49 protein-coding genes and 4 pseudogenes (1 of these 53 running past the window's edge) are annotated in these 57671 nt (G+C 67.4%); 37 read left to right on the forward strand and 16 right to left on the reverse strand.

Features of this window, described 5'->3' with window-relative positions; translation table 11 throughout:
* The first annotated feature begins 4 nt into the window (after window positions 1-4).
* Window positions 5-5578 (forward strand): SDR family NAD(P)-dependent oxidoreductase, encoded by a 5574-nt coding sequence (locus ACFVT5_RS39110; protein WP_389898643.1) that lies wholly within the window; start codon window positions 5-7, stop codon window positions 5576-5578.
* A 121-nt stretch (window positions 5579-5699) separates the two neighbouring features.
* Here the strand turns inward: ACFVT5_RS39110 and ACFVT5_RS39115 are convergent, their stop codons facing one another.
* Together ACFVT5_RS39115 and ACFVT5_RS39120 are read right to left on the reverse strand one after the other, a co-directional pair.
* Complete coding sequence (locus ACFVT5_RS39115) at window positions 5700-6731, reverse strand: 3-oxoacyl-ACP synthase III family protein (RefSeq protein WP_389898394.1); 1032 nt, start codon at window positions 6729-6731, stop codon at window positions 5700-5702.
* Between the two features lie 668 nt (window positions 6732-7399).
* On the reverse strand, window positions 7400-9130 hold the full coding sequence (locus ACFVT5_RS39120; RefSeq protein WP_389898396.1) for a C40 family peptidase: 1731 nt from the start codon (window positions 9128-9130) through the stop codon (window positions 7400-7402).
* Window positions 9131-9351: 221 nt separating this feature from the next.
* On the opposite strand from ACFVT5_RS39120, the gene ACFVT5_RS39125 reads away from it, so the two are divergent.
* Window positions 9352-10053, forward strand: coding sequence for a hypothetical protein (locus ACFVT5_RS39125; RefSeq protein WP_389898398.1), 702 nt, complete (start codon window positions 9352-9354; stop codon window positions 10051-10053).
* A 734-nt stretch (window positions 10054-10787) separates the two neighbouring features.
* Window positions 10788-11131, forward strand: a pseudogene (locus ACFVT5_RS39130) (IS701 family transposase); the annotation flags it as partial.
* Window positions 11132-11155: 24 nt separating this feature from the next.
* On the opposite strand, the gene ACFVT5_RS39135 reads toward ACFVT5_RS39130, so the two are convergent.
* A complete protein-coding gene (locus ACFVT5_RS39135; RefSeq protein WP_389898400.1) occupies window positions 11156-11689 on the reverse strand; it encodes an AAA family ATPase in 534 nt (177 codons plus the stop codon).
* A gap of 116 nt (window positions 11690-11805) precedes the next feature.
* Here ACFVT5_RS39135 and ACFVT5_RS39140 point away from each other — a divergent pair, with 116 nt between their 5' ends.
* Window positions 11806-12222, forward strand: coding sequence for a hypothetical protein (locus ACFVT5_RS39140; protein WP_389898402.1), 417 nt, complete (start codon window positions 11806-11808; stop codon window positions 12220-12222).
* Window positions 12223-12358: 136 nt separating this feature from the next.
* On the opposite strand, the gene ACFVT5_RS39145 is transcribed toward ACFVT5_RS39140, so the two are convergent.
* The gene (locus ACFVT5_RS39145) at window positions 12359-13318 is read right to left on the reverse strand and encodes an AraC family transcriptional regulator (protein WP_389898404.1); all 960 of its coding nucleotides are present in this window, start codon (window positions 13316-13318) and stop codon (window positions 12359-12361) included.
* Window positions 13319-13431: 113 nt separating this feature from the next.
* Here ACFVT5_RS39145 and ACFVT5_RS39150 point away from each other — a divergent pair, with 113 nt between their 5' ends.
* The 8 genes and pseudogenes from ACFVT5_RS39150 (at window position 13432) to ACFVT5_RS39185 (ending at window position 19017) form a co-directional block, all read left to right on the forward strand.
* Window positions 13432-14184, forward strand: coding sequence for an SDR family NAD(P)-dependent oxidoreductase (locus tag ACFVT5_RS39150; protein WP_389898406.1), 753 nt, complete (start codon window positions 13432-13434; stop codon window positions 14182-14184).
* Between the two features lie 839 nt (window positions 14185-15023).
* A complete protein-coding gene (locus tag ACFVT5_RS39155; protein WP_389898408.1) occupies window positions 15024-15416 on the forward strand; it encodes an ester cyclase in 393 nt (130 codons plus the stop codon).
* A gap of 266 nt (window positions 15417-15682) precedes the next feature.
* On the forward strand, window positions 15683-16141 hold the full coding sequence (locus tag ACFVT5_RS39160; RefSeq protein WP_389898410.1) for a hypothetical protein: 459 nt from the start codon (window positions 15683-15685) through the stop codon (window positions 16139-16141).
* Window positions 16142-16158: 17 nt separating this feature from the next.
* A pseudogene (locus tag ACFVT5_RS39165) lies at window positions 16159-16407 on the forward strand (IS5/IS1182 family transposase); the annotation flags it as partial.
* A 426-nt stretch (window positions 16408-16833) separates the two neighbouring features.
* The gene (locus ACFVT5_RS39170; protein WP_389898412.1) at window positions 16834-17490 is read left to right on the forward strand and encodes a hydrolase; all 657 of its coding nucleotides are present in this window, start codon (window positions 16834-16836) and stop codon (window positions 17488-17490) included.
* A 98-nt stretch (window positions 17491-17588) separates the two neighbouring features.
* On the forward strand, window positions 17589-18023 hold the full coding sequence (locus ACFVT5_RS39175) for an ABC transporter substrate-binding protein (RefSeq protein WP_389898646.1): 435 nt from the start codon (window positions 17589-17591) through the stop codon (window positions 18021-18023).
* Complete coding sequence (locus ACFVT5_RS39180; protein WP_389898414.1) at window positions 18020-18145, forward strand: hypothetical protein; 126 nt, start codon at window positions 18020-18022, stop codon at window positions 18143-18145. Before ACFVT5_RS39175 ends, ACFVT5_RS39180 begins: the two co-directional genes overlap by 4 nt.
* Before the next feature lie 218 nt (window positions 18146-18363).
* Complete coding sequence (locus tag ACFVT5_RS39185) at window positions 18364-19017, forward strand: NAD(P)H-binding protein (protein ID WP_389898416.1); 654 nt, start codon at window positions 18364-18366, stop codon at window positions 19015-19017.
* 19 nt (window positions 19018-19036) lie between these two features.
* Here ACFVT5_RS39185 and ACFVT5_RS39190 read toward each other — a convergent pair whose 3' ends face one another.
* From ACFVT5_RS39190 to ACFVT5_RS39215, 6 genes are all read right to left on the reverse strand, one after another.
* Window positions 19037-19783: a GPP34 family phosphoprotein gene (locus ACFVT5_RS39190; RefSeq protein ID WP_389898419.1), complete on the reverse strand. Its 747-nt coding sequence runs from the start codon at window positions 19781-19783 to the stop codon at window positions 19037-19039.
* A 344-nt stretch (window positions 19784-20127) separates the two neighbouring features.
* Window positions 20128-20970: an alpha/beta fold hydrolase gene (locus tag ACFVT5_RS39195; RefSeq protein ID WP_389898421.1), complete on the reverse strand. Its 843-nt coding sequence runs from the start codon at window positions 20968-20970 to the stop codon at window positions 20128-20130.
* A gap of 136 nt (window positions 20971-21106) precedes the next feature.
* A complete protein-coding gene (locus ACFVT5_RS39200; protein ID WP_389898423.1) occupies window positions 21107-22414 on the reverse strand; it encodes a glutaminase in 1308 nt (435 codons plus the stop codon).
* Between the two features lie 123 nt (window positions 22415-22537).
* Window positions 22538-22894: a GNAT family N-acetyltransferase gene (locus ACFVT5_RS39205; RefSeq protein ID WP_389898426.1), complete on the reverse strand. Its 357-nt coding sequence runs from the start codon at window positions 22892-22894 to the stop codon at window positions 22538-22540.
* Between the two features lie 112 nt (window positions 22895-23006).
* The gene (locus ACFVT5_RS39210; RefSeq protein WP_389898427.1) at window positions 23007-23675 is read right to left on the reverse strand and encodes an NADPH-dependent F420 reductase; all 669 of its coding nucleotides are present in this window, start codon (window positions 23673-23675) and stop codon (window positions 23007-23009) included.
* On the reverse strand, window positions 23672-24742 hold the full coding sequence (locus ACFVT5_RS39215; RefSeq protein WP_389898648.1) for an LLM class flavin-dependent oxidoreductase: 1071 nt from the start codon (window positions 24740-24742) through the stop codon (window positions 23672-23674). The genes ACFVT5_RS39210 and ACFVT5_RS39215 overlap by 4 nt, the downstream gene beginning before the upstream one ends.
* A 511-nt stretch (window positions 24743-25253) precedes the next feature.
* Between ACFVT5_RS39215 and ACFVT5_RS39220 the strand changes: the two genes are divergently transcribed.
* The 5 genes from ACFVT5_RS39220 to ACFVT5_RS39240 all read left to right on the forward strand — a co-directional run bounded on the left by ACFVT5_RS39220 (window position 25254) and on the right by ACFVT5_RS39240 (window position 28585).
* Window positions 25254-25877, forward strand: a complete 624-nt coding sequence (locus tag ACFVT5_RS39220; protein ID WP_389898429.1) for a LysE family translocator — start codon at window positions 25254-25256, stop codon at window positions 25875-25877.
* A 74-nt stretch (window positions 25878-25951) separates the two neighbouring features.
* The gene (locus ACFVT5_RS39225) at window positions 25952-26248 is read left to right on the forward strand and encodes an SDR family NAD(P)-dependent oxidoreductase (RefSeq protein ID WP_389898431.1); all 297 of its coding nucleotides are present in this window, start codon (window positions 25952-25954) and stop codon (window positions 26246-26248) included.
* A 154-nt stretch (window positions 26249-26402) separates the two neighbouring features.
* Window positions 26403-27665 carry a serine hydrolase domain-containing protein gene (locus ACFVT5_RS39230; protein WP_389898434.1) on the forward strand — a complete coding sequence of 421 codons (1263 nt, stop codon included), beginning with the start codon at window positions 26403-26405 and terminating at the stop codon, window positions 27663-27665.
* Between the two features lie 210 nt (window positions 27666-27875).
* Window positions 27876-28187, forward strand: a complete 312-nt coding sequence (locus ACFVT5_RS39235; protein ID WP_389898436.1) for a hypothetical protein — start codon at window positions 27876-27878, stop codon at window positions 28185-28187.
* 2 nt (window positions 28188-28189) lie between these two features.
* Window positions 28190-28585: a nuclear transport factor 2 family protein gene (locus ACFVT5_RS39240; protein ID WP_389898439.1), complete on the forward strand. Its 396-nt coding sequence runs from the start codon at window positions 28190-28192 to the stop codon at window positions 28583-28585.
* Window positions 28586-28980: 395 nt separating this feature from the next.
* On the opposite strand, the gene ACFVT5_RS39245 is transcribed toward ACFVT5_RS39240, so the two are convergent.
* Complete coding sequence (locus ACFVT5_RS39245) at window positions 28981-29448, reverse strand: MarR family winged helix-turn-helix transcriptional regulator (protein ID WP_389898441.1); 468 nt, start codon at window positions 29446-29448, stop codon at window positions 28981-28983.
* A 219-nt stretch (window positions 29449-29667) separates the two neighbouring features.
* On the opposite strand from ACFVT5_RS39245, the gene ACFVT5_RS39250 reads away from it, so the two are divergent.
* Genes ACFVT5_RS39250 through ACFVT5_RS39260 form a run of 3 tightly spaced genes read left to right on the forward strand, consistent with a single transcriptional unit; the run spans window position 29668 to window position 31393 of the window.
* Window positions 29668-29976: a GNAT family N-acetyltransferase gene (locus ACFVT5_RS39250; protein ID WP_389898444.1), complete on the forward strand. Its 309-nt coding sequence runs from the start codon at window positions 29668-29670 to the stop codon at window positions 29974-29976.
* A 32-nt stretch (window positions 29977-30008) separates the two neighbouring features.
* A complete protein-coding gene (locus tag ACFVT5_RS39255) occupies window positions 30009-30419 on the forward strand; it encodes a (4Fe-4S)-binding protein (protein ID WP_389898446.1) in 411 nt (136 codons plus the stop codon).
* Window positions 30420-30472: 53 nt separating this feature from the next.
* Complete coding sequence (locus ACFVT5_RS39260; RefSeq protein WP_389898448.1) at window positions 30473-31393, forward strand: NADP-dependent oxidoreductase; 921 nt, start codon at window positions 30473-30475, stop codon at window positions 31391-31393.
* 15 nt (window positions 31394-31408) lie between these two features.
* Here ACFVT5_RS39260 and ACFVT5_RS39265 read toward each other — a convergent pair whose 3' ends face one another.
* Complete coding sequence (locus tag ACFVT5_RS39265) at window positions 31409-31837, reverse strand: MarR family winged helix-turn-helix transcriptional regulator (protein WP_389898450.1); 429 nt, start codon at window positions 31835-31837, stop codon at window positions 31409-31411.
* Window positions 31838-31944: 107 nt separating this feature from the next.
* Between ACFVT5_RS39265 and ACFVT5_RS39270 the strand changes: the two genes are divergently transcribed.
* On the forward strand, window positions 31945-32859 hold the full coding sequence (locus ACFVT5_RS39270) for an alpha/beta hydrolase (protein ID WP_389898452.1): 915 nt from the start codon (window positions 31945-31947) through the stop codon (window positions 32857-32859).
* 585 nt (window positions 32860-33444) lie between these two features.
* On the opposite strand, the gene ACFVT5_RS39275 is transcribed toward ACFVT5_RS39270, so the two are convergent.
* On the reverse strand, window positions 33445-34377 hold the full coding sequence (locus ACFVT5_RS39275) for a zinc-binding dehydrogenase (RefSeq protein ID WP_389898454.1): 933 nt from the start codon (window positions 34375-34377) through the stop codon (window positions 33445-33447).
* A gap of 90 nt (window positions 34378-34467) precedes the next feature.
* Here ACFVT5_RS39275 and ACFVT5_RS39280 point away from each other — a divergent pair, with 90 nt between their 5' ends.
* Window positions 34468-35070 (forward strand): TetR/AcrR family transcriptional regulator, encoded by a 603-nt coding sequence (locus tag ACFVT5_RS39280; protein WP_389898456.1) that lies wholly within the window; start codon window positions 34468-34470, stop codon window positions 35068-35070.
* A 329-nt stretch (window positions 35071-35399) separates the two neighbouring features.
* Here the strand turns inward: ACFVT5_RS39280 and ACFVT5_RS39285 are convergent, their stop codons facing one another.
* On the reverse strand, window positions 35400-35762 hold the full coding sequence (locus ACFVT5_RS39285) for a MerR family transcriptional regulator (RefSeq protein ID WP_389898458.1): 363 nt from the start codon (window positions 35760-35762) through the stop codon (window positions 35400-35402).
* A gap of 211 nt (window positions 35763-35973) precedes the next feature.
* Between ACFVT5_RS39285 and ACFVT5_RS39290 the strand changes: the two genes are divergently transcribed.
* The gene (locus ACFVT5_RS39290; RefSeq protein WP_389898651.1) at window positions 35974-36891 is read left to right on the forward strand and encodes an NmrA/HSCARG family protein; all 918 of its coding nucleotides are present in this window, start codon (window positions 35974-35976) and stop codon (window positions 36889-36891) included.
* Between the two features lie 217 nt (window positions 36892-37108).
* On the opposite strand, the gene ACFVT5_RS39295 is transcribed toward ACFVT5_RS39290, so the two are convergent.
* Window positions 37109-39001 (reverse strand): carboxylesterase family protein, encoded by a 1893-nt coding sequence (locus tag ACFVT5_RS39295; RefSeq protein ID WP_389898460.1) that lies wholly within the window; start codon window positions 38999-39001, stop codon window positions 37109-37111.
* Window positions 39002-39785: 784 nt separating this feature from the next.
* Between ACFVT5_RS39295 and ACFVT5_RS39300 the strand changes: the two genes are divergently transcribed.
* From ACFVT5_RS39300 to ACFVT5_RS39365, 14 genes and pseudogenes are all read left to right on the forward strand, one after another.
* Window positions 39786-40232, forward strand: a complete 447-nt coding sequence (locus ACFVT5_RS39300) for a MarR family winged helix-turn-helix transcriptional regulator (RefSeq protein ID WP_389898462.1) — start codon at window positions 39786-39788, stop codon at window positions 40230-40232.
* 351 nt (window positions 40233-40583) lie between these two features.
* Window positions 40584-41537: a DUF5996 family protein gene (locus tag ACFVT5_RS39305; RefSeq protein WP_389898464.1), complete on the forward strand. Its 954-nt coding sequence runs from the start codon at window positions 40584-40586 to the stop codon at window positions 41535-41537.
* Between the two features lie 56 nt (window positions 41538-41593).
* Window positions 41594-41912: pseudogene (locus ACFVT5_RS39310) on the forward strand (IS5/IS1182 family transposase); the annotation flags it as partial.
* Between the two features lie 113 nt (window positions 41913-42025).
* Window positions 42026-42268, forward strand: a pseudogene (locus ACFVT5_RS39315) (transposase family protein); the annotation flags it as partial.
* Between the two features lie 264 nt (window positions 42269-42532).
* The gene (locus ACFVT5_RS39320) at window positions 42533-43258 is read left to right on the forward strand and encodes a flavodoxin family protein (RefSeq protein ID WP_389898466.1); all 726 of its coding nucleotides are present in this window, start codon (window positions 42533-42535) and stop codon (window positions 43256-43258) included.
* A 341-nt stretch (window positions 43259-43599) separates the two neighbouring features.
* Window positions 43600-46368, forward strand: coding sequence for a LuxR C-terminal-related transcriptional regulator (locus ACFVT5_RS39325; RefSeq protein WP_389898469.1), 2769 nt, complete (start codon window positions 43600-43602; stop codon window positions 46366-46368).
* Window positions 46369-46874: 506 nt separating this feature from the next.
* Window positions 46875-48911 (forward strand): AAA family ATPase, encoded by a 2037-nt coding sequence (locus ACFVT5_RS39330; RefSeq protein ID WP_389898471.1) that lies wholly within the window; start codon window positions 46875-46877, stop codon window positions 48909-48911.
* Between the two features lie 187 nt (window positions 48912-49098).
* Window positions 49099-50010: an RICIN domain-containing protein gene (locus tag ACFVT5_RS39335; RefSeq protein WP_389898473.1), complete on the forward strand. Its 912-nt coding sequence runs from the start codon at window positions 49099-49101 to the stop codon at window positions 50008-50010.
* 804 nt (window positions 50011-50814) lie between these two features.
* The gene (locus ACFVT5_RS39340; protein ID WP_389898475.1) at window positions 50815-51489 is read left to right on the forward strand and encodes an SDR family oxidoreductase; all 675 of its coding nucleotides are present in this window, start codon (window positions 50815-50817) and stop codon (window positions 51487-51489) included.
* Window positions 51490-51626: 137 nt separating this feature from the next.
* On the forward strand, window positions 51627-51992 hold the full coding sequence (locus tag ACFVT5_RS39345) for a WXG100 family type VII secretion target (RefSeq protein WP_389898477.1): 366 nt from the start codon (window positions 51627-51629) through the stop codon (window positions 51990-51992).
* A gap of 106 nt (window positions 51993-52098) precedes the next feature.
* Entirely contained in the window at window positions 52099-52413 is a 315-nt protein-coding gene (locus ACFVT5_RS39350; RefSeq protein ID WP_389898480.1) for a WXG100 family type VII secretion target, read from the forward strand.
* Between the two features lie 63 nt (window positions 52414-52476).
* Window positions 52477-53823 (forward strand): EsaB/YukD family protein, encoded by a 1347-nt coding sequence (locus ACFVT5_RS39355; RefSeq protein ID WP_389898482.1) that lies wholly within the window; start codon window positions 52477-52479, stop codon window positions 53821-53823.
* A gap of 31 nt (window positions 53824-53854) precedes the next feature.
* Window positions 53855-56638: a right-handed parallel beta-helix repeat-containing protein gene (locus tag ACFVT5_RS39360; protein WP_389898484.1), complete on the forward strand. Its 2784-nt coding sequence runs from the start codon at window positions 53855-53857 to the stop codon at window positions 56636-56638.
* Window positions 56639-56700: 62 nt separating this feature from the next.
* Complete coding sequence (locus ACFVT5_RS39365) at window positions 56701-57021, forward strand: WXG100 family type VII secretion target (RefSeq protein ID WP_389898487.1); 321 nt, start codon at window positions 56701-56703, stop codon at window positions 57019-57021.
* A 118-nt stretch (window positions 57022-57139) separates the two neighbouring features.
* On the opposite strand, the gene ACFVT5_RS39370 is transcribed toward ACFVT5_RS39365, so the two are convergent.
* Window positions 57140-57671, reverse strand: the 3' portion of a protein-coding gene (locus ACFVT5_RS39370) for a hypothetical protein (protein WP_389898489.1). The gene runs 107 nt beyond the window's last position; the window shows 532 of its 639 coding nt (coding positions 108-639); the start codon falls outside the window, past its right edge; it ends in the stop codon at window positions 57140-57142.

Raw genomic sequence — 57671 nt, forward strand, 5'->3', positions numbered from 1 at the left:
GTCGTTGGGGGATGCGGCGCGGGTGGTGGCGTTGCGGAGTCGGGTGTTGCGTCGGTTGTCGGGGTTGGGTGGCATGGTCTCCATCGCCGCCGGCCAGGACGGCGTACGGGAACTCCTCCAGCCTTGGGCGGAACGTCTCTCCGTGGCCGCGGTCAATGGCCCCGTATCGACGGTGGTGTCCGGTGACGCGGATGCGTTGGACGAGTTACTTGTCGCGTGTGAGGGGCGGGGGGTACGGGCGCGTCGCGTTCCGGTGGACTACGCTTCCCACTCCGCTCATGTGGATCTGATCCGTGAGGAGTTGGCGGAGTCGCTGGCGCCGATCGCTCCGGTGTCCTCGCGGGTGCCGTTCTTCTCGACGGTCACCGGAGACTGGATCGACACGGCGGAGCTGAACGCCGACTACTGGTTCGCCAACCTCCGCCAGACCGTGCGCTTCGAGGAAGCGACCCGCGCGCTGCTGGATCAGGGGTTCGGGGTGTTCATCGAGTCGAGCGCGCATCCGGTGTTGGCGACCGGGATCACGGAGACGGTGGATGCGGGGGATGCGCCGGGTGTGGCGATCGGGTCCCTGCGTCGGGACGAGGGCGGGATGGACCGGTTCCTGACTTCGGTGGCGGAGGCGTTCGTCCACGGTGTGCAGGTGGAATGGACGAGCATGCTGCCCGGCGGCCGTCAGGTGGACCTGCCGACCTACGCCTTCCAGCGCAAGCACTACTGGCTCGAAAGCACGGCTCCCGAACAGGACGACACGAACGGCCTGCCGACCGACGCCGCCGACACCCGCTTCTGGGAGGCGGTCGAGAGCGAGAACCTCGACGAACTCACCCGCACCCTCGACTCCGCCGATGCCCGGTCCGCCCTCGAAACCCTGGTACCGGCCCTGGCCTCCTGGCGCAAACAGCGCCGGGAACACTCGGCCGTCGACTCCTGGCGCTACCGCATCGGATGGCGCCCCGCGCAGATCTCCCCCCGACCCGACACAGTGCTGTCGGGGACGTGGTTGCTGGTGGTTCCCGCGGCGCATCGGGAGCATCCGTGGGTGGTGGCGGCGGGCGAGGTGCTGGGGGGCGGCGGCGCTGAGGTCGGGATGGTCGTACTGGATGCGGCTCGGCCCGAACGACAGTCGTGGGCGGGGCAGTTGGGTACGGTGGCCGGGCAGATCAACGGGGTGCTGTCGTTTCTGGCGCTGGACGAGGCGCCGTCGGCGGATCATCCCGGTGTTCCGGCCGGGCTCGGCGCGACCCTGACCCTGCTTCAGGCGCTGGGCGACGCGGACGTCGAGGCACCCCTGTGGTGCGCGACCCAGGGCGCCGTCTCCGTCAACAGCATCGACCCCCTGACCCGGCCGGTGCAGGCGCAGACCTGGGGCCTGGGGCGGGTCGCGGGACTTGAGCACCCGGACCGCTGGGGCGGGCTCGTCGACCTGCCGGCAACCGTCGACGCGCGCTCGGCGGGCCGGCTGCGAACCCTACTGGCCGAGCCGGGTGACGAGGACCAACTCGCGCTGCGCCCCTCGGGTGCCTTCGTGCGACGCCTGACCCGGGCGCCGCTGGAGGACACCCCGCCGGTACGCGAGTGGCGGCCCGACGTCACGACCCTGATCACAGGAGGGACCGGCGGCCTGGGCGGCCACGTGTCCCGCTGGCTAGCCGCACAGGGCGCCGAACACCTCGTACTGACCAGCAGGCGCGGTCCGGACGCGGACGGTGCCGCCGAACTGAGGGCGGAACTCGCGGAGTTGGGCGCCCGAGTGACCATCGTCGCCTGCGACGCCTCGGACCGGGACGCCTTGGCCGCGCTCCTGCGGCGACTGCGGGACGAGGGCACGCCGGTGCGGTCGGTCGTGCACACGGCCGGTGTCGCGGGCCGGTTCACCGCGCTCGCCGACGCCGACCTGGCCGACCTGGCCGAGACCCTCGGCGCGAAGGCCGGTGGAGCCACGGCACTGGACGAACTGCTCGGACAGGACGACGAGGTGGACGCCTTCGTGCTCTTCTCGTCGAACGCCGGCGTGTGGGGCGGCGCCGGACAGGGCCCCTACGCCGCCGCCAACGCCTACCTCGACGCACTGGCCGAACAGCGTCGCGCCCGCGGCGCCGCCGCCACCTCCGTCGCCTGGGGCATGTGGAGCGGGCAGGGGCTGGTGGCCGACCAGCCCGGCGTGGAGGAGGCCCTGCGACGCCTGGGTCTGAAGGCCATGGACCCGGACCTGGCGATCACGGCACTGCACCAGGCCCTCGACCGCGACGAGACCACCCTCTCCGTCACCGACATGGACTGGGACCGCTTCGTCTCGGTGTTCACGGCGGCGCGCCCGCGCCCCCTCCTCGACGAACTGCCCGAGGCCGTACGGATCCTGCGCGCCGCCGAAGCGGGGCGGGAGGAGGACTCCCAGTCCCGCTCCGCCCTCGCCGAACAGTTGGCCGGTATGGCTCCAGGCGAGCAGCACCGCCTCCTCGTGGAGTTGGTGCGCGCCCAGGCGGCGACCGTGCTGGGCCACGACTCCGGCGACGCGGTCGACCAGGACCGGCAGTTCCAGGACCTCGGGTTCAACTCGGTGAGCGCGGTGGAACTGCGCAACCGACTCAACGAGGCGACCGGGCTGCGCCTGCCCGCCTCGCTGGTCTTCGACCACCCGACCCCCGCCGCGCTGGCCCGCCGGATACGCGCCGAGGTGCTGGGCGAGGCGGAGGAGCCGGCCGCCGCCGGCCTCGGGGGTCCGGCCGTCGGTGACGCCCTCGCCGACGACGCCGTGGCCATCGTCGGCATGAGCTGCCGACTGCCGGGCGGTGTGGAGAGCCCCGATGACCTGTGGCGCATCGTCGTCGAAGGCCGCGACGTGATCGCCGACCTGCCCACCGACCGTGCCTGGGACGCGGTCGAGCGACTGCGTGAACTCGGGATGGAGATGCCCGGCGGGCGCTGGCTGCGCAAGGGCGGATTCATCGACACCGCCGCCGAGTTCGATCCGGACTTCTTCGGCGTCTCCACGGCCGAGGCGCTGGCGATGGACCCGCAGCAGCGACTGCTGCTGGAGATGTCCTGGGAGGCGGTCGAACGGGCCGGCATCGACCCGCACACCCTCCGCGGCAGCGCCACCGGGGTGTACGTCGGCACGTTCTTCCAGCCCTACTGGGCGGGATCCAACCGCATCGCCGAGGACGTCAAACCCTTCCTGGGCACCGGCGTCACCCCGACGTTCGCCTCCGGTCGCATCTCCTACCTCCTCGGCCTCGAAGGCCCCACGTTCACCGTGGACACCGGCTGCTCGTCCTCAGCCGTCGCCCTGCACCAGGCGTGCCAGGCGGTGCGCCGCGGGGAGTGCTCGTCGGCACTGGTCGGCGGCGTCACCGTGCTGTCCAGCCCGATGGGCGTACCCGACCTCGGCGGCATGGCCGAGGACGGCCGCTGCAAGGCGTTCTCCGCCGAGGCCGACGGCACCGGCTGGGGCGAGGGCGCCGCGCTGGTGATGATCGAACGGCTCTCCGAGGCACGCCGCCTGGGGCATCCGGTCCTCGCGGTGATCCGCGGCTCCGCCGTTAACCACAACGGAGAGAGCAACGGCATGTCGGCCCCCAACGGCCCGTCCCAACAGCGGCTGATCCGCCAGGCATTGGCGGACGCGCGCCTGTCGCCGCACGAGGTCGACGCGGTGGAGGCGCACGGCACGGGCACCCCGCTCGGCGACCCGATCGAGGCCCAGGCACTGCTCGCCACCTACGGCCGGGACCGGGTCGAGGACCGGCCGCTGTGGCTCGGCACGGTCAAGACCAACATCGGCCACCCGCAGGCGGCGTCCGGCCTGGTCGGTGTCATCAAGATGGTGCTGGCGATGCGCCACGGACTGCTTCCCCGGTCCCTGTACGCCGACTCGCCCACACCGCAGGTCGACTGGGCGTCCGGTGGCGTCTCGCTGCTCGCCGAGAACACGCCCTGGCCGGAGAACGGACGCCCCCGCAGGGCCGGTGTCTCCTCCTTCGGAGCCAGCGGCACCAAAGCCCACATCATCCTCGAACAGGACGCCCAGCTGCCCGACGTCGGCACACCGGAACCCGCGGCCGACACCGACGGCCGCCCCGCCGCCGCACCCCTGCTAGTGTCCGCCCGCACACCGGACGGCATACGCCAACAGGCCCACAGGCTGCGCGAGTTCGTGGGGACACACCCCGAGGCGGGGCTGACGGACCTCGCCTGGTCCCTGGCCACCACGCGCTCGGCGTTCGAGCACCGGGCCGCGCTGTTCGCGGCCGACCGGGAAGAACTGCTCGGCGGACTCGCGGCGTTGGAGTGCGGAGACCCCCTGGGCCGCGCCATCCAGGGCGAGGCCGTCTCCGCGGCCCGCACCACGTTCGTCTTCGCCGGACATGCACTGCCCCAGTCCCCGGCTCCCGCCGCACAGCAACTGTACGAGGCACTGCCGGACTTCGCCGACGCACTGGACGAGGCATGTGTCCACCTCGACGCCTGTGCCCAACTGGACCGGCCGGCTCAGGAGTTCGCCCTCGGTGCTCACCAGCCGGAGGACGCGGTGACCGCCGCCTGTGTCGCGTTCGCCCACGAGGCGGCGCTGTCCCGGGTATTGCCGCAGCTGGGTGTGATGCCGGACGTCGCGGTAGGGCACCGTCTGGGTGAGATCACCGCGGCGCACGCCGCCGGGCTTCTTGGGATCGAGGATGCCGCAGCACTCCTGGTGGCCGTGGCGCGGCTGCGGAACGGCACGGCAGATCGGGAGGCCGCGGTCGAGGGGTTCCGCCGGACGGCGAAGAACATCGCGCCGCACCCGGCACGGCTCCGGCTGGTGTCCGCCCTGACCGACGAGCCGCTCGGCGCCGAACAACTGCTGGATCCCGGGCACTGGCTGGACGAGGAGGCACTGTCGGACGTGCCGTCGGCGGACGGCAGTTCGGCGCCGCGCGTCCACGGTGTGTTCGTCGGCCTCCCGGACGACGGACCGGCCGAGGCCGTGACGGCCCTGCTGCGCGTGCTGGCCCGGGCGCACGTCGACGGAGTGGCCGTCGACTGGCACCAGGCATTGACCGCGGTGGGCGCACAGGGCCGGCCGGTGGAGCTGCCCACCTATCCCTTCCGGCGTGACCGCTACTGGCTGGAGGCGAACCCGGTGGCGGTCCTGGGGGACGCTCTCGCGGGGAAGAACGTCTCCAACTGGAGCGCGGTGGAAGGAGTGGAGCTCCTCGACGAGACCACGCGCAAGGAGGTCGTGGAGGAGTACTTCCGCCGGCTCAACGCGGGCGACCTCGACAAGGTCCTGGAAATGCTGGCACCCGACGTCCGCATGGAGGACCCGGTCGGCGGACCGCCGAAGGTCGGGCGCGAGGCCGTCGGGGAGTACATCGCGCAGGTCATCGAGGCCAAGGCCGAAATCACCATCGGTCCCGTCGTGGCGGCCCAGGACGGCGTGCGGGTCGCGCTGCCGCTGGTTGGCCGACTCGCCCAGCTCGGCAGGTCCGAGGGCCCGCGCATGGAGATCAACTGCGTGGATGTCATCCGGATCAACGGCGACGGACTGATCGAGGAGGTGCTGGTCTTCTGGGGGATGACGGACATCGCCCGCTGAGAGAAGCCCCTCCCACACACGAACGACCCGGCACCGCCTCTCAAGCGGTGCCGGGTCGCGTTTCAGTTGTGGTCGCCGGCCGCCAGATGACCGGCTCACACCGACCGGGCGGCCGGCGACCTCACCGCTCGGGTGCGGCAGCCGCGTCCCAGCGGACCAGCACGGTCCCCACGGACATGCCGCCGCCGAAGCCGGCCAGCAGGAGAATGTCCCCGTCCCCGAAGCGTTGCTCACGCCGGGCCACGTCGAGCGTGAGCGGCACGGATGCCGCACCGGTGTTGGCATGTCCGGCGACGGTCAGATGGGTGCGGGCACGCGGAAGTCCGAGTCCGGGCAGTACGTCGTGCAGCATCGCGCCGTTGGCCTGATGCGGCACGAGATGGTCCACGTCGTGCGGATCGGTGGCGCAGGTGGCGAGCAACCGCCTTATCGATGCGGGGAGTTCGGCTGCGACGAACTCGCGGACGGCGCGGCCCTGCATCTGGAAGTAGTGCTCGCCCGAAGCGAGGGTCTTCTCCGAGGCCGGTTTGCGGCTGCCGCCCGCGGGGACCTCGATCATGTCGTGGTGGCGACCGAAGGTGGTCAAATCCGAGCCGACGATTCCGTATCCGGCACGCACCGGGCCGAGGACCACCGCCCCCGCGCCGTCACCGAACAGCACCGCTGTGCGCCGGTCGCTCGGGTCGATGATGCGCGAGTACACGTCGGCGCCCACGACCAGCCCGTACCGTCCCTCCTCCGCCGCGTCGGCGGCGACCAGGCGAGCCACGGTGACCAACGCGAACACGAAGCCGCTGCACACGGCATTGAGGTCGAACGCGGCTGCCCCGGCGGCGCCGAGACGGTGCTGCACGAGGCTCGCGGTCGCCGGCTGGGGATGATCCGGAGTCGAGGTCGCCACCACGATCCAACCGAGCTGACACGCCTCGACACCGGCGTCGACGAGTGCCGCCTCGGCTGCGGCCACAGCGAGGTCGGACGTCGCTTCGTCCTCGGCTGCGTACCTGCGTTCGCGAATACCGGTCTTGCCTACGATCCACTCCGCCGTCACTCCGGCACGCTCGGCAACGATACCGTTGGACACGGTGTCGGCGGGCAGGAAGGACCCCGTCCCGCGAATTCCCGTGGCGAGCGGTCCCCGTTGAGCTGTCACGGTCTGCTCCTGGTCGGTGGTCCGTGGCGGCCGGCGCCGAAAGGCGCAGGTCCTAGGGTCCCTTCGACCCTAGGAACGCGGAGCGACGTACGGTAACCCCTGACTCGCCCGGCGTGCCCCCTAACCTTGGGGCGACCGCCCAGTAGGAGGCTGGGGTGCCATGTGGGTGCACTTGAGGGCGGCGGCCTCGTTGGGGAAGTGTCCGCGGTGTAGCCGGGCTTGAGGGCCTTGGCGACCTTGTCCCACCTGACGGGCGGCGTACCGGAACGAATTCCGCAGCAGGTGAAGCCGTCAAGAAGCAACGTGTTGCTCCGTAAGTGCGGTCTCATTGGTGTGGTACGCGCATATCCGACGAGGTCCGCAGCCAACTGATGCAGCGGTTCGAGGTCCTGCTCCCGCATCTGAACGAGCGTCAAAAGCGACTGGCGCCGGCGACCGAGGCCCACGGACCACCCCCGGCCAGGGTCCGCCGCCGAACACGCACGCCCGCCGACATCACCAGCCGCACACCCGGAAGCGCCGCGCCCGCCACCGTACGGGTGGCGCGGCGCTTCCCTGATTCACCAAAGAGCTACGGATGCTTCTCAGTCCACCGATGCCGGAACGAGCCCAGTGCCTGTTGGCGCAGCTGGAGCGGTACGGATCCCGCGCGAACGGGCCGCTGTGTTTCAGACGCGGTGGACCGCGCGGAGGGTACGGGCGTACAGACCGTCCCCGTCGAGAGTGGAGGGGCCGCCGAGGTCGGCCATGGTGGGGCCGTTGGGGGTCTTGCGGCTGGAGAGGAAGCGGCGTTGGCCGGTGTGGTCGGTGCCCAGGTGGATGCCGACGTGGTCGATCTCCCCGCTGTCGGACGTGTCGGCATCGAAGAACAGCAGGTCGCCCGGCTGGAGTTGCGGGGTGGCGGGTTGTTCGCCGACGGCCCGCGCGAGCGTGACGCCCGGCGCGTGGAGCGACTGATCGTGGGAACGGCGGGGCAGCGCGGTCCGGTCGGGATCGTCACCCGCGGCGAGGGGGACGCCGCAGTGGTGGCCGTACACCATCCGTACGTATCCGGAGCAGTCCAGGTTGTCGCGCCAGATGTCGCTCGCGGCGGGGCTGTCGCCGCCGACCGGGAAGGTCCAGGGCAGGCCCATGTACTCATGGAAGTCCGCGCCTTCGCGTCGGGTGCCGTCGGCCGCCGTCGGCCCGTAACCGGCCTCCCCGAGAACCCGCGCGCCGTCGAGCGCGGACGCCCGGACCTCCGGGGCGCCTGTGACGAACATGAAGGCGTACGCGAGGACGTCCGGAGCGGTCGATCCCGCCCAGCCCCGTACGGCCTGTTCGAGGGCGGCGGTCCATGTGCCGTCGAAGGGTTCGGGCAGAACGCGTATCCATTCCCGGTGCTTGACGGCCGGCGGCACGGCCCAGCTCGCGGCGCCGACACAGAAACGGGTGACGCGCAGTCGTACGGGGAGGTTGGTGCTGCCGCTGGACGCGAGCGCGCGTACACCTACGCGACCCTGGCGGAACACGGAGTCGGTCGTCTCGGCCGTCCACGTGGTGGGTTCGGCTCCGGCCGTCTGCCAGGCGCGTACCTGGACGCGGTCACCGGTGCGCTGGACGCGGATCGACCACGAAACGGTGCCGGAGGAGTTCGGGAGTGCGACGGCTGGGGTCAACAGGGTGGTCGTGTCGGCCTGTTCACGTTCGATTCGCAGTTCCGCGGTCCCGCCGGGGTTGAGGACGACCCGGGCCCGGCAGTGGTTCTTGGTGTCCTGGTAACCGAAGGACAGGGCGAACGACAGGGCCGCGCCCGCGGGGGCCCGATCGAAGGAGCCGTCCGCGCGGACGTCGACATCCGTGATCATGTCGTCGCGGAGCGTGGCGTGGCGGCTGAGGTTCGCGCTGCTCAGGACGATCGTCCCGGCCCCGGGCTGGACGGCGTAATCGGTGTCGGCGCCGTTGACGGTCGACCAGGAGCCGCCTGCGGGTGAGGTGCCCCAGTCGGCGGGTCTCTCCCGGTCGAAGAGGTCCGTGAACGGCTTCTTGTTCTCCACGAACGTCCGCTCCGGGCCTGCCAGGCGTACGGTACGTGCCCCCGTGGTCAGCAGGGCGACTTCGTTGTCGCCACTGCGTACGGAGAGCCCGCCAGGTGTGCCGGACAGCGGAACGGCGGTCAGCGTGCCGAGGCTCAACGGCGCATACACGGAAGCGTCGTTGCCGGCGATGGTGACCCCGGTGGCGGAGCCGGCCGCCGTCCCGTCGAGGGCTGCGGCGGCAGCAGGGGCCACGCCGGGAGTACGCGCGTAAGAGAGGGACTTGGGTGCGACGAGCGGGAGGGCCACGGCGGCGCCGAGGGAAGCGACCAGGCCGCGGCGCGATAGACGGAAGGGGCCCGAAGGGAGGGCGGAATTCGACATGAGGTCCATGATCACATCAGAGTGCGGGACCCACCAGAGCCGGCCGCGCGCCAGGGGCGGTTCCACCGCCCCCTTCCGGGGACGCCGACATGAGCTTGAGATTCAACCCAGCGGGTTCGAACCCCTCTGACTGGCGCTTTCGGACGTTATCAACGCGCCCGCGACAGGTGTTGCCCTGGGTCTCGGGCTTCAGGCCCTTCGCCGCGCCCTGAAGGCTGAACGTGACCGACTGGCCGCCGCCCGGTGTCGCGAGCGACACCAGCCGTCCCGGATCGGAACCAAAGAAACTCCGCTCGGAACGCGTCGTGTTGGTGAAATCGAATCCCTCCGCCGACGTCCCCCGCACGGCGGTGTCGATGGGCTTCCATGCCTTCGACCCCGTAGTCCCGGTACGCGGTCGGGGCCGCGGACACCTCCGCCTGTACCCGGCCGTCCGGCACCTGCCAGAACCGCGCGTTCGGCGTACGCGTACGCGCAAGTTCCCTGACCCGCTTCGCCATCAGCGCATTCTGTCCCGGCGGCAGCTTCTGCCGATCGGCTATCCCCAATTCGCCATGCGACGACGGCTTGTGCACCCACTTGCAGTCATCCGCGAACCAGCCCTTGACGGTATCGACAACTCCCTTGCCGTCACCCGCTGGAGGCGGAAAACAGGTGGCGGCGCCGACGCAGCCTCATCGAAGTGGATGAAGCTCAAGCTCTGCGAGAACAGAACCACACCCAAGGGCAACGACGCCACGGGCACCTACAGCCAGTGCGCCGGACCGGTCTTCTTGACGGGTCATGCCGCGTTCTGTTCCACGGTCACCGCCCTCATGAAAGACTCGCCCTCATCCACGACCTACCTGATCAACCACGTCACCTACGCAACGCCGTCCAACTGTCGAGTCTGCAAGGAGCGCCGCGAACAATGCCCACTTTAGGGCAGCACTTACGCTGTCTCGTCCATGTGCTTCCTGCCCTGGCGCTCACCTTCGGCCTGGCGGCGTGCTCCGAGCAGAGTTCCAGCACAGGGACGCAACCAGCCGGGCAGTCAACCACCAGCAGAGCGGCGATGACGCCGCCCCAACCGGTATCCACGCCTCCTTCGCCGTCGGAGGACGGCGCCCAGGAAGAGGCGCTGCGGGCCGAGGCCAGCAAGCGAGCCGCCAGTGCTCCGAGCGGGGATCCGATCACGCCCTCTGTGCCGACGGGAATTCCGTCAGGACACGAGGACTTCGGGCCGGCCATCCTCAAGGATGGTGACGTGACCGTGTACCGACCCACACGGCACGGGAAATCCCTCACCATCCCTGTAAAAATCACCAACACGGGGAGCAATAGGGCTTTTTACGATGTCGTAATCCGTGTTATCGGGCCCGATGGCTTCCACGCCACGATGCAACTCAAGGACGATGTAGTCGGCCTGTATCCCGGAACATCGTGGCCCACTGAGCAAGTCGTCCAGGATCCTGGACATCCGACACCCGAGCAGCCTCAGGTTGAGTTCGAGAAGAACTCGAAGAGGGAGCAGCAGAGTTAAACGGCAAAGCCTTGGCAGAGCCAGCTGAGGTCGTACGCTGAAAGCTGGCTCAGGACAGCCTGGTACTCCAGCTGTAGATCGTGATTCTGCTGGTGGTGGCCGGTCCGGGAACGGGTGCAGCCACCGTTGCCGGCCGCCGGATCCAGATGGCGGGTGGAGGAGACCTTCCAGCGTGAGAAGGCGCTGGCCGGCCTCGATGCATCAGGTCCGCCATTACCCCTCCTGGATCCGCTGGGTCACCCTCCATGCTCGCCTACGCCTTCCTGGCAGCTGTCCGCGCCGACGTAAACGCCCGCAGGCCCGCCCCAGACGGACTGGTCCCGCTGTCCCGCAACGAGATCCAGCATCTCTTCAACACCCTCGTCATTCAGCCTCTCCACCACGCGGCCCACCGGCTCGGCTGGTCCGACTGGCGCCGCCGTCATCACGAGCGATCACGCACCAGTCATGAGCGGCGACAAGTCGAGGCCCGCACATGAAGACCACGAGATGCGGGCGGAGCGCTAACCGCACCAGCCGGTAGCGGCCGCCACCTCACGGGCGATGTCCACGACGGGCCGCCCGTCGGTCACCACCCGCACGGTGTCAGCAGCTACCCGCTGGTTCAAGAGCCGTGCCTTGCGGGCGCTCGCCTTCAGCTCGTGCTCCAGTTCCGAGCCGAGCTCTCGGCCCGCCAACCGCTCCCCGGCGGTGGCGTCGGATGCGGTGAGCAGAACCCGTACGATCCGCACGCCTGCCCCCATGGCACGCTCGAACATGCCCGTCGTCTCGGGCAGCACACACAGGGTGTTCGTATAGATCAGGCGGCGGTAGCCGCGCTGGGCGAAGTTCCCCCATACGGCAGTCAGATTGCTCTCAGTGATCTCCGAGCGGTGCGGATCCCCCTCTGGGGCCGGATGCACCTGCCCCATGAAGTCACCCTCGATGACTGCGTGACAGACCGCCACGGCCCGCAGCCGTGCCGAAACCTCCCAGGCCACCGTCGTCTTACCGACACCGGCACGCCCTCCGATGAGCAGTACCTCCGCGTGATCCACGAAGGCAGCTTGCCAGCCCGCGACCACCTCACGCGATCCGATTTCGCTCTCATCAGGACGACGGGCAGCCGGTGGCCGAACTGCGGCCGTGCGAAGGGGGCGACACCCTTTCGGGGATGGGTCTGACGAGCTGGACCTCCGAGGAAGGCGAAGCCGCGATCGAGGAGGCATCACCTGACTCGGTCGGGTCTTCCTCAGCCTCCACATCTGCACGGGCCGCCACTGATGATCCGGGGGGAGGCCCGGAGCGTCAGGAGGACAGCGGATGGGAGGCATGGGGAGCGACGAACCACGGAGGTGTCGTCTTCCCACTCTTCTCCCCACCACCCGAATGGCGCGCGCGAACCTTCGGCAGACAGGCGCTGCTGCCCGGCCGGACCTACGCGCTGGCCTTCCGCGGGTCCGGCAGTTACGCGGCACATGTCTATTTCACCGCCGACGACCTCGCGGCCCTCCGGCCGGGCCAGGTCTGGGCCGACAACCGGGCCATGAGCACCGAGGAGTTCGACGAACTCGTCGAGGACAAGTGCTGACGGCCATCATGGTCGCCACCGACAGTTCAACAGCACAGCTCGTCCCGAGCGAACAGCGAGGGGAGCATGTTCTTCCGGCCGACTACGGGCGGTGTGCTGGTGTCTTCGTCGCCACCGTGAGCTCAGGACGCCTCCTTCAGCTTCCGTTCGCGGTCGAGCGCGGTGGCTGCCGTGCCTGGTTCCGGAACTGTGCGGGTGATGAGCCGACCACGCGGCGGAACGCCGTGCTGAACGCGCTCTCGGACAGGTAGCCCGTGGCCCGTGCGAGCTCGGAGATCGACAGAGTGTCGCGGGCGAGGGCGTCACGCGCGAGGCTCATGCGCCATTGGATCAGGTACTCCAACGGCGGGACCCCGACGTGGCTCTTGAAGGAGTGGGCGAACGCGGAACGCGACATGTGGCTGAGCTCGGCGAGCTCCTTGAGGCTCCAGGAGTGGGCCACGTCCGCGTGCACGGCACGTAGGGCGGCACCGACGCCGTCCTCGTTCAGGGCGCCCAGCCAGCCGGTGGGCCGGTCTGTCTGACCGGCGTGAGCCCGCAGCATGTGCACGAGCAGGATCTGTGCGAGGTGGTTCTGCACCAGCGGCCCGCCGGCGGCGGCGACCCCGACCTCGGTGGCCAGGAGATCGATCAGCTGCGCGAGCCGGCTGCCATGAGGATCGGTCACGCGGACGATCACGAGCGGCGGCAGAAGATCGGTCAGAAGGGCCGCGTTCTGGTCGTCGAACGCGATGTGCCCGACGCAGAGGTAGAGGTCCTCCTCGGACTCCGGGCCGATCCGCACGAGCCCGTCTTCGGCACCCGCCCACACCGGCTCGGCGGGGCGCGGGCTCGCGTCGAGCGTGCCGGCCAGCACGTAAGGCGGCGGGTTGCCCAGCATGAAGGTGTCCCCCTCCTGGAGGAGCACCGGCTCGTGCCCATCGAGGATCAACCAGCACGTGCCGCGCACGAGGCCCCCGATCCGCACGTGCAAGAACGTGTCGAAGCGCAAAGCCCACTCTCCCGCGGCCAGGAGACTGGGTCCGATCACCGTGCGGGGCCGGAGCAGGCCGATCGCGTCAGCCACTGGATCCCGAAATCCGAGCACCGACGACACCTCCTGGACGATACGTAAAGAATGGCGGACTCTGCATCATGGATAGTATCCCCGATCTCCCGCAGTATCGATGTCGAACGGATCGGCATCGAGAGAGTGATGGAGACATCCACATGGGACAGCTGGAAGGCAAGACGTCGGTGGTCACCGGGGGCAGCACCGGTATCGGTCTGGCCACCGCAGTACGGCTGGCGGACGAGGGCGCGTACGTGTTCGTCACCGGCCGACGCGAGTCCGAGCTGGAGGCCGCCGTCAAGACCATCGGAGCAGACCGGGCCACAGCGGTCGTCGGCGACATCTCGAAGCCGGAAGACCTGGACCGACTCTACGCGGCGGTCCAGGCGCGAGGCGAGGGTTTGGACGTGCTCGTGGCGAACGCGGCGATCGGTGCGTTCGTGACGCTGGAACAGACCACCGAGGAGCACTTCGACCAGACCTTCGATGTCAACGTCCGAGGCACGCTGTTCACCGTGAAGAAGGCGTTGCCGCTGCTCAACGACGGAGCCTCGGTCGTCCTGGTCGGTTCGACGGCCGGCGACCGTGGAGTGGAGGCGTTCGGCGCGTACGCGGCGTCGAAGGCGGCCGTCCGGTCCTTCGCGCGGACGTGGTCCAACGAGCTCAAGGACCGTGGCATCCGGGTCAACGTGGTCTCGCCGGCATGGATCGAGACTCCCGGGGGCACCGCCGCTTTCGGCGACGAGGAGACCGCTCGGGCCGTCAAGGAGAATGTCGCCGCGACCGTGGCCAAGGGCCGCATGGGTCAGCCCGAGGAGGCCGCCGCAGTCGTGGCCTTCCTGGCCTCGGAGCAGAGCAGCTACGTCGTCGGCGCGAACATCTACGTCGACGGTGGCACGAACCAGATCTGAGCAGGCACCACACGGTGGGCGGCATCTGAAGCGTTCCAGGTTCCATGCCGCTACTGCTGGTCTCCTGAGTCAGGAATTCTGTTCTGATGCAGCTGGTGTTGTGGCGGAGGTGGGGCGGCCGAAGGCTGAGCTGGTGTTGTCGGACCAGGAGCATGCGGCTCTTGAGGGGTGGGTGCGCAAGCGGTCGACGCCGCAGTCGTGGGCGTTGCGGTGCCGGATCATCCTGGAGTCGGCGACGGGCGCGACGAACGTGGCGGTGGCCGAGAAGCTTGGTGCCACCCCGCACGCGGTGGGCCGGCGGCGGGCGCGGTTCGTGGAGTACCGCATCGCGGGACCGGGTGACCTGCCGCGCTCGGGCGGACCGCGGCCGATGACCTACGAGCAGCTCGCCACGCTGGTGGCCCGGACGTTGGAGACCCGGCCGAAGGGCGCCACCCACTCTGGTCGCCCCGGGCGATGGTGGCCGACATGGGCCCCTCGCAGTCGACGGTCTCGCGGGTCTGGCGGGGCCTTCGGTCGCCGAGCTGACCACCAGCAGATCCGTCGCGGGGTCCACAAATCGGTCCAGGCCCTGGAGAAGGGCATCCGTGACTGGATCGCGACCTGGAACACCGACCCAAGCCCTACGTGTGAACCAAGGCAGCCGGCGAGTCCTCGAACGACTCGCCGCATATCTGAACGGAGTTCCTGACTCAGGAGACTGGACCGGTTGCAATTCCCATCTGCGATGGAGCAGTTGCACCCGTCACCAACGGCCGCCGCAGCGAGAGCGCGACGGGTGTCGCGAGTGAAACATGAGCACACGAGCACAGCCCGGACACCGGGCGAGAAAGGCAGTCATGTCCGACTTCAACATTCGCGAGTTCTACGACCGCTACTGCGAGGCGCTCAACGCGCATGAGTTCGAGCGTATGGACGAGTTCGTCAACGAGTCCATCCTCTCGCACGGCGCGCCGGCCACTCGCGCGGACGTCGTCGCGGCGCTCAAGAGCATCACCGACGCCGTTCCCGACATGCACTGGGAGATCAAGGAGGTGGCGATCAACGGTGACACTCTGGCCTGCCACTCCGTCAACCACGGCACCCCCACCAAGGAATGGCTCGGGGTGGCTCCCACGGGCGCTCCGATCGAGATCGACGAGTTCGCCCTCTACCGGATCCGCGACGGGAAGTTTTCGCAGATGTCGAACGTCCACGACGCCGAGGCCCTGAAGAAGCAGCTCGCGGGCTGACCCAGTCGGGCTCAGCCACGCAGAGCCCGACGCATGCGGGTGCCCCGCCCGTCCGGGCGGGGCACCCGCATGCTCAAGCTCGCCCACTGTGCGCCGCTACGCCATCGCCGCGAACGGCCGGTGTCGAAGGCGAACTCCTCGACACGCCACTGCCAACCATGCACGAGCTCGTCAGGGCGCGTATTTGGTCGTGATCAATAAGCGGTCCGGGTGGGGTGCTCGGGCCGGATAAGGTGCCCCTGAAGTCAGGCGTGAGGGGGATCGCGTTGAAGCGACGGAAACTGATCGGGGCGGGACTGGCGGTCCTACCCGCCTGGTGGGCCCTGCGTCAGGTGACGAACGGGGCTGAGGAGGACTGGCACACCGACACCGCACCGCTGCAAAGGGCGTTCCCGCTGCTGGGCCCGCTCACCGACGCCAAGTGGGTGAGCAGCCGGGACAACGACCGGGGCATGCCTTCGCCGGAGTTGGTGATCTCGGGCTTCGCCCGGCTGGCACCGGGGAAACTTGCCGAGCTGACGGCAGCCCACGCCTTCGTCTCCGAGGGGCCGGCCGATGACTTCTCCTCGTGGTTCGAGAAGGCCCTCAAGGGCGAGGGGCCGGAGAACCCGCAGTGGGTCCGGTCGCACGATCTCGACCGCGACGGCAGCGGCTACTCCACCAACCTGTGGTTCGACCGGCGCAGCGACACCGTCCGCTTCTGGGCACTCAACCCGTACGGCTAGGTCCCGTATCGGGCGCGATCAAGGCCGCCCTACTCGGCCGCTCCAGAGGTGGGTCAACCGGCAAGGTCCATGTTGCCGGTGAGCGGAAGTGTCGTCCGTCGGCGTGCGCCCTGACTGAGAGTCAGGCCGCCGACAGCCCCCGGTTCGTTCCCGTGCTCAAGAAGGTCCGGGTTCGAGGGCCGGTCGGCCGCCCTTGCACGCGGCCCGAAGCGGTCGTCGGGGACAGTACCCACACGTCCCGCGGCAACCGCGCCCACCTGCGTCGGTTGAAGAACCGGTGAGAACCCGAACTCAGGGATACACATAGCCGTTGGCCAGTGGTTTCGCTATGCACGCGAGTCGCGTTGTCGTTTCGACATGACTCCGAGCTTCGCACGGTCGCGCGATGAGGTGATGTTCACGGCTTCGAGAGGCGACTCCGCCCCGGGCGCGGTGTCCGCAGTGAACACCCATGCCTCGCAGCCCAGTTGCGCTTCACCGACGCCGACGGACCACGCCTGACCGACTCGCCTGCACACCTGAGATCAACGCTAGTTGACGTGTCAATGATCGACATCTAGCGTAGGTGACGCGTCAACCGAATGGTTTGGGGTCGTCAACCCGGTCAGCCCGTATCTGCCTCACTGCGGGGAATCGAGATGTCGGTGCACTGCCGGAGACCCGCGGACGCCAAGTTCGAGAAGGGGAATCTCGTGAGTACTGAGAACAAGGCCGGGCTCGGCGCGCTGCTGACACCCGAGGAGAGCGTGCTCGCCCTCATCGACCACCAGCCGTTCCAGGTCGCCAACCTGCACAGCCACGAACCGACGATGGTCATCAACAACGCCGTCGGGCTCGCCAAGGCTGCCAAGGTGTTCGACGTTCCGACCATTCTGACAACCGTCCTGGAGGAGCGCGGTGGCTTCCTCATCCAGGGTCTGCAGGATGTGTTCCCGGAGCAGAAGCCGATCAACAGGACCTTCATCAACACCTGGCAGGACGAGCGTGTCGTGGATGCCGTCAAGGCGACAGGACGCAAGAAGCTGATCATCGCCGGCCTCTGGACGGAGATCTGCGTGGCCATGCCGGCGATACAGGCGGCGGGCGAGGGCTTCGAGGTCTTCGTCGTCACCGACGCGTCGGGCGGCGTCTCGAAGGAGGCACACGACATGGCGGTGCAGCGCATGATCCAGGCGGGCGTGGTCCCGATCACCTGGATGGCCGTGATGGGCGAGTGGCAGCGCGACTGGGCCCGCGAGAAGACCGTGCAGGGTGTCGCCGAGGTCCAGGCGCAGCACGGCGGTGCCAGCGGTGTGGCCTTCGCCTGGGAGATGCAGCTCCTGGCCACGCCCACCGGAAACGAGACCTGACATCGCCGCCGCCCCGGCACCGATCCGTATCGGGTACTGCCTGTCGTTAACCGGTTCCCTCGCGGACAACAGCCGGTCGGCCCGTCTGGCCATGAAATCTGGCGTCAGGACGTCAACAGCCGGGGCGGCCTTCTCGCTCGTCCTGTGGAGTTCGTGCGGTACGACGACGAGACGACGAAGGGAACGCCGACAACGTTCCCAGGATCTACGAGCGGCTGATCGACGAGCACGACGTGGATCTCGTCATCGGCGGATACGGCACCAACACCCTGCTGCCGGCCATGCCGTTGATAGTGGAGCGGGAGCGCTTCTTCGTCGGGCTGATGGGCCTCGGCGTCAACAACGCGCTCCTCTATCCGAACTACTTCGCCATGATCCCCACCGGTCCGGATCCGAACGCCGCACTCACGGAGGGGTTCTTCGCGCTCGCCGCGGAGCAGACTCCCCGGCCGGAAACCGTGGCGCTCGTGTCTGCTGACGCCGAGTTCTCGCGCAATCCCGTTCTCGGCGCCAAGGAGTCGGCGGTGCCATGATCGGACCGCAGAACACGGCGGTGAGGACGGAGCTCGGCCCGCTGCTCAACGGTTTCGTGAACTATGAGTACTGGGCGCCGGTGCCCAAAATGATGTTCCCAGGTCTTCTTCCGGCAAGCTGATCTTCCCTTACGCGGAGGCTCTCACCGCCGAGTGACGCAGGCCAGCCGCAGCCTTTCGGGAACGGGCCGCCGGAGATTCCGGCGGCCCGTTCGTCGGCCCAATAGGACCTCCGGCCTTCGCTTGGCTGGAATACCCGCGCGGAGTCAGACTGTTAATCGCTCAGGTACCGGCCGTGCGACGGTGCCGGAGAGTCGCATCGGGAGAACGGAGCATCAACGTGGACATCTTCATCGTGGGCATCACCGGCGGTATCGGGGGTCTCCTGGCGGAGGAACTTCACTCGCGAGGAGACACCGTCCACGGATTGGCCCGCCGAGACGACCAGCAGGCCGACCTGGCAGCACGAGGCGTGAACGCGAGAGTCGGCGATATTGCCGACATGACGGTGGAACAACTGGCAGCAGCTTTCGGTCACGTTGACGCAATCGTTTTCAGTGCCGGATCGAACGGCGGCAGCAGGGAAGTCACGACGGCCGTCGACGGCGATGGGGTCGTCAAAGCGATCAAGGCGGCACGTCTTGCCGATGTGGAGCGCTTCGTGCTGGTATCGGTGCTTCCGGAATCCTGGCGGGAGCGTGACCTCGGGGACGAAGTCGAGTACTACTTCGCCGTGAAGAAGGGCGCAGACGTCGCACTCAGCCGCAGCGATCTGAATTGGCTGATTCTCCGTCCCTCACTCCTCCTCGACGATCCGGGAACCGGCACCGTGTCTCTCGGGCCGGCGGAGCTCCATGGGGAGATCGCTCGCGCAGACGTCGCCACCACCCTCGCTGAACTGCTCCACGAGCCCCGGATCGGTCGGCAGATCCTCGAACTCAACACGGGGTCGACACCCATCGAGGAGGCGGTCCGTGCGAACGTCCGCTCCTGAACTACGCATTGGCGCACACTCACTGATGTGACGACGCTGCGGCGGCTGTGGTGATGACGCTGTTGACGATGACGGCGGTCATGGTGCGTGTGACCGCTTCGCTGGTGGCTCCGGCACCCCAGTTGCCGCGTTCCAGCTCCTGAGCACGGTTGATCACCGCCGAGGTCCAGGGGATCTGCGGGTCGAACTGGGGGAGCGCACCGCTGGCCCAGATCAGAGCCGCGAGTGCGGCGGTGCGAGCGGTTGGCTCCGTACCGTCGACAAGGACGTCACGGACTTCTTTGAGGAGGCCGGCCCGACGGCCGTTCTGGCTGTCCTTGAGGACGGTCATGTTGAAGAAACCGAGTACCTTGCGGTTGTCCCTGCGAATGTCGCCGCGTGCGATGAGGCGTTCCAACAGGGGTTGACGGAGTCTCGGACCGATCGCGGGGAGCACCGTCTGCACGCCACGCGGTTTGTCCGACACATACTCCCAGGCGGAGACGAGGATCTCATCCGACGGCGGCGGCTTCTCCCGGACGGCTTCCACGTTGATGGACCCAGTCCGGGTTGTCGTCATGGCTACGGATTCGTGAAGGGCAAGGTCCGCGAGGACAGCCCCGGCGAGCACGTAGAAGAGAGTGTTCTCGCCTGCGATGACTCCGGACTCGGGTTGAAAGAGCAGAAGCAGGAGGTCCTCGGGCAGGATCGGGGAGTCAGGGCTATTCGCCGTCCAGGGTGTCTTTGCCCTTGCCTCGATGGATGGTTCGTCAGGCTGCTGAGTCATTTGTCGGTAACTTCTCCTGTGGTGTGAACCGCCGTCTTTCCTCTTTTAGTTCCTCGGCTCCCGCACTACACCCGTCTCTGCCGGGATGGTTGGATCTGTGAACAACGAGGCTTCGGTGGCGTGTTCGGCGTTCTCATCAAGCGGTGTCCACGACTCGTACGTGGACCGCTCCAGGGGCAGGGGTTTGCCGGCCGCGACGCCCGCCACAAGGCTTCCCGCCCCGCGTTCGAGGGGCGTATGTGGCGCCTCAACATCAGTTCGGCGCCACATACGCCCCTCATCGGCGGCGATGACGCGGTTCCGCGTCATGAGGAGCCGTCAGGAGAACAGCCGGTCATCCACCGTCACTTCGAGAGGAAGTCGCGCAGCGCGGCGTTGACCTCGTCGGCGTGGGTCCAGAGCAGGCCGTGCGGCGCTCCTTCGATCTCGACGTAGTCGGCCTGGGGGAGTGCCTTGTGGAATCGGCGCGCAGTGACGTCGATCGGGAGGATGTTGTCCTTTGTTCCGTGCAGGATCAGTGCGGGCTTGCCGCTCGCGCGGACATCCTCGACGTCGGCGCGGAAGTCCTCGATCCATGCCGGTACCACAGCGTACGCAGCCACCGGAGCGCTGCGGATCGCGACGTTCCAGCTACCGGTCACGACCTCCTCGCTGATACGCGTGCCGAGGTTCTCGTCGAGGTTGTAGAAGTCCGCGTAGAACTGCTTGTACCAGGCGTACCGATCCGCCTTCGCGGTCGCGGCGATGCCGTCGAAGACCTCTTGCGGCACCCCGTCGGGGTTGTCGTCGCGGGCGACGAGAAACGGTTCGAGCGAGGCGAGGAAGGCGAGCTTCGCGACACGCTCATGACCGTAGCGGCTCACGTAGCGGGCGAGTTCGCCGGTGCCCATCGAGAAACCGACAAGGACGACATCCCGCAGGTCGAGGGTCTCAAGGACCGTGTTCAGGTCAGCGGCGAAGGTGTCGTAGTCGTAACCGGAGTTCACCTTCGACGACTGGCCGAAGCCACGACGGTCATAGGTGATGACCCGATAGCCCTGGGCCAACAGCTCGCGTGTCTGACGTTCCCAGCTGTGCCCGTTCAGTGGGTAGCCGTGGATCAGGACGACCGGCTGCCCGGAACCCTGATCCTCGTAGTAGATCTCGATCGGCGTACTGTTCTCCGTGCCGACGGTGATGTAACCCATGACGTCTTTCCCTTCCGGCCGGCGAGACGAACGCCGGCCCATATCTGTATGTGGAAACTGTGGGTTGTCGGAGGCGGGTCAGAGCCTCGCTGTTCCGCATCGGCCTGCGGCGGGGCGCGAATTCCGCCCTGCGGGTTCAACTGCCCTGACCTCCTCCCGCGATCGCGGCGTGCAGGTCAGCGTGATCCACGGTGTCCACGAGTGTGACTCGGCCACCATCGCCGGGATCGGGATCGGGCATGATCGATTCTGGGTCGACGAGGTAGACTTCGTGACCGTCCAGCGTCAGCCGGCGTGCGACCTCCAGCAGCACGCGCCGTGCCACGTCGTCGATCGAATGGACCCTTGTCAGGTCCAAAGCCACCCTGACGTCCGAACGCGAGATGTCCATGGCTTCCCGAACAACTCTCTCGGCTCCGGCAAAGCCGATGCCACCTTGCAGTTGCAGGACCCGGAGCGCGTTCGGTCCGCTGCCAACGACGTGGTTGGACCGCAGGACGGCACGCGCGGCGGCGGGGACCTCCATCACATGCAGACCCATGTCTGAAGAGAATCGTTCGAACAGTGACACCCCGCGAACACTGTTCCCGTGACGATCCAGTCGTGGTGAGAACGTGGCAATGCCGATCTGTCCGGGGAGTGCGCCGATCAGACCTCCGGCCACCCCGCTCTTTGCCGGAATACCGACCTGGGTCGCCCAGTCACCAGCGGCGTCATACATTCCACAGCTGAACATGACGCTCAGCACCTGACGCACCACCGGTTCCGGCACCACCTGCTCACCCGAGAGAGGGTTTGTCCCGCGGTTGGCCAACGTCGCGGCCATCATGGCCAGATCTCGCGTGGTGACGAGCACGGAACACTGGCGGGTGTAACCGTCCACGATGGTCCTTGGGTCCTCGGTGAGGACGTTGTGACTGCGGAGCATGTGGGCAATGGCGAGGTTGCGGTGCGCGTGCTCCATCTCTGACGCGCATACCGCCTCATCCACCTTCAGTCGACGACCGGCGAACGCCGAGAGGCCGTGGAGCACACGTTCCACACGCTCTGTCGGCTTCAGGTCCTCCGCGCCCGCCAGCGAGTGAACGGTGATCGCACCGGCGTTGATCATGGGATTGAGAGGGCGCCCTGTATCGCTTTCGAGTGAGATCTGGTTGAACGCCTCTCCGGACGGCTCGACACCGACTTTGGCGAGCACAGGTTCGAATCCGCGATCAGACAAGGCCAGCGCATAAATGAACGGCTTGGAGATCGATTGGATGGTGAATTCGATATCGATGTCACCGGCACCGTAGACCTCCCCTCCAATCATGGCAAAGGCCGCACCGAGGCGCTCGGGGTCCGCTGCTGCCAGCTCAGGGATGTATCCCGCCGGCTCTCCGGACGTGTCCGACTCCACATCTCTCAGTACCTCGGCCAGATAGTCGGGAATGATTGGCCGCATTCGTCCTCCATGCATCATTGCAGTCCTCGCGCTGTGAGAACCGCGTTGCATCCGCCCTGGCGTCAGGCTGCACCTGGCGGAGCTTCACGACGTCACATTGTCGATGCAACCAGGGAGATGACGTCACGCTTCGCCGAGCGCGGCGCGCGTGATCACTCCTATGTCGTCAGGTATCGGCTGGCGGAACACACCACCGTTCGCGACGAATTCGTCGCCATGCGCTCGCAGATGGCGGGCGAACATCGGGCACAACGGCACGACGGTGGCGCTCTCGCGAATGCTGTCCGTGAGTGCCTTGTTCACCAGCAGCGCAACCAGATCACGTCCACCGAAACCCTGGCAAACCTCGGTATGGAAAAATATCCGTTCTTCGCTTGCGCCAGGTATGACGACGAAGTCGGCCGTGCCGAGGGGTGTTTCGTCGGCGCGAATAACTGTGTAGGAGTTGATCGGGCTGGCGAGGTCGAGCTCGACCGTCACGGACGCACCCGTGTTGTCAGTCAATCCTTGATTCATCTGACTGTCCTTCTTCGGAGGGCGTCACGGGGTGGCCACAGTTCTCCGGTCCGGCCGAGGTGTTTCTGTTTTTCTGTTACGAGTGCTCAAAAAGCCTTGTCGGAGCAGGGGTGGCGGTAAGCACGCGAAGCTGGTCGGCGTCGACATTGGCTCCGAAGGCGGGGGTTCCGGGCTCAAGCCGGACGCCCGCTGCGAGGTCGCCGATGGTGAGTGGGTCGAATCCGAGACTGTCGATCAGAGCAGACACGACGGCGAGATCATCGGGCGAGTCACCAGCGATCGCGATGGCCTTACGTCCGCCGCCGCCGGCTGGACGAGCCCCGTCTTCGAGGTCGTGGTAGCCCATATGGTTGAGGGCTTTCACGACACGTGCGCCCGTCAGGAACCGCTGAACGACTTCGCTCGAAGAGGTGTCGGGCGGAAGGATCGCGTCGCGGGAACCATCGACCTCCCACCAGTGGTTCATCGCGTCGATGACCAGCTTTCCCTCCAGCTTCGGTACTGGGAGGTCGCGGTGTTTGCCGAGCGGGAGAGCCAGGACCACCACGTCGGCTGCGTCCGCGGCCTGGACCGGCCACACGGCGGTCGCTCCGGGAGTGAGGATTTTGGCGGTAAGCGCGATCTTGGAAGGGTCACCGGACCCGGAGATCAGGACTCGATAGCCGGCGGCGACCGCCAGGCGCGCCAGGACGGTGCCGACTTTCCCGGCTCCCAGGATCCCGACAGTGATGACAGGGTTGGTCATCGCGTGGCTCCCGCCGTGGCCGCGGGCTGCTCGGCCAGAAGCTCGCGGACCCGAGGGATGACCTTGGTGCCGTACAGCTCGACCGAACGCAGGCGTGCGGAGGCCGAAACGGTGCCGGCGGCGGAGTAAATCATGTCGAACCGGCCCGCGTTCAGGACCCGGATGGCATGAGCGATCTTGGTCGCGACCGTCTCGACCGAGCCGACGTACAGCGACCCGCGGTCCACCTCGGCGTCGAATTCTTCCCGGCGGAGCGGCGGCCAGCCGCGCTGCCCCCCGATCCGGTCGCGGATCTCCTTGTACCCAGGGTAGAAGAGCTCCTTTGCCTCTTCGTCAGTGGAGGCGACGAAGCCGGGCGAATGCGTTCCGATCGACTGTGCGGTCGTGCCGAACTCCTGGCTGGCACGCCGGTACAGATCCACGTAGGGAGCGAACCGGTCGGGGGCGCCGCCGATGATCGCGAGCATGAGCCGGAAGCCGTATTGAGCGGTGCGGATCACGGACTGCGGTGTCCCGCCCACCCCTACCCAGGTGTTGAGACGTCCCGAATCCGTCTTCGGGTACACGTCCGCATTGTGCAGGGCGGCGCGCGTGGTGCCTTCCCAGGTGATAGGCGTCTCGTCCAGGAGCCGATGGAAAAGGTCGATCTTCTCCTCGAACAACACCTCGTAGTCCTTCAGGTCGTACCCGAACAGGGGGAACGACTCGGTGAAGGAACCGCGTCCCAGGATCACCTCGGCGCGGCCGTTGGAGAGCGCGTCGACCGTGGCGAACCGCTGGAACACTCGCACCGGGTCGTCCGAGGACAACACCGTCACGCCCGAGGCGAGCCGGATGCGCTTCGTGGCCGTCGCGATGCCCGCCAGTACTGTCTCAGGGCTGGAGATCGCGTACTCGGGTCGGTGGTGCTCGCCCAACGCAACAACGTCGATACCGACTTGGTCGGCAAGGACCGCTTCGGTCACCGCAGCGCGGATCGCCTGCGCGTGCGAGACGATCACGCCCTGGTCGTTTCGGGGCCGGTCTCCGAAGCTGTCGATACCGAACTCAATTTGCGAATCATCCATCGTGTTCACTTCGCTCAACGCTTTCGTTGTGTCGGGGTGTGGTTCGTGACGACCGGGCGGGACGTCCGTCCCGGGCGACCTGCGCGAGTTCCCTACGGTCAAGTCCCGCGCCCACACCACCTCCGCCGATCTAGTTGACATGTAAACCATGACACCCTATGGTTTACATGTCAACTAGATCGTGGCGTGGTGGGTGCAGCTGCACGTCGCCGGTCGGGGTCGCCCCTCTCCAACAGACCCCGGCGGTGCGAGCACTCCCAACCAACGTCACGAAATCCGCGCCCCGCTGTTCAACGACCTCGGCGGGCTGGGCGCTTTTGCGTCGGCGACATCAGCGCGCGCATTATCGAGCTTCTGGACGACGATCAAACCGATTCATCGGTAGCTGCTCTCGATGACGGGTTTTACCGCCACTTCCCCGCCCGTAGCCAGTTCAGCCGACTGTCTATGGCGTGATCAACATCTCGCGGCGCCCGTCCCCAGGATCGGCCACACGCCCGATACTGGGAGTGTGATCTATTGGATGGACTTCCTCCCTTCTGCCGTATTGATATCCGTAATCCCTGGAGCGAACCAGCTGTTGGGCCTGAGTAACGCCATCCGATCCGGCGCTTCCTGGGCTCTTATCGGCATTCTCGCGCGCCTCGCTGCTTTCACTCTGCTGATCGGCATCGTCGTACTGGGTCTTGGCGCGGCCCTCGCACAGTCTCCTGGTCTGCTGACCGTAATAAAATGGTGTGGAATAGCGTACTTGGCCTGGATTGGTGTGGCAGCACTGAGAAGCAAGCCGGAGACCGCTTCAGTCGTCGAGGACGAAGAGGGCCGCACCGATCGATGGCGGATCCCCCGCCAGGAATTTATGGTCGCCATCACCAACCCCAAAGCGCTTCTCCTTTTCGCGGCACTCCTCCCTCAGTTTACGAGCGGCGGACGGGATGCGGAACTGCACATTGCCCTTCTAGGTCTGGCCTATATGGGCGTTGAAGCCGTCATTGGCGGCCTCTACGTTGGAGCCGGGAGGATTCTTCGATGGCGGCTTCGGTCGTATAAGGGATCGATCGCTCGTCGGGTCGACCAGATTTCGGGAATCTGCATCCTCGTGCTTGCGGGTGCGTTGGCTGTGAGCAGTGTTTGACGGCGGTCCGCCTCAGATCAGGTGTTCTGCCGGGCGACTGGACGCAGGCCGCTTACAACGCGACCAAGGGAGCGGTGGCCAACCTGACCAACGCGATGGCCCTCGACCACGGCCGGGAGATCCGGGTCAACGTGGTCCATCCCGGTGTGACGACCAGCCGCGAGGAGATCCGGGCAGCGCTCGCCGAAGGCACCCCGCTGCGCGACCGGTTCGACGAACGTGTGCCCATGGGCCGGCCCGGCGATCCCGCCGAGGTGGCCGCCGTCGTGGCGTTCCTCGCCGGCCCCGGCGCCTCGTACATCAATGGCGCGCACATCGCCGTCGATGGTGGCCTGACCGCGTCCAACGGCCAAACCGATCTCTTCCGCTGACGGGAAGCGACCACGGCTCCACCCTCGTAGGGAGCAGCGTCGCCGCGACCGAATCGGCGACCCCCGCCGTCGGCGTGCAGCTGCGACGCCTCGAATCCACACCAGCAGGTCACCCCACGCACCAGGGTGGGAGCCGCGCAATGAAGGGGAAGTAGTGGTCTTCAAGCTCGATGTACCAGGCCGCATGGTTCGCGGTGACGTGGATGAAGGCTATGGCGCAGTGGCCGACGCCTTTCGCGAGAACTTCGCCGTACGTAACGAGATCGGCGCTGCCTGCGTCGTCTACCACGGCGGGCGGAAGGTCGTGGATCTCTGGGGCGGCTACCGTGACGGCCGCAACCGTCTCCCTTGGGAGGCGGAGACGATGGTGCCGGTCTTCTCGACGTCCAAGGGTGTGGCGGCAGTGGCGCTCGCGGTGTTGCACGCACGTGGTCTGCTCGACCACGATGAGCGTGTGGCGGCCTATTGGCCCGAGTTCGCCGCCGCTGGCAAGGGCGATGTCACCGTCCGTCAGCTGCTCGCCCATCAGGCAGGGCTGGCGGTGATCGACCGGCCACTCGGGCTCAGCGACCTGACTGGCTCCCGCACCCTCGCCACGGCTCTTGCCGAGCAGCGTCCGGCATGGGAGCCGGGCACCCGGCACGGCTACCACGGCCAGTCATTGGGCTGGTACGAGAGCGAACTCATCAGCCGGATCGACCCTGGAAAACGTCGTATCGGTCGGTTCTTCGCCGACGAGGTCGCGACGCCGCTCGGCCTCGACTTCCACTTCGGCCTGCCGCAGGACACTGATCGCGATCGGGTCGCCCGTATCCACGGATTTCGCTCCTGGGAGATGATGCTGCACCTGAGAGCGATGCCGGCATCATTCGTCCGGGCATACGCGAATCCGCGGAGCTTGACCGCCAGGGCGTTCGGCAATCCGCGGGTGCTGGGCACCGTGGAGAACTTCAACCGGCCGGATGTGCAGGCCGCGGAGATTCCGGCGGCCAACGGCGTCGGCCAGGTGCGGTCGATCGCGAAGCTCTACGGTGAGGTGGCAACCGGCGGCGCTGCCCTGGGTCTCACCGATGCCACGATGGACGCGTTGCGCGTCGCTGCCCCACCCCCGACGAACGGACTGTTCGACGAGGTGCTGCGCGTCGAGACGAGGTTCTCCCTGGGGTACGTCAAGCCGTTCCCGGCGTTCAGGTTCGGCTCCGAGTCGGACCGGGCCTTCGGGACGATGGGGCTGGGCGGGTCATTCGCCTTCGCAGACCCGGATACCGGTACGGGCTTCGCGTACGCGATGAACCGCACTGGCTTCCGGCTTTGGGACGATCCTCGTGAAGTGGCCCTGCGGGAGGCGCTCTTCGCGCGGGTCCTCGGCGAGCGGCCTCAGCGGCCCGACCCGGCCTCCAGCCGTTCTGGCCACTGACTCGCGGGGTGTGCGTCCACGGCGGCGAACAGCGTCTGAGGATTGCCAACCAGGTCGAACGCCGCTCACTGCGGGGTCCACCGTCTGACGTGAGCGGCCCCACAAGCACTTGAGTGTGTTCCGTGTCTCAGAAGACTTGCGCAAACATCCCAGTGAGTTGAAACTTCAACTCACTATCGAGGATGTGATCCTCTGTCTGGAGGACGTGTCATGACCAAGCAACTGACCGGCCGCAGTTACCGCTTCGACCTCGGCGATCTGAAGGTGCGCTTCACCTTCGATTCGCCGACCCAGGGCAGCTTCGTGGTAGTCCACGGTGCGGGGCTCGCCCCTGACGGTCACGCCGAAACGGTTGCTCTGAACCTGCGGGAGATCCGCGAAGGCGTCTATCTGAACTCCTGGACCGAGGCGAGCGGGGCCACGGTGACGCACCTGGAGGACTTTGAAAACGGGACGTTGTATTCCAACGTGACCGTCGACGGCAAGCTCTACCACTTCACCGGAACGATTCAGGAGGCATGACCATGGCCCAGTACACCGCCGCGCAGGACGATCAGGTAAAAGGCAACGTCGACATCGTACTCACCGCCATGCGGGAGTTGTTCGCCGACAAGGACCTCACCGCGATAGATCGATACTGGGCTGAGCCCTACATTCAGCACAGCCCGCAGATGCCCAGTGGGCTCGAAACCCTGCGCAATGTCGTTCCAAACCTGGAGGGCTTCTCCTGGGAGCCGCAGCGGATCGCCGCCCAGGGTGATCTGGTCTTCACCCACAGCATCGTCCACGGCTGGGCCCCGAATCCCGTCGCCATCGTCGACATCTTCCGGCTGGACAACGGACGCATCGTGGAACACTGGGACGTCGTCCAGGACATCGTCTCTCCCGAAAAATCTGCCAACGGCAACACAATGGTGTAGACGCGGGACCTTACGGCCTTGGACCGACTGGCCTTCGGGTAATCGTGCCAACTCTCCCCGACCAAGGGCGGCCGACGGGCGCGGTGCTGGCCGCGACCGCCATCACTACCGATCAACTGCGCGACTGCGTAAGCCAGTTGACGAACCAGGGAGGCTGGTGCCAACGGCGAACGTGGTGCAGGGTGCGGCTACCTCTGTCCTGATCATCGCAAGTTGACAGGTCAACCACGTTGCCCTAGGGTTCTGGGTGAAAGCTCAGCAAACCCTGCCTTCCAGTCCTGGAGTGGGGCGAGAGGAGGGAACCCCCATCGGTCGGCGGCCCGGTGTGTCAGGACGTCCCTTCGGGCCAGCCCAAGCCCGACCTCTCGTGATCCACAGTCGCGTCCCCCGCCCGGTCAGTCCGGCTGCTTCTCCATGTGGTCCAGGACACGCTTGGAGATCCGGCCGAGCGTGCTGAGCTGGTTCGGGGTCAGGGCATCGATGAAAAGGCGGCGGACGTGCTCGACATGCTGGGGTGCGGCCTCTTCGATCGCCTTATAGCCGGCCGGGGTGGCGACGATGAAGGCTCCGCGTCCGTCGTCGGGACACTCCTCCCTGGCCACGAGCCCGCGTTTCGCCATCCGCGTGACCTGGTGGGACATCCGGCTCTTCTCCCACTCCACGAGTTTGGCCAGATCCAGGAAGCGCATCCGCCCGTTGCCTCTTTCGGTGAGGCTGTTGAGCACGACGTAGTCGGCTGCTGACATTCCGGATTCGGCCTGGATGTGTCGTGACAGCCGTCCGATGAGTGTCTCCTGCATTCGGATGAAGCTGTCCCAGGCGGCCTTCTGTTCCGGGTCGAGCCACCGCGGTTGTGCGTCCATGAGGGCAGTCTAACGAAATCGTTGACAGCTCATCTACTGGCGGTGGCGGCGATTCAACCCTCAGTGCGGATCCGGAGGCCGACGCCCCGTGCTCGCTCTGCCCCGCGGATGCCCGCGTCGGGGGTTAAGTTGATGCATCAACCTAATGGAGCTAGGCTGATGTTCTGGCTGACGGGATTCTGCCGAGTTGAGCGGGATCGGACCCCACGAGGAGGACACATGACGGTCGAAGTGAGTGACGTGCCCGAGGCGAAGCGCTACGAGGCCCGTGTCGATGGAGAGTCCAAGGTGGCGGGCGTCGCGGAATACATCCGTACGACGGAACTCGTTGCGTTCGTGCACACCGAGGTAAAGCCGGAGTACGAGGGCGCGGGAGTCGGGTCCGCGCTGGCCCGTACAGCCCTTGACGAGGCACGCGCCGCCAACCTGCGGGTGCTGGCCACCTGCCCCTTCTTCGCGGGCTGGATCAGCCGGCACCCCGAGTACCAGGACCTGTTGTACCAGTCCCGCAGCAAGGTCAGTGACTGAAAAGCCGAGCACGGCAGGAACGGGAGGCAGGCATGAGCGGCGAATCCGAGCAGAAGGCATACCAGACGGAGTCGATCACGGTGACCTTCGAGGCCAGGCGCTGCCTCCACGCCGCCGAATGCGTCCGTGGCCTGCCCGAGGTGTTCGACCCTACGAAGCGACCGTGGATCCAGCCGGAAAAGACTACGGCCGAGCGCCTGGCGGAGGTGGTGCGGCGCTGTCCCTCGGGCGCGCTCCAGTACGAACTCGTGGACGGCGGGGCGGAAACCCCTGACCTGCCCACCACGATCACCCGCAGTGCCACCGGGCAGCTGACCGTGCGCGGGGAGCTGAGTGTGGACACGCCGCAAGGCGCGCGCGCCGAGACCAGGGTCGTGCTGTGCGGCTGCGGGCAGAGCCGCCTCCAGCCGTACTGCGACCACGCGGGGCCCTGCGGTCAGTGACGCGGCCGTGACTGCTTCCCGCATGTGACACCCAAGATCTTGGAGTCGAGCAGATGTCCCTTGCAGTGCAGTTCTCCGAGTACGGCACCCCTGACGTGTTGCGTGTCGTCGATGTTCCGCCGCTCACCGCGGGCCCCGGGCAGGTACGGCTCGCGGTGCGCGCCGCAGGTGTCAATCCGATCGACTGGAAGATCCTGCACGGCTACATGCGCCAGGTGATGCCCGTCGATCTCCCGGGCGGCCTCGGCTCCGACGTGGCCGGTGTAGTCGACCAGGTCGGCGAGGGCGTGACCGCCTTCAGCATCGGTGACGAGGTGCTGGGGGCCTCCCTTACCCCCTCCTACGCGCAGTCGGCGCTCGCTGACCCCGCTGCACTGGTCGCCAAGCCGGCCTCCGTCCCGTGGGAGGTTGCCGCGACTCTGGCCGGTCCGGGTATCACCGCCTGGGAGGTTCTCAACAAGCTGAAGATCTCCACGGGGGAGACGCTGCTGGTCCACGCCGCAGCAGGTGGCGTGGGCACGTTCGCCGTACAGCTGGCCGTCGCTCGCGGTGCGCGTGTCATCGGCACCGCGAGCGAACGCAACCATGAACAGCTCCGCTCCTTCGGTGTGGAACCGGTCACCTATGGCAAGGGCCTGGTCGACCGCGTACGAGCGATTTCCCCCCAGGGCGTCGACGCGGTCCTCGACGCCTCCGGTCGCGGTGAAATCCCGGACTCGATCGAACTCGCCGGCGGTCCGACACGCGTCCTCTCGCTCGTGGCCTTCGACGCCGCGGACACCGGAATCCAGGTGCACATGACCGAGCCGGGAGCGGGGGGTCCCCAAGCGCTCGGTGACATCCTCGCCCTGATCGAGGCGGGACGGCTGCGGATGCCCATCGCGGGTACCTACCCCCTCGACGAGGTTGCGGCGGCATTGGCAGTGAGTCAGTCCGGGCACCTGAGCGGCAAGCTCGTAGTACTCCCGGCGTAGCCTGGGCTCGCGAAATCAGACCTCCGCCCGGTCGGCGGGCGAGAGCATCTCCTGAAGGATGCGCTGCAACTCGGTGCGGTCCTGCGGGGTGATCCTCGCCAGCCTGCGGTCGTACTCCGCCGCCAGGGCCGCAAGCGCACGATCTCGCGCCTCTGTTCCGGCAGAGGTCAGTACGAGGCGGTGACGCCGCAGGTCCGCGTCGTCGATCTCGCGCCGGATGAACCCCTTGGCGACGAGGTTGCGGACGTAGACCGTCACGCTTGCTTTGGGCAGCAACAGTGCCGCCGCGATCTCTGCCGGGTACGGCGACGCGGCCACCTCCGCCAGGACGAAGAACTCCTTCGTCTCCAGCCCGAGATCAGCCAGCTCCTCCGTGCAGGCATCCATCACGACACTCAGCAGCCGCTGGTTCAGCGTCCACAGCTGCGCGCCGTCGACCGACATGCGTCCCCCAACCAGGTGGTACCGTTGCGTATTAGTTCCAAGCTGTACTAGTAGCCTTTTTGTACTGGTGCGGCTATGGAACCATGATCTCACGGAGGGCGCTGTCCATGCTTCAGCACATCACGATCCCGCGCGGACCGATCGAACTCGCCGCCGACCTTCACCTGCCCGACAACTTCGACAGCGCCGCGCGGCTGCGCGCCGTGGTGCTTTCCACGCCCGGCAGCAGCGTGAAGGAGCAGAGCGGCGCGACCTACGCCTCCCGACTTGCCGCCCGCGGCATCGCGGCGCTCGTCTTCGACCCCGCTCACCAAGGGCAGAGCGGAGGCGAGCCCCGGGACCTCGAAGACCCCTACCGCCGCGGTGAGGACATCTCCTACGCCATCGACGCGCTCACCACGACGCCCGGCATCGACCCGCAGCGCATCGGCGTCCTCGGCATCTGCGCCGGCGGCGGCTATGCCGTGCACACCGCCCGCACGGACCACCGCATCAAGGCGGTCGGAACGGTAGTCCCCGGCAACATGGGCACCTCGTTCCGCAGCTTCCAGCCCGACGGCCCGGCCGCCGCACTCGACGCCCTCGCCGACGCGCGCATCGAAGAGGCCCGCTCCGGCGAGATGGCCCGTGTGAACTGGCTGCCCGACACCCTGGAGGACGCCGCGGCAGCCGGTCTGACCGACATCGACACCACCCAGGCCATTACCTACTACCGCACCGAGCGGGGCGGCAACGAGCACTCCACCAACCGCCGCCTCTCGCGCAGCGACTCCCTCCTGCTCGGGTACGACGCGTTCCACCTGGTCGACCAGCTCATGACCCAGCCACTGCAGGTCATCCTCGCCGGACGCACCGGCAACACCGGCTCCTACGAGGCGGGCATGCAGCTGTGGAAGATGGCCCCCAACCCGGTCGACCTCATGGTGATCGCGGGCGCCGGCCACTACGAGATGTACGACGAGCCTGAATACGTCGACGCCGCCGTCGAACGGCTCACCGACTTCTACGTCAACAACCTGTAGGGCATCCAACTCGCTGGAGTCCGCGGCCGCGCGGACCCTGGCCCTTCCCGTCACCCCGGTCGCAGGCATGACGCGTCCCGCGTCGTCGCATAGTTCTCCAACTGCCCCGGGAGATGCGGGGGGAGCGCCCGTCTGGCGAGCGTCCTTGGACCCGATGCCGTTGCCTCTGCTGGAGCCAACGAAGCCGCCTTCGGGCGTCTGGGCAGTGGCCGCGGGTCGGGCAGGAGCGCGATTCCGCGGTGCGGATGGCAGCGTTGGTGGAGATCGGCAGTCATGCGGTGCTGGACGCGGGGCTGGCCAACTGCCGCACTGGGGAAGTCACTCTGGTGGGCCGCCTACCGTGTTCGGCCGGCCCAGGTCACCTCCTCCTGGCCGATCGGGAGTTCCCCGGGGTCCCGTTCACCGGCCCACAAGCCGTCCTCATCACCAGCCCCCACCCACAAACCCGTAACGCAACGGCATTGTGCTACCAGTAAGGGGGAAGCCAGTTCCCCTGACTGCTTCGCTCCCGATGGCCCGGCTCATGACCCGCCGCCTTGCAAGTGCGGTGCCGACGGGGGTTGTGACGGTGTCGATTCCGGCCGGTTACTCAAGATCGAGGACGGCTTTGCCGTGGAGGCGCCGACCAAGCAGAGCCTCCACCGCCTCGGAGTGGCGAGTCCAAGGGCCGCGCCAACTGATGCTCGGATCAAGGCGGCCTGCGGCGACCTCTCCGGCCAGCCAGGTCAGATCGGCGGAGAAGTCAGTGGTGGGGTCGCCCAAGAGGAAGAAGGTGCGGATCGACCGGTCATGCCGGCCTCCGTCGCCCAGCAGGGCATCCGGCGACAGCACCACGTCGGCCTCGGAGGAGCGGCCCACGCTGTAGAGGACGCCGCCGGCCGACAGGGTGGCGAAGGCGTCGACGAGGTACTGTCCGCCGACACTGTCGAGAACCGCAGACACAGGCTGTCGCGCCGCGGACGGCTCGGGGTGGACCTCATGGGCGCCCAGGGCTCGCAGTCCGTCCGCCTGGGCAGGGTCCCGGCTGATGGCAACGACGTGCGCACCCGAGCGGGCGGCCAACTGGACTGCGTAGCGGCCGACACCACCGGAAGCACCGGTGATCATTACACGGCGACCAAGCAGCGATCCCATCCCGCGCAGCACGTGCAGGGCGCTCAGGCCGGCGACGGGGACGGTGCTCAGTGCGCCGGGGTCGGCGTCCTTCGGTGCGGTGCCGAGCCGGGCGGCTGGTACGGCTCGCAGCTCGGCCCAGCCGGTCTCACCGAGGGTGACAACCTTCTCGCCCTCGGTCGGGCCGGAGCCGTCGGCAGCCGCTTGGACGACCACGCCGGCCGCGTCCCAACCGAGCACGGTGCCGACCGGCATCTGCGGACGCGTCGCCTCATGGACTTCACCGAAGTTCAGGGAGACCGCTTTGACCTGCACGAGCGCCTCGTGGGCGGCGGGCCGCGGTGCGGGGATATCCGTCAGTGACAGGTGTCCGGGTGAGGTGTGGTCGACGACGAGTGCGCGCACAGGAAGATACCTTTCACAAAGTGCCACAGTGGAGCGTTTGCCTCAGTAGAGCATATGCGTGACCTTGGCGTGCTTGGTAAAGTGCTCGTGATGACCACCTCCCATCAGCCCGACACCTTGCGCGAACGCAAAAAGCTCCGCACTCGCCAGGCATTGGTCGGCACCGCCGTCACACTCTTCAGCGAACGCGGATTCGAAAGCACTCCGCTGGACGCGCTGCTGGAGCAGGTGGAGGTGTCTCGGCGGACCTTCTTCCGCAACTTCCGCTCCAAGGAGGACGTCGCACTCACCGCCGTCAAGCAGCTCTGGGACGTCTACCTGGAAGTCCTGGACGGCATAGAGAAGTCCGGGTTGCTGGCCGACGTCTTCCTCGACGCCATGCTGACCACCCTCGAACGTATGGATGAGGACTGGTACCGGTGCTTCCCACTCACGCTGCGGCTGATCGCTGACTCGCCCGCGCTCGACGGGTACACGCTGCGGCACTGCGCCGAAGTCCAGGCAGAGATCGCTCGCAGACTCGACGGTCAAAGCCCCCTTGAGCTGCGGCTCCTCATCGAGTTCTTCGTGGCATCTTGGCGCTGCACTCTGGACGAATGGCTGCCCGACTGCATACCGGGCGAACTGCCCGCACTCTTGCGCCGTTCCTGCTCATCCATGGACTCCGCCCTCAGCTTGTCTCTCACTGTCTGAGGTCGAAATCGGCCTTGGGCTTGTTTGCACACCTGGGCGTTCGTCGGACTGGCGCGGCTTTCGTCTTGCCATGTGCTCCGGCCAAGGTGCACCGATCATGACGGCCGTGAAGGTGAGTCTGCTGCGTGACAGGGGTTCCGGGGAAGCGTTCGCGCAAGCGTCACGCTGTCCCCGGGATGCCTTGCGGTAGAGGTCGTTTCATCCTGCACCCATGCTGTGTCCCCTCCCGTTGATCGCTCTCCTGAGCCAGTAAGGGAACTGGTTGCTTCCGGACACGCTCCTGGTGTCGCCGATGTATCAACTGTCCACTCGGGCCGCCGTCCCCTGCTTCAGGATGAACTTCCTGTTCCGTCATGATTGCGCGCCTCGGTGATGCAGTCGTGCAGCCGCCTGCGCACGTTCCGCAGGTCCTTCATCTGCCGGTCGAGGCGGTCGCGTTCGGCCGCGAGCAGTTCCAGCAGTTCCGGTGACGCCCCACCGGAGTCAGTGAACGGCAGCACCTCGCGAATGGTTCTGCTGGTCAAGCCCACGGAGTAGAGCTGTTGGATCAGCCTGACCCGTTCGACGGCACCGGCCGGATACTGGCGCTGGCCACCCGGATTCCGGAAGGAGTGGAGCAAGTCCTGCTGCTCGTAGTAGCGCAGCGCCCTGACGCTGACGCCCGCCTTCGTGGCGACCTCTCCGATCCGCATCCCGACCTCCTGACTCGGCTTCACGTCCCGCTTGCACCTGACGTTGGCGTCAGGTTTTAGCGTAGCGGACACCGGTACGGACCATCCCATCCGGATTCTGGAGCACGCCTATGACCAGCACGTTCTCCGACTCATTTCTCAAGACCCAGGAAGAATCAGCAATGTTCATCAGGAACACAGTCGTCATCGCCGAGAGCGCAGCGTGGTCGGCATGACCAACATCAACAAAACCGTCGTCGTCCTGGGCGCCACGGGGCAGCAGGGAGGATCGGTCGCCGCGGCGCTGCGGGCCGACGGCTGGGGGGTGCGCGCGGTTGTGAGGGACCCGTCCGGCCACCGGGCCCGGTCCCTCTCCGCCGCCGGCGTCGAAACCGTCCGCGGCGACCTCGGCGATGCGGAGTCGCTCCGCGCGGCCTTCTCCGACGCCCACGGCGTCTTCAGTGTCCAGCCGAACTCCGGCCAGGCCGGCACCGACGTGACCAACGAGGACGAGGTCCGCTTCGGCGCGGCGGTGGCCGAGATCGCCGAGCGCTGCGGCGTCGCCCACCTCGTCTACAGCTCGGCGGTCACCGCGGGTTCGACAACGGGCGTGGACCATCTCGACACCAAGAGCCGTATCGAGGCCCACGTCCGGAATCTGGACATCGCCAGCACCATCATTCGACCGGCCACGTTCATGGAGCTCCTGGTGACCCCCGAAATGGGCCTTGACCGGGGACACCTGTCCTTCCTGATGCGCCCGGACCAGGCCATGCAGTTCATCGCAGTACGCGACATCGGCCGCATCGTCGCCGTTGTCTTCGGCTCACCCGATCGCTACGCCAATCGCACCATGGAGATTGCCGGTGACGCTCTCACAGGCAACGCCCTGGCCGAGGATCTGACTCAGGCCGCCGGCCAGACGATCAGCTACAGCCGCCTGCCGACTACGCAGTTGGCACAGGACGAGGTCCTCGGCAAGTTGGAAGCACTTGTAGACGACGGCAGGCTGGCGGGAAACGTGAACCTCGACGCGTTGCGCGAGGAGTTTCCTTTCCTGCTGCGCTTCGACCGCTGGCTGGCAGGCCCTGGTGCGGGTCTCCTCGATGAGACGCTCCGTTCCTCGGACACGGGCATCGCTCCGCGCTGACGAGGCATTTCCGGGTGAGCTCGGCCGTGGTGGGCGGACGGTGGCCGTCCGCCCGGTTGGCTGCGGCGGCCTCGGCGGCCTCCTGCGACCAGTCGGCCGGGACCTCCCCGAGCAGCCAGGCCAGTCCTCGGCTCAAGCTCAAGGAGGCGAGCACAGGGTTTGAGAGAGGCGAGCACAGGGTTTGAGATGAGGCTGCACCCGACCAGGCGAGGTAGCACTACGCAAGGGGTCCGTCGTAGCGCATCCAGAAGTCAACGGCGTCCGGTCGCGGCCGGGGCGCCACGGCGCTGCCGGCATCGAACTTCATGACCTTCTCGGGCTCCTGCCGCATGGTCGGCCAGCTGGGTAGCCTCAGCCCATTCGGGTTTCCCGTACGCGCAAAGTTGATCCAGTAGCCGCTCATTTGGTCACGCAGCGTGTAGTCGCGCTTCACGTATTCTGCGTTTCCGTCCTTGCCGAGGTTGTCGTATGCGTACATCACCTCCGCACCGTGGTAGGCGCCGAACTTCTGGAGATCATCGTCCGGAGGGACATGCGCGAAGTAGTAGACGTAGGTGTCCGCTTCCCCCGTGCGCGTTTGCAGGGTGGCCCAGCGGCGCATGGCCCGCGTCATGATCTTGTCGGTTTCGGCCTGGAGGAGGGAAACGAGCACCTGCTCCTCCGTATCGCCGGGATAGAGACGGAGGAGCTCCGCGTCCGCACCGTGCCTTTTGCGTACTGAGTCCTGGTAGGCATCCACGTCGGCGTCCGGAGGGCTCACCAAGGCAAGGGAAGCCTCATCCGCGTTGCTCCCGATGAGAGTTGGCACATCCAACTGATCGCCCGCCGCGTAGATCTCCGCAGGCGTTCGGTTCAGAACATAGCCGTCGATGGAGGGGCGCCAGTGACTCTTCTGGGACTCAGCCGCGTCCACGACTCGGCCCACAGGCATGCGGCGCATCTCTTCCATGGTGGCACCCCCAAGCTCTTCGCTCAGGCGCCGTCCTGCTGCTTCGGCAGCCGACTTGGTGTCATATTGATCGCCTCGCTCAGTGTTGCCGCGAGTCCCCATGCAGGCTCCGCTGCTGCCGATGATGCCGCCCACAAGCCCCTCCGCACGGGGTGTCGCACCGAGGATGCATACGCTCTCGCCGCCGGCGGACTCGCCCGCGATCGTCACACGATCCGGGTCGCCGCCGAAGGCCGCGATGTTCTGGCGGACCCACTTCAGAGCCGCAATCTGATCAAGCATGCCGTAGTTGCCTGAAGCGCCTGCCTTGGACTCCTCGGCGAGTACGGGGTGCGACAGGAAACCAAGTACCCCGAGTCGATAGTTGATCGTGACGGTTATCGCCTCGCCTCTGGAAGCCAGGGATTCGCCGTCGTAGAGCGGAAGGGCACCTGAGCCGGAGGTGAATCCTCCGCCGGGGATGTAGACGATCACAGGAAGCTTCGCCGAGGCGGGCCTCGTACTACGCCAGATATTGAGGTAGAGGCTGTCTTCGCTGACCGGGTACGGATTGAGGAGCGTTGCCTCCAGCGGCGCTTCCACTACCTGCGACAGTGCTCGGGTGAAGAAGGTGGACGTGGCTTGAATGGGAGCGTCGGAGAACCGGTCGGCGATGAGCAGGTCCGTGTGCGGTTCTGGGGGCTGTGGCGGACGCCAGCGTCGCTCTCCGACCGGAGGCTGCGCATAGGGAATCCCGGCGAAGATCTCAACGTCGCGCTCATCGTTGAGGACACCTCTTACAGCCCCCTCTTGCGTGGGAACGGTCTCGGATGGCCGGGGATCGGTCCCCCCTGCTGTGCGGTGCTGCGCCGAGGGGTGAGCGAGGACAGCAGTGGTGGACAGGAAGGCACCTGCCAGCAGCCACGCCCCCACCTGAAGCAGGGCGGGCCCCCGAAGCCACCAGCGCACGGTGAGACCAAGCGCCGCGAGGCAGACGGCTACGAGCGCCCAGCCCCACCACGGTGTCTGGTTGAGCCAGGCAAACACGAAGGCAACCGCGGTCAGAGGAAGAAAGGGCACCCAATGCCGGGGAGACGTCCTGAAGTTACGTGGCTGGCGCATGAGGGTTTTGGAGCCAGCGTGAGCGGCGCCGGTTGTACGCCGCTGTTCTTCGATTTCCACCGTTGTCTCATTTCTTGATGAGCTTCCTCACGTGCCGAAACGCTCGGCCGAGTCATGTCGAAAAGCCGCGTCGCCAGAGCCGAAAGCCACCTACCCGAGAGCAGGGCTACGCCGATTCATGGGCTCCCGTCGCCCGTGAGACGTCCCACGCCCGCTGCCCATCCCAATGCGCCGCTACGGCTACCTTTACGCGGTGCCGATTGCCGAAGGGGGAGACCGAGCTGGACGGGGTTGGCAAGAGCTGATGCCATTAGCTTGTGAGAGGGACTTCGGGAAGCGAAGGGGCTGCGACAAGAGCGCCAAGGCCGGGCCACCGGTCCACGATGACCAGGTGTACCGCCGACGCGCCGAACCGGCTCCAGCTGACCGACTTCGCCGGGCACCCCGACGGCGAGGTGTATCGGTGCGCCGTCAGAGGCGCTTTTCTCGGACCGATCCGTGAGCTACCCCATCGGCGCCCGGATACAGTACCGCCTCGCTTTGGCCGCTTCGGAGCCCGCCGTCGCTCGCCGCGGTTAGGCGACCCGCGAGGTGCTTTGGGATCGCGGTGCGCTGTTCCGGTCACGGGACAGCCGGGTTGGCATGACTAGAGTTCTCTCGTCAGGTGGGTCTCACTAGTGGGTTGAACCCGCAACTCACCAGCGAGACCCATGGTACGAAGGCTTGGCCGTTTGGCAAGCCGGGAGAGGGGCATGGCAGATTGTCCGATCTCAGATCGCCGCGGCCGAGCGGGCGAGGGCGGGCCCGCTCTCTTGCCGAATCCGTCGAGGCCGCTACGCCCCGGGTGTCGCAGGAGCAGCGGGAGAACTGGCAGTCACTCGTGATTCTCGCGCACTTGGTCGAAGCCGAGCTTGAGCGAAAGACGCAGGACGATGCCGGCATCCCGCACAGCCACTTCAAGATTCTCGCGTTGCTCGCCGGCGCGGATCGGCACACGATGGGCCTCACCCGACTGAGCCGGGCGCTACGGTTCCACAAGAGTCGGCTGTCACACGCACTCCGCTCACTCGAGGCCGCCGGATTGCTCCGCCGCGAGGACACGCCTGAAAAGGGCCGTGCCTACCAGGCTGTCCTGACACGTCGTGGTCTCGACCTTGTGGAGCGAGTGCTCCCGCTGCAGGACGCCTTCGCCCGTGACACAGTGCTCTCCGGCCTCACCGAGACCGAGGTCAGGCAACTGCGCACCATTGCCGAGAGGATCATCGCGAACCTGGATGACCGGGGAGAATGACCCGGCCGGTGTCCCCGTCAGTGTCCTGGGCAGGGTGTTCGTAACGGTCCACCTCTGTGAGCTCAGCGGAGAGCGCGGATCGGGTTCTAGTTGACACATCAAGTGTCGGTGCTAATGTAGACAATACATCATCTACGTGGTAGCGGCGGAAGTCACTGTTCCTGTTCGCCGACCTGAACAGCCGCGAACCCATAATGATCGTGAACAACGCGATCGCCCTCGCCAAGACCGCCAAGGTGTTCGCAACCAGCGCTCAGCCTGGGATGCCGACTGCCGCCCCGGCAACGGTCGATATCTACGTGTCTCAGCGACCGACACCCTCTCAAAGCGCCGCCAAGGATGTGAGAAGCGATGACCACACCAGCGACGAACTGGCCGAGCCTCCGGGTCTCGGACTGGACCGCCACCCGCGACACTCTGCACATGTGGACCCAGATCGTGGGCAAGATCCGGATGGCCCACGCACCCCTGATCAACCACTGGTGGCAGGTGACCTTGTACGTCAGCCCCCGCGGGTTGACGACCTCGACCATCCCGTACCGCGCCGGGGCATTCGAGATCGAATTCGACTTCGTCGGCCACCAGCTCGAAGTCCGCAGCAGCGACGGCGGCGCGCGAAGTTTCCCGCTCCGGCCCATGCCAGTCGCCGAGTTCTACACCCGGATCCTGCACACGCTCGATGAGCTCGGGATCGAGGCCCCGATCCATCCGCACCCCAACGAGGTCGAGCCGGCGATCCCCTTTGCCGAGGACTACGACCACGCGTCCTACGACGGCGAAGCGGCTGCCCTGTTCTGGCGACAGCTGCTGCAGGCGAACCGCGTAATGGGCGAGTTCCGGTCGCACTTCGTCGGCAAGGTCAGCCCGGTGCACTTCTTCTGGGGAGGGATGGATCTCGCCTGCACCCGCTTCTCCGGGCGGTCGGCTCCTCCTCACCCCGGCGGCGCACCCAACTGTGGGGACTGGGTCATGGTCGAGGGCTACTCCCGGGAACTGTCCAGCTGCGGGTTCTGGCCTGGCGGGGGAGAGGAAGGCGCCTTCTACGCCTACGCCTATCCCGAACCCGACGGGTTCGCCGATTACCCGGTCGGCCCCAAAGGCGCCTACTTCAGCTCCGAGTTCAAGCAGTTCCTTCTGCCCTACGAGGCCGTCCGTACCGCGCCCGACCCTGACCGCGCTGTCACCGAGTTCCTCCACACCACCTACGAAGCCGCCGCAGTGCGCGGACAATGGGACCGCTCCGCGCTGGAAGATGACCCCTTCCGGTGGGACGGAACTTCTTCGCCTCGGTGGGCTTCGAAGTAACCAAGATCGAGAAGTTGTCCAACCTGACGGATCGTTTCGGGATGCGTTGAGTGACCTTGTCGGACCGGGTGGCTCCCTTGTTGTCGCCCGCTCCCCGAACCACGCCGTCGGCATCATGGGATGGCTTCGCGTTGCCGACCGGGGCCCCTCGCCGGCATCACGTACGCCCTGCGGACTGGCCTTGCCTTGCGCAACGTCTCCGCCCGGACCGTGGGCCGCTCCGGAACCATCGCCTGACGCCGCCCGAGGGGCTGGACCGAGGCCGGCGTCAGGCCGCGGCTGCTGCCGCTCTGCCGGCCGAGCTTCGCCGCGCCGGCCTGCTGGATCTGGATGACTTGCTTCGTGGATGGATCGCACGTCCGGGCTCTCAAAGGCGCCTCAGGGAGCCAAGAAGTCAAGTTGCCTGCCCGACGGAAGCCGTGAGGAGTGGGCGAAGGCGTGTTCGTGCGAGGTGTTCGAAGTCTCAACCCAGCGGCGCAGGAGCCTTGTTGGTCCCTGCTCCTGCCGTACTCGACCTGCCCCATGCGCTCATCGAGTGGCTCACGATGCTCATCGTCGCCCGAGAGGGTGACCGCCGCTGCAAGCTCCCGCCGCACCGGCGTGCCCTGGTCTCTCTGGTGTACCTGCGCAAGCATGAGCCGCTCGCGCAGATCGCCGCCGGGCTCGGCATCCCGATCGGCACGGCGCACGCCTGCATCACCGTGGTCATCGATCTCGTGGCCGTCCGTGCTCGGGAGTAGTGGGTCGATCGACTTCTAGTTGACGCATCAAGCACTAGGGTTAATATGGGTGACGCATCATCTACCTATCGGAGCGGGCCGTTCCTGGTGCCGCGGGCCGTCTCTGTGCGGTGGCCGCGCAAGTTTGGGGTGCGAAGTCAACCGATTCAGTGTGGTGGTTGGCCGGTTCGACCTCAGGGGTGCCTGCGCGGACGCGTACGGCCGTTGCCCCGGCGTCGAGATCGACGGCGTCCTGATCTGAGAGCAAGGATCCCCATGAACGTACCCGTGAACGGCAAGCCTGACTTCAGCGGGCTGAGGGCGATGTACATCAACTGCACTCTCAAGCGATCCCCCGACCGCAGTCACACTCAGGGTGTGATCGACCGCAGCGTGGCCATCATGGAGGCGAACGGTGTGAGCGTGGACCAGATCCGCGCCGTCGACCACGACATCGCCACCGGAGTCCGCCCGGACATGACCGAGCATGGATGGGGTACCGACGAGTGGCCCGCACTGCTGCCTCGGGTCCTCGCTGCCGACATCCTGGTCATCGGTGGATCGATCTGGCTCGGTGACAACAGTTCGGTGACCCGCCGGGTGATCGAGCGGCTCTACGGCTACTCCGGCGTACTCAACGAGCAGGGTCAGTACGCCTACTACGGACGCGTCGGTGGCTGCCTGATCACGGGCAACGAGGACGGCCTCAAGCACTGCGCGATGAGTATCCTCTACAGCCTCCAGCACATCGGCTACACCGTCCCGCCCCAAGCCGACGCGGGCTGGCTCGGCGAGGTCGGCCCGGGTCCCTCCTACCTCGACGAGGGTTCCGGCGGCCCGGACAACGACTTCGCCAACCGGAACATCTCGTTCATGACCTACAACCTGCTCCACCTCGCGTCGATGATCCGTAGCACTGGTGGCTTCCCGGTCTATGGCAACCAGCGCTCGGCCTGGGATGCCGGTTGCCACCCCGACCACACCAATCCTGAATACCGCTGACCACACGCGGCTCTGGGACAGCGATCCCCGGCGCGCGTCGGTTCCAGCCATAGGGTTTTCCGTTGTCCCCAACGGAACGGCGTGCGTCGAACCCGGGGACCGGGTGCTGCCGTTTCCGTGGGGCCAACCGCGCTCGATGTGGTCGTCGCAGTCGCGGACCTGGTCGACTTGGTGGCGCAGCCCGGCCGTCCATGCCTGGCCGACGATTCCCACTGCACCTTCGCGTCCGTCCTGGAGGACGCGCACTGCACCCCGGCTGCGCGCCGGCGGACCCTTGCCACTCCTCCACCCCCACCAGGCCCGCCGAAGCAGTGATCGGCAACACCAAAGGCGCAGAGTAAATGGCACATCTACTGGAACGTGACGCCGCGCTTGAGCTACTGGCATCGGAGTTGAGTAGGGCGAGCGGCGGCCACGGACGACTCGTTCGGCTCCGCGGTGCCTCGGGCACCGGCCGCTCCTCCCTCCTGGAGGCCGCCATCGGGCGGGCGGACAGGAGCGGATTCCGTGTGCTGAGTGCGCGCTGCTCACCCGAAGACTCCACGTCGCCCCTGTCCTCCGCGTTCCGCCTCATGGGTTCTGCCGGAACTTTCCGGGAAAAGGACGGCTCTGCGGAAGAACATGAGGACGGGCCGCGGTTGTGGCAGGCCCTTCAGACGGCCTCCGATGAATTCCCCCTGCTGCTGGCCGTGGACGACGTGCAGTTCGCCGACCCGGCGTCGCGTAGTTGGCTCATCGAAACCGCCCGGCGCATCGACTGCTTACCGATCCTGCTCGTAGTCACTGAACGTAGCCAATACGACATCCTCCCTCCCGTCCCGGACCTGAGCAGGTCATTGTCAGCATCCAGCGCGATCACGCATACACTCGCCCCCCTCAGCGAGGCTGCCTCGGCCGAACTTGTCCGAGCGGTCACCCATTCGGCCACGACCGAGTGGATCGCGGAGTGTGTGCGAGCCTGCGCCGGCAACCCACTTCTGCTGCACGCGCTGCTGGAGGATGTAGGAAACTGTTCCTCCTCCCACCTCCCCGAGACGTCGGCCGCGCTGTATCCCGGGGCGTATCCCGCGGCGGTTGACTGGTGGCTGAGCAGCGCCGGAGAGGACACCACGCAGGTGGCACGTGCCCTGGCGGTCGCGGACCAGGACGGGCTGCGGGAGCCGCACAGCGAGTTGGTACCGCTGCTGACGGGGGCGTGCGGTACCGACTCGGCACGCACACGGGGCTGGCTCACCGCCATGACGCGCCTGGGCATGCTCCGCGAAGGGGCGGATGGCTTCCTGCGCTACGCCCACCCCCTGCTGCGCGACGCCGTGCTGGGGGATTGGCCGGCCGAACGCCGGGAGGCAGTCAGCCGCTCATTTGCCGAGGTGATGCTCCGTCGAGGCGATCACGCCGAAGCGGTCGCCCGACAACTGTTGCGCAGCGGGCCCGTCGGGCAGGGCTGGGCCCTGCGGGCACTGGAAGACGCGGCGAGCATCGCCACCCATGCGGACAGGCCGCTGGAGGCGATCCACTACCTTCGCCGGGGACTTGAGGAGTCGGATTCCGACACATCGCGACAGCGCCTGCTCAACGAGCTGGGCTCGATGGAGTACACGTACGGGAGCAGCTCGGCCGGGGTCCAACGTCTCCACGAGGCCCTGATCGTGGCTGCCGGACCGAATGACCGGGCTCGGACGGCCATCGCGCTCGGCACCGCGCTCACGGGCCGAGGGGAACTCAAGGACGCCGTGGGCCTCTTGCGTGAAACGGAGCGGGAGCTCGGAGGACATCCAGTGGCGGCCCGGAGCGTCCAAGCCGCTACGGTCCTGTTGACTGATCGGGAGCAAGGCCAGCGCTCGGCGGAATATCGAAGGCTGTTGGACGGAACCGCTCATGGTGTGGGAGCTCTCGGTGCCGCTGGACGGGCTCTCCTCATCCGGCACGCGGCCATAGCCGGGGAAGTCTCTTCCTGCCGGGCGATGACGCAGTTGCGGGGATTGCTGAGCGGACCCGCCGACGAACTTTCGGAGCCCTTCCTGCTAGGCGCTGCTGCCACGGTTGCCCTGTGGGCGGATGCGTTGGAAGAAGCGGAAAGCCTCGCGGAGCGCGGGCTGGCAGAAAGGCCCTGGACGCGTCTGCATCCAGTCGCGCAGATGTTGCTCGAAGTGCGGGCAGAGATCGCAGCCCTCCGTGGCGACTACGAGATGCTGCTTGCGGAGCATGTGGCGACCGCCACCAATCGACGGCCGGGCCCTACCGGAATGGACTCCTACGCACTGCACGCGCTCACCGAAATGGGCCGTTTCGAGGAGGCGTGGCGCCTCATGCAGGGCCTGGACCTGAGCGAGGCGACGGATTCCTGGGAACTGTGCCGCTTCCTCCATGCCTGCGGCACCCTGCGAGCCGCTCGGGGAGACGTCACGGGCGCCCTGCACGACTTCCTCGACTGCGGTCGCCGGCTCTCTGTACTTGCTGTCATCAGTCCAGTTGTCGTCCCGTGGCGTACGGCGGCAGCCGCATGCCGACTTGCCATGGGTGACCGTTCGGCGGCACTGGCCTTGGCGCATGAGGAGCTTCGGCTGGCCCGTATATGGAACACCCCCCGAACTGTTGGCCGTGCGCTGCACGCAGTCGCGGCTGCGACCGGAGGGCAGGACGCACTCGCACTCGGGGCGGAGGCAGTGAGTATGTTGCGACAGTCACCCGACGCCGGGGAGCTCGTCTCTGCGCTGCTGAATCACGGCCGGCAGCTGGCTTCTTCGGGACAGCGAGCGCATGCGCGAGAGCATTATCAGGAGGCGGCACAGCAGGCGGAACGGCTCGGCTCCACGCGACTTCGTATTGCCGTGGGCAGAGACCTGCGCACGGTGGGTGCTCGTCGCCCGTACGCGTCCTTCACCGGTTCCGAGGCCCTCACGGGGAGCGAACGCCGGGTCGCCGAACTCGCTGCCGAAGGCCGTACGAATACAGAGATATCCAGTTTCCTGCGCGTCACGCGGCGCACCGTCGAAAGCCACCTCACCAGTACCTACCGCAAGCTTGGGATTCACGGCCGGGACGGGCTCGCGGCGGCCCTCGCGGCGGGGAAGGAGCTTCCCAACGAGGCCGTCGAGCGGCCGGGGTGATGCGATGTGAGCCTTGGGGGCACTCTCCGTGACGGATCATCGCCCACAGGAGGGCGTCGAGTTGGTCTTCTCATCGACGGCCAATCGGAGCTGTAGTCCGGGAACTCGACGTGTCGTGAGAAACGGGTGGCGAGGCTGGGGTTCGAGTTCAGGAAGCGGTTCATCTCGTCGGTGCAGCCGGCGACGGTGTTGGGGGAGACCGGGTGCGCGGGCACGGAATCACCGTCCGCTCGGTGACATCATTGTCCGATGGTTGTTTATAGATTGCTTTTTGATTGCAGCGGAGAGGCCCCGAATGCGTTGGACAGGCGAGAGAGCCCGTTGTCTCTGTTGTTCATGCGCCGGACGCTGCGAACTGTTGCATGAGTAACTCGACGCTTCTTACGATGGATTGAGCCATCCAAGTTCTCACGAGCAGCGCCCCGTCCCTTGTGTCTTTTCCTCTCGCGAGGGCGACCGATCGAGGGCAGCTCACAAGGTTGGAAGATACGGAAGTACCTACACCCATGTCTGTTGACTCCCACGGAATCGTGCTGGCCGCGCTGCGGAAAGAATCCTTCACCGGGCGCGTCGCCGAACTGCGGCTGCTGCGGGAGCTGATGCGCAACAGGGACCGGGGCTGCTTCGTGGTGTGGCTGCACGGCATGGCGGGTGTCGGCAAGAGCACCCTGCTGCACCGGTTCGCAGACGAGGCACGGACGCAGGGTACTGCCGTACGCACGATCGACATGCGCTGCACGGATGCGACACCGGATGCCTTCCGGGCCGCGCTGGAGGCGCAGGGACCGCCGGAAGAGGCGCAGTTGCTGCTGATCGATTCCGCGGAGTCGCTGGGTCCGCTGGAGTGGTGGCTGCGCGACGAGTTCCTGCCCCGTATGCCCACGCACCTGCTCGTCGTGGTGGGTTCGCGCCGGCCCCCGGAGACCGAGTGGCGCACCGACCCGCAGTGGTGGCACGCGCTGTGCAGTGTGCGGCTGTCGGGCATGGACGAAGCCGAGGCGCTCCTGCTTCTGCGTAACCGGGATGTGCCGGAGACCTCGGCGGCCGACATCGTACGGGCCTCGCACGGACTGCCACTCGCTCTGGTGCTCTTCGCCGATGCCAGGGAAGCAACCGCGTGGACAGCCGGGCCGAGCGGTGAGCGGGAGCTGTACGAATCGCCCGACCTGGCACGGGAGTTGCTGAGGTTGCTGCTGCGGGAGACCCCGTCACCGGCCAGGGCCGACGCGCTCCAGGTACTGGCGCTGGCCCGGGTCACCACTGAGGAACTGGTGCGGCGCACCCTGGATGTGCCGGCGGCTGAGGCCCAGGTGCTGTTCGCCTGGCTGCGGGGACTGTCGTTCGTGGACAGCACCGCCGCCGGTCTCATACCGCACGGGCTGGTCCGAGATGCGCTGCTGGTCGATCTGCGCTGGCGCGATCCGGAGAAGTACGAGCGCCTCTTCCGCCGGCTGGACGTGCATCTGGTCGAACGGCTGACCCAGCGTACCGGTGGCCGTTGGGCGTTCGGTGCCGCCCTTGCCCACCTCGGGACGGCGAGTTCCGTCGTCCGCGAGGCGGCGGACTGGAACGGCGCGGACCGTTTCCAGCTGCGGACCGCAGGCCCGAAGGATCTGCACCCGGTGCTGGCCGCCATAGAGGAGGAGCACGGTGTCGCGGCCGGCCGTCTCGCCCGGCAGTGGTGGGATCGACAGCCCTCGGCGTTCATCGTCGCCGAGGATGACCGTGGTGGCGTCGTCGGTACGCTCGTGGCGCCCTGTCTGGGACCGGGCGTCGCGCACTTGCCCGACGATCCGGTCGCGCACGCCGCACTCGAACACGTGACGGACCGGTCGTCGCCGCTGCGACGCACCGGGCGGCTGCTGCTGGGGCGTTGGAGCACCGGCAGCGCTGTGGCGGCCTGCTTCGCGCTCACCACTCTGTGGGCGACCACGCCAGGTCTCGCGGTGAGCTGGACCTGCGCGGCACGGAAGCAGGAGGAGCTGTCGCGGCTGCTCGGCCTGTATGACCATCAGCCCGGGGAGACGGTCGTCGGCGCGGACGATGAACCGATCTTCTCGTTCGTGCGGGACTGGCGCAGCATGCCGTTCGCCCGCTGGGCGGAGGCACTGAGCACCCGGCTGCTGGCCGACGAGCCCGCAGCGGCCCCGGCCCCGGCTCCGGCCGCCGAGCCGGTGACACCCGCCATGCCGTGGCCGGAGTTCGTGGGTGCCGTCAAATACGCCTACCGGAAGGTCACGGAGCCGGAGCAGCTTGCGCACAGCGCGCTTCTGCGCACCCGGCTCGTGGCGTCCGATGCCGGCCCCGCCGAGCTGCGCCAGGTACTCACGGAGACCGTTTCGCAGTTGCGGGCGCAGCCCGGCCGGCGGCAGCTGGCCGACATTCTGGAGATCACCTATCTGAGCGGGCCGCGCAGCCAGCAGGCCGCGGCCAACCGGGCGGCGCTGTCCTTCAGCACCTACCGGCGCCGGCTGTCCGCCTCGCTGGTGACGGTGGCGGAACTGCTGCGGGAGCGCGAGCTGTACGGTCCGGTGCCGCGATGAGTCGGATCAAGCCCGGTCCGCCCGCCCCGTGTTCCGGCGGCGGTCTTTGTGTCCCGGGACCGGCCTCGCGCGCGCCCCCGGCTGCCCGGACCGGGATCCGAGGGCCGTGTCAGGGGCGCGAACGGAGCGGGCGGGACGGACGCTTCGGCACCCCCACTGTTGAAGCCTCTGCGAGTTGGGAACGGCATTGAGTGAAATCGACCAGGACGAAACGAAACGGCGGCAACGGGCGCGGTTCGCGGACGCATTGACGACCAGTGCCCAGCAGTCGGGGGAGCGCTCCCGCATGGGGACCCGGGTCGCCGGTGCGGTGGCCGTGCTGGCACTCGCCGCGGGCGCCACCCTGGGGGTGGGCGCGTGGCGCAGTTACCAGGCCGACGAGGAGGCGCGGAAGGCGGAGCTGGCGGCCGAGCAGGCCGCGGCGCACAAGAAGCTCACCACACCCCCGTCGCCGTCCCCCGAACCGAAGGTGACGAAGAAGGAGACGGTGACTGAGCCCGGCACGAGCGTCGAGCAGCGGGTGCCCGACCCCGTCGTCACTCCGTCGGCCTCACCGACGAAGAAGCAGACCGAGCCGCGGGCGGAGGGGGACGTGGCCAAGGCCGAGCTGCGGAAGCTGACAGCCGTCTCCCGCACGGTGCTGCTGAAGAACGTGTTCACCGGGCTGTGCGCCGACATCCCGTTCAACGGAGCGGGCAAGAAGGGTGAGCACGTCAACCAGTACTACTGCGACGGCACCGACAAGGACAACCAGCTGTGGAGGATGACGTCCCCTCGTCCCGGCTCGGGCCCCGGCGGCCGTGATCTCGTGCAGTTCGCCAACCTCAAGGACGGTCTGTGCATCGACCTGCCGACCCGAGGAGGACAGCCTGTGGGGACCGGGCTCCTGGAGGCCCACTGCACCGGAACCATGGGTGACAACCAGCTGTGGTGGTTGGAACCGGCCGGGGACGGCAGCGTCAGCATCCGCAATTACGCCAGCAACCACCTGTGCCTCAAGGTCGATGGCCTGGGCGCCGAGAAGAAGAAGCCGGACCAGCGGCTGGTGATCGGCTTGTGCGGTTCGCCGGATGACAGCCGCTGGCGGCTGATCGAATGACCCCGGCCGACTGACACGGTCCGGGTGACCGCTACAAGGCCCGCGGGAGCCGGCGTCCCCGGGCGGCCGTCGCGACGCGCGGTTGTACTGGTCAGGCTGCGGGGCCCTTCAGGTGACCGGCGCCGGCGACCCGCGTCGAGAATTTTACGCCGTCAAAGCTTGAACCGCCCCGGTCCGCGCACCGTAGAAGATCTGGACGTAACTGACCCTTTTAGGCCGATGAGTTCAATTCGCTACAGCGATGCACAGAAAATCGCTCACCTGCTGAAGTGGGCCGTCGGATGGCAAGGAAACCTGATGGGGGAAAGCGCGTGGTCCTACTCCCTCCGGCTGGGTGGGTCACACGCTCTGCTCAACGGGTGGATGAATAACGTCAAGTTGACGTCCACCCTCACCCGGGAAGAACGGGACCTCATTAACGCGGCTCGCCAGGCGTCGAAGCACAGCAGGACGACGGCGAGAAGAGGATGCAAAGAGGACCGGCAGAGGGAACGGACTTGCTAGGGCGCCGAAGCCACGTCGTTTCTTTTTTGGGCCCGCTCCGGGACGGCGTCCGCACCGGCCATTTCACACGAGCCGGGACGTGAAGACACCGCGGCGGTGCGCACGGCAAAGCCCGCCCCGAGTTTGCCGTCCGGGGCGGGCCGTATGGCGGCAGGTTGCACATACCTTGTCGGTAGATTGTCGTGGAATTGCCGCCGGCGTTTGCGGCGCCGCAGGCGGCGGCCTCGGCGATGCGCATCCTGTCTCTGCTGCGTCAGTTGAGCCTTGGACCTCACGCCCGTCAGACTTTATGGTACGTCCGTGAAACTTAGTAAAGCCACGGCACTGATCACCGGAGCCAATCGTGGCATCGGCCGCCATATTGCATCCCAGCTCGTCACCCGGGGCGCGAAGGTCTACGCGACCGCGCGTCGGCCGGAAGCCGTCAACATTTACGGTGTGGAGGTCTTGCCCCTCGACATCACCGACCCCGACGCCGTAGCAGACGCCGCCAAAAGGGCTGACGATGTCAATCTGCTCGTCAACAATGCCGGCGTCAGGGGTTCGTCCCCGCTCGGAGACATCGACGATGTCCGCGCCGCCATGGACGTGAACTTCTGGGGCACCCTGTCCATGGTCCGGGCCTTCGCCCCGGTCCTGGCGAGGAACGGCGGAGGCGCCATCTTGAACATAGCCTCTTCGGCGTCCTGGTTCGCCTTCCACGGAGGCAGCGCCCCGGGGCCCTCCAAGGCCGCGGTCTGGAGCATGAGCGATGAGCTGCGCCGGGAACTGGCCGGGCAGCGGACCCTGGTCACCTCGGTACACCTGGGAGCGGCCGACACCGCGACGACGAAGGGCTCGGATGCGCCCGAGATGTCCCCGGCCGATGTCGCGCACGCCGCGCTTGACGGGATCGAGGCCGACGCGTTCGAGGTGGTCATCGACGATTTCACCGTCATGGTCAGGGCTTCGCTGCGCAGGAGTCCGAGGTGGTGAGAGCGCGAGGCCCGGAAATCTGGGCACGTCTCACCTGTTGTGTTCAGAAGATGCCCAGGTTGTGCTCACCTGGTCCTGTCATCGGCGCGGCGATGTTTGACTAGCGGGACAATGGTCGAGAAGGGCGGATTCCCCCCATGGCTGTCGAGCCTTCCGTAAGCGTCGGTGGTGTGACGTACCGGGTGACACCGGAGTACCTGGCTGAAGCCTCCACCAATACGGCTACCACGGCGACGGAGATCGCCGGAGAACTCGCTGAGCTGAAGCTCTATGTGACCAGCCTGGAACAGAGCTGGCAGGGTATAGCCAGCTCCGAGTTCCAGAACTTGATGGCGCAGTACGATATTTACGCCCGCATGCTCAACGACGCCCTGGATGGAATCTCCAAGGGACTTCAGGGCAACTACGTGAACTACAAGGACACCGAGCAGCAGAACCTCAACAACCTCACCGCGCTGGGCGAAGACGTTCCGAAGCCCCCGAGCGGCACGAACTTCGACTGATCCGCACACTGATCCACTCATTGATCCGCACACTGATCCATCCGCGAATCCAGCCGATTAATCAGCGCGTTCAACCGCAGGATCGAGCGCGTTCGAGGAGCGTTTCATGGCCAACATCGACGGCACGCCGATCTACGTAGGCGAAGGGCTTGAAGCCGCGGGCAGCACCATCAATGCCAGGGCCGGAGAGGTCACCGGAGAACTCGTGCTGCTGAAAAACAAGTTGTCGCCGCTTGTCGACGCGTGGCGGGAGAGCGAGGCCGCCGCCTACTACCAGGACATGCAGAACGGCTGGGACCTGGCGGCCAACGGCCTCTTCGGAGAGGACGGCGTGCTGGGCCGAATTGCCCATGCCATGAATGTCAACTGGAACAATTACAGTGACGCCGAGTGGGCGAACGTGTCCACCTGGCGGCAGTGAGGCACCGCATTTCTCGCCCCATCTCTTTGCGGCTCCGCTCTCCGAACACCGAAGGAAACGTCCATGCCCGATGAACGCTGCCGGGTCACCGTGGTCGGCGAACGCAGGCAGGTCGACCTGGCACTCCCGGCCCAGGCCCCGATCGCCGAGTACGTCCCGCGACTCGCCACCCTGTGCGGCCAGCCCGAGTCCGAGGGCATGCCCCAGGTCTGGACACTCGCGCCGTCGGGAGGTTCCCCGATGGCCCCCGGCGACACGTTGTCGGGGGCGGACATCGTGGACGGTGCCACCTTGTATCTGCGCGACCAGCGGGCAGCGGAGCTGAGCGAGCTGACCGTCACCGACCTGGACGCACAGATCGCGAACGCCCGTGAGGACGGCGGCCTGTGGAGCGCCCGCCGGCGTGCCCAGAGCGTTCTCGGCGCCGGTCTGGTGGTCATGGTGATCTCGGCCGCCTGGCTCGGCGCGCATCGCATCGCGGGCGTGACCGTGCTGTTCTTCGTACTGGCCGCGCTCTGCTCGGCGCTGCTCGCCTGGTACTCCGAGCGCAAGAACTGGCCGCTGCCGCGTCCGGTGCGTCAGCTCCTCGCGCTGGCCGCCTGCCCTCTGCTGGCCTGTGCCGGCCTGGGAGCGCCGGTCCATGGCCCGGTGGTCACTCCGTTCCTGGTGATGGGCACCGCGGTGATCGGCGCGCTCGCCGGAGTGGTCGCCTTCCCGGCTCCTGCCACGGTGGTGCTTCAGACTCTGACGCTGGTGACCGCCCTGTTCGTGGCGCCGCTGACCGTGTTGGACGCGAGTCTGATCAGCTCGGCGGCGTTGGTGGCCCTGGTGCTGTTCGTGCTGACAGGGCTGCTGCCCCGGATCACCAGCCAGATCGCGGTGCTCGTGCCCGACGGTCCGGACACCGGCGCCCCCGCCCTGGACAGCGCGGACGTGACCGCCGTCGTCCGCCGGGGCAATGGGCTGCTCACCTTCCTCAGCATCGTCACCGCGACCGTCCTCACGGCCGCCCTGCTCACGCTGACCACCTCGCGGGACGTGTACGCCCTCTTCCTGGTGGCCTGTGTCAGCGTCGGGCTGCTGCTCCAGGCCGGCTCCGTGCGCGTGCTGCCCAGCGTGATCCCGCAGCTGGCCACCGGAGTTCTGGGGCTGCTCGCGCTGGCCGTACGGGTGCCCGAGTACCTCTTCGACTCGCGCACGGCGGGCCCGCAGGCCGCCTTCACTGCGGGTGCCGTCCTGGTCGCCTGCGGGCTGTTCCTCGCCTTCGGCGCGGCCCTGCGGCCCATCGAGCCGGAGCGGCCCAGCTGGCCGGGGGCCGTCGTCACCGCTCTCGTGGTCGCCGCCCTGCCGCTGACCGCCGGTGTCTTCGGCTTCTTCGGCTGGCTGGCCAACCTCGGTGGCGACCTGTGACCGAGGGGCGGACCGGTCGGGAGCGCGCGAGGTGAAGTCGCTCGCACAGCGTGTGGCACCGGGCAGTTGGGGTGCGCACCGCTCCATCGGTGCGGCCGTCAGGGACGCCGAACCCGGCGGGGTGATCACCGTGCAGGCCGGTACGTACACCGAGAGCCTGGTGCTGGACAAGGACATCGTCCTGGCCGCCAAGGGCACCGTACGGCTGGTCGCGCCGCGCGGTCCGGTCGTCACCGTGCACGCCGGCCGCGCCGAGCTGCGCGGATTCACCCTCGTCTGCCCCGCGCCCCGGGAAGCCGCGGTGCTGCTGCGCGGCGGTGAACCGGTGCTGCGGGACTGCGAGATCACCGGCGGTCGTGTCGAGGTCGCCGCCGCGGCGGCTCCGTTGCTGAGCGGCTGTTCGGTGCGGCAGGCCGAGGGCATGGCGGTGCGCCTGACGGGCACCAGCCGCACCACGCTGGAGGCCCTGACGGTCGGCGGCTGCACCGGGGACGGAGTGGTCGTCGAGGACGAGGCGGCCCTCGAACTGACCGATGCGCTCGTGGACGGCGTCGCCGGACGCGGCATCGTGGTGACCGCCGGGGCGCACGCCGCTCTGACCCGCTGCGAGATACGCGGCAGCGGCGCCGCCGCCGTCCTCGTGGACGGACACGCCTCCGCGGCGCTGCGCGAATGCCGTCTGTACGAGGCGAGCGGTCAGGGGGTCTGGGTACGCGGCACGGCGGGCCGCTCCCCGGGCCCGCAGGGTCGCCGGCCGTGGGGCGTCGGTCCCACCGGCGAGGACCGGAACCCGGCGGCGGCCTCCTCCTCGGCCGATGACGCAGAGCGCTCCGTCGACCGAACCCAGGGCGTACGGCTGCGCGACTGCGAGATCTTCCGTACCGGACGCTCCGGTGTACTGGCAGAGGACGCAAGCGCGATCGTGCTGGACCGCTGCCACGTGCACCGCACCACTGGTGCCGCGGTGCTGGTCTCGGGAGAGGCCGTCGCGGAACTGGTCGCGGTCCGGGCCGTGGACTGCGCGGACACGGCGCTGGTCGTCAGCGCGACCGGGAAAGCCACCGCGCGCGACTCCACCTTCGCCCGCAGCGGTGCCAACGGGCTGTACGCGACGGGCGAGGCCGAGGTCTCACTGACCGGATGCACTGTGCGGGAGACCGCCTACACGGCCGTGCATCTGGGTGGCTCGGCGCGGGTGAAGGCACGGGACTGCGGGATCGGTGGCACCCCCGAGCACGGTGTACGTGTCACCGAACGGGCCGAACTCCTGGCGGAGCGGTGCGAGGTGACCGACGTCGGGCTGACGGGGATGTGCGTGGAGGGCGGCGACGCGGCCCTGCGGGACTGCCGGATAGAAGGCGAACGCGACGGCGTACGCCTGATCACCACCCACCGGCCCCTGCTGGCGGACTGCGTCGTCACCTCCATTGGTGAGACCGGTGTCCGGGTCGGCCGGGACACGGGCGCCCGGCTGGAGAACGTGACGATCACCGGTGCCACCACAGGTCTGCTCCTGGAGGAGGACAGCACCGTCCTCGTGGAGGGCGGAGCGGTACGCGAGTCCCGGGGCAGCGGTGTCGTCGTGTACGCGGGGGCCCGTCCCGCGGTCCATGGCCTCACGGTCGCGTCCGCGGCGAAGAACGCGCTGTACGTCGGGGACGGCGGCGAAGGCCGTTACGACGACTGTCACTTCACCGGGAGTCGTTTCCCCGCCGTCTACGCCGGTGCCCGCTCCAGGATCGTGCTGCGCCGCTGCGCCGTGGACGGCACCGAGAGGGACCTGCTGCGGGACGAGGAGGCCGAGGTGTACGCGCAGGACTGTCACGTCGAGGATGTGGCCGATCCGGTGCTGCCGACCTTGCCGCCCCCGGCGGCGGAGCAGGGGAGTACTCCGGTGTCCGGCGTCCGCGGGGCGGTCGGCACGGGGGGCACCGCGGGCGAGGGCGAGCAGGACCCAGGGGCTCGCGAGGCGGCCGAGGCGAAGCTTGAGGACCTCCGCGCGGAGCTGGACCGGCTGGTCGGCCTGGAAAGTGTCAAACACGACGTGGTCACGCTCACCAGGCTGATGCAGATGGTCAAGACCCGCCAGGACGCCGGGCTCGCGCCGCCGCCGCTGAGCAGGCACTTGGTCTTCGCGGGCAACCCCGGCACCGGCAAGACCACCGTGGCCCGCCTCTACGGCGGTTTCCTCGCGGCGCTCGGTCTGCTCAGCCGCGGTCACCTGGTCGAGGCCGATCGGGGAGACCTGGTCGGGGAGTACGTCGGGCACACCGCGCCCAAGACGACCGCCGTCTTCCGGCGCGCCCTGGGCGGGGTGCTCTTCATCGATGAGGCGTACTCCCTCGTGCCCGGGGGCCAGTTCACCGACTTCGGCTCGGAGGCCGTCTCGACGCTGGTGAAACTGATGGAGGACCACCGTGACGAAGTGGTCGTCATCGTCGCCGGATACCCGAACGAGATGAACCGGCTGCTGGAGTCCAACGCCGGCCTGGCCTCACGCTTCACCCGCACCCTGCGCTTCGACGACTACTCCTCGTCCGAACTGGTGCGCATCGTCGAGCACCAGGCCGACAGCCACCAGTACACCTTCGCGCCGCAGACCACCGCCGTCCTGCACGACTACTTCGAGACGCTGCCGCGCGGCGAACAGTTCGGCAACGGGCGCAGCGCGCGGCAGGTCTTCCAGAGGATGACCGAGAGGCACGCGCAGCGTGTGGCCGAACTCGGTCTGAGCGCCGTCGACCTGGCTTCGGCAGACGAGGAGCTGCTCACCACTCTCCTGCCCGTCGACCTCCCCCCGGAAGGGGTCCTCTGAGCAGGACGGCGCGGCAGGACGCCAGAGGACTTCGGACCAGGTGAAAGGCAGGTGCTTCCCAGATGGCAGAACCAAGCATGGACGAATGGCTCGCGGACCTCGCGGCGCTGAAGGAGGCGATCGGCGCTGTGGGGCGGGAGTCGTCGGAGATCACGACCGGCATGGCGTCGATAGCCACCAGGATGAACGACATCGGCACCTCATGGAGCAGTCCGTCCTACGCCACGTTCGACGACATCAAGTCGTGGTTCCTGACCTGCCAGCGCGACCTGGAAGCACTGATGGAGGACATCCTCAGCCGGATGAACACCACTTACTCGAACTACCACAACGCGGAGGGCACGAACTACGACAACGTTTCCGACGGGCCGTCGGGTGGCTGAGCTGCGCCGCGGCGCGCCCGGGACGCCGCGCGCCGTCCAGCACGCGGCGTGCCACCGCGGCACGGCGCACGACCGCCCCGCTCCGCACCTGCGGAACGGGGCGGTGCGGCCCGCCGGTTCAGGCTTTGGCCGGAGGAGCGGGAAAGCGGGATGTGCGGTCGGCCTCCGCGTAGACCTGCCCGGAGTGGTTGAGCAGCGCGATGTACTCGCCCAGTTTCTCGATCGTGGAGCCGACTTCGAGCAGCGCGCGCTCCATGGCCGGGTTCATCTCGGCGGCGAACGTCTCGCCGGTTTCGGCAAACGGGTTGTCAACGGACTTGCCCTGCTGCGGGTCGTACGACATCGAATTACTGTTGTCTCCCCCTCTCTCATACGTGTCCGTGGCGCCCTGTCCGAAGACGGTGTCCTTGACGGCTGCGACCAAGGCGCGGACCTCCTCGTACGTGTCCACCGCGCCGCGTGCCTCGGTGAGCATCGACTTCTCCGCTGTGCGCAGTGCGCCGAGGTCGACCCTCAGATCCCCGGAGGGTTCGGTGATCTCCTCCGGCTCCGGTCCGTCTCCGCCCCCCGACAGGTCTGTCGGGTCGATGTTGAAGGAGGGCGGCACGTCCCAGGCGACCTCTGTATCCGGTACCAGGTGGCTGAGGTCC

The organism is Streptomyces sp. NPDC058001 (genome assembly GCF_042886315.1).
Classification (GTDB): Bacteria; Actinomycetota; Actinomycetes; order Streptomycetales; family Streptomycetaceae; genus Streptomyces.

Coding starts and splice junctions, on each gene's coding strand:
- ACFVT5_RS39270 (WP_389898452.1), top strand. CDS start 31,945: ATGCTTCAGCACATCACGATCCCGCGCGGACCGATCGAACTCGCCGCC.
- ACFVT5_RS39325 (WP_389898469.1), top strand. CDS start 43,600: ATGGCACATCTACTGGAACGTGACGCCGCGCTTGAGCTACTGGCATCG.
- ACFVT5_RS39345 (WP_389898477.1), top strand. CDS start 51,627: ATGGCTGTCGAGCCTTCCGTAAGCGTCGGTGGTGTGACGTACCGGGTG.
- ACFVT5_RS39290 (WP_389898651.1), top strand. CDS start 35,974: ATGACCAACATCAACAAAACCGTCGTCGTCCTGGGCGCCACGGGGCAG.
- ACFVT5_RS39280 (WP_389898456.1), top strand. CDS start 34,468: ATGACCACCTCCCATCAGCCCGACACCTTGCGCGAACGCAAAAAGCTC.
- ACFVT5_RS39255 (WP_389898446.1), top strand. CDS start 30,009: ATGAGCGGCGAATCCGAGCAGAAGGCATACCAGACGGAGTCGATCACG.
- ACFVT5_RS39150 (WP_389898406.1), top strand. CDS start 13,432: ATGGGACAGCTGGAAGGCAAGACGTCGGTGGTCACCGGGGGCAGCACC.
- ACFVT5_RS39320 (WP_389898466.1), top strand. CDS start 42,533: ATGAACGTACCCGTGAACGGCAAGCCTGACTTCAGCGGGCTGAGGGCG.
- ACFVT5_RS39330 (WP_389898471.1), top strand. CDS start 46,875: ATGTCTGTTGACTCCCACGGAATCGTGCTGGCCGCGCTGCGGAAAGAA.
- ACFVT5_RS39250 (WP_389898444.1), top strand. CDS start 29,668: ATGACGGTCGAAGTGAGTGACGTGCCCGAGGCGAAGCGCTACGAGGCC.
- ACFVT5_RS39155 (WP_389898408.1), top strand. CDS start 15,024: ATGTCCGACTTCAACATTCGCGAGTTCTACGACCGCTACTGCGAGGCG.
- ACFVT5_RS39285 (WP_389898458.1), bottom strand. CDS start 35,762: ATGCGGATCGGAGAGGTCGCCACGAAGGCGGGCGTCAGCGTCAGGGCG.
- ACFVT5_RS39190 (WP_389898419.1), bottom strand. CDS start 19,783: ATGACTCAGCAGCCTGACGAACCATCCATCGAGGCAAGGGCAAAGACA.
- ACFVT5_RS39305 (WP_389898464.1), top strand. CDS start 40,584: ATGACCACACCAGCGACGAACTGGCCGAGCCTCCGGGTCTCGGACTGG.
- ACFVT5_RS39265 (WP_389898450.1), bottom strand. CDS start 31,837: ATGTCGGTCGACGGCGCGCAGCTGTGGACGCTGAACCAGCGGCTGCTG.
- ACFVT5_RS39200 (WP_389898423.1), bottom strand. CDS start 22,414: ATGCGGCCAATCATTCCCGACTATCTGGCCGAGGTACTGAGAGATGTG.
- ACFVT5_RS39195 (WP_389898421.1), bottom strand. CDS start 20,970: ATGGGTTACATCACCGTCGGCACGGAGAACAGTACGCCGATCGAGATC.
- ACFVT5_RS39235 (WP_389898436.1), top strand. CDS start 27,876: ATGACCAAGCAACTGACCGGCCGCAGTTACCGCTTCGACCTCGGCGAT.
- ACFVT5_RS39120 (WP_389898396.1), bottom strand. CDS start 9,130: ATGTCGAATTCCGCCCTCCCTTCGGGCCCCTTCCGTCTATCGCGCCGC.
- ACFVT5_RS39260 (WP_389898448.1), top strand. CDS start 30,473: ATGTCCCTTGCAGTGCAGTTCTCCGAGTACGGCACCCCTGACGTGTTG.
- ACFVT5_RS39140 (WP_389898402.1), top strand. CDS start 11,806: ATGGGTCTGACGAGCTGGACCTCCGAGGAAGGCGAAGCCGCGATCGAG.
- ACFVT5_RS39210 (WP_389898427.1), bottom strand. CDS start 23,675: ATGACCAACCCTGTCATCACTGTCGGGATCCTGGGAGCCGGGAAAGTC.
- ACFVT5_RS39350 (WP_389898480.1), top strand. CDS start 52,099: ATGGCCAACATCGACGGCACGCCGATCTACGTAGGCGAAGGGCTTGAA.
- ACFVT5_RS39180 (WP_389898414.1), top strand. CDS start 18,020: ATGATCGGACCGCAGAACACGGCGGTGAGGACGGAGCTCGGCCCGCTG.
- ACFVT5_RS39245 (WP_389898441.1), bottom strand. CDS start 29,448: ATGGACGCACAACCGCGGTGGCTCGACCCGGAACAGAAGGCCGCCTGG.
- ACFVT5_RS39215 (WP_389898648.1), bottom strand. CDS start 24,742: ATGGATGATTCGCAAATTGAGTTCGGTATCGACAGCTTCGGAGACCGG.
- ACFVT5_RS39240 (WP_389898439.1), top strand. CDS start 28,190: ATGGCCCAGTACACCGCCGCGCAGGACGATCAGGTAAAAGGCAACGTC.
- ACFVT5_RS39355 (WP_389898482.1), top strand. CDS start 52,477: ATGCCCGATGAACGCTGCCGGGTCACCGTGGTCGGCGAACGCAGGCAG.
- ACFVT5_RS39365 (WP_389898487.1), top strand. CDS start 56,701: ATGGCAGAACCAAGCATGGACGAATGGCTCGCGGACCTCGCGGCGCTG.